This window comes from Candidatus Binatia bacterium, from assembly GCA_036382395.1.
In the GTDB taxonomy this organism is placed as follows: domain Bacteria; phylum Desulfobacterota; class Binatia; order HRBIN30; family HRBIN30; genus JAGDMS01.
Window position 1 is genome coordinate 1 of sequence record DASVHW010000331.1, and the last position, 46,145, is coordinate 46,145.

Annotated in this window: 46 protein-coding genes; 22 read left to right on the forward strand and 24 right to left on the reverse strand. The window is 63.0% G+C overall.

The window, feature by feature from the left end; all coding sequences use genetic code 11:
• From VF515_15770 to VF515_15800, 7 genes are all read right to left on the reverse strand, one after another.
• Positions 1 to 315: hypothetical protein (locus VF515_15770; GenBank protein ID HEX7409088.1), on the reverse strand; the 315-nt coding region annotated here is incomplete at its 3' end.
• Positions 316 to 339: 24 nt separating this feature from the next.
• Positions 340 to 549, reverse strand: coding sequence for a hypothetical protein (locus VF515_15775; GenBank protein ID HEX7409089.1), 210 nt, complete (start codon positions 547 to 549; stop codon positions 340 to 342).
• A 24-nt stretch (positions 550 to 573) separates the two neighbouring features.
• Positions 574 to 801: a DUF2283 domain-containing protein gene (locus VF515_15780; protein ID HEX7409090.1), complete on the reverse strand. Its 228-nt coding sequence runs from the start codon at positions 799 to 801 to the stop codon at positions 574 to 576.
• A complete protein-coding gene (locus VF515_15785) occupies positions 798 to 1,052 on the reverse strand; it encodes a DUF4258 domain-containing protein (GenBank protein ID HEX7409091.1) in 255 nt (84 codons plus the stop codon). Before VF515_15785 ends, VF515_15780 begins: the two co-directional genes overlap by 4 nt.
• A 14-nt stretch (positions 1,053 to 1,066) precedes the next feature.
• Positions 1,067 to 2,833, reverse strand: coding sequence for a site-specific DNA-methyltransferase (locus VF515_15790; GenBank protein HEX7409092.1), 1,767 nt, complete (start codon positions 2,831 to 2,833; stop codon positions 1,067 to 1,069).
• A 252-nt stretch (positions 2,834 to 3,085) separates the two neighbouring features.
• Positions 3,086 to 3,439, reverse strand: coding sequence for a hypothetical protein (locus VF515_15795; GenBank protein ID HEX7409093.1), 354 nt, complete (start codon positions 3,437 to 3,439; stop codon positions 3,086 to 3,088).
• A gap of 222 nt (positions 3,440 to 3,661) precedes the next feature.
• Entirely contained in the window at positions 3,662 to 3,934 is a 273-nt protein-coding gene (locus VF515_15800; GenBank protein ID HEX7409094.1) for a hypothetical protein, read from the reverse strand.
• Between the two features lie 324 nt (positions 3,935 to 4,258).
• On the opposite strand from VF515_15800, the gene VF515_15805 reads away from it, so the two are divergent.
• The 11 genes from VF515_15805 (at position 4,259) to VF515_15855 (ending at position 15,644) form a co-directional block, all read left to right on the forward strand.
• The gene (locus VF515_15805) at positions 4,259 to 4,720 is read left to right on the forward strand and encodes a cupin domain-containing protein (protein HEX7409095.1); all 462 of its coding nucleotides are present in this window, start codon (positions 4,259 to 4,261) and stop codon (positions 4,718 to 4,720) included.
• Positions 4,695 to 5,786, forward strand: a complete 1,092-nt coding sequence (gene pheA, locus VF515_15810; protein ID HEX7409096.1) for a prephenate dehydratase — start codon at positions 4,695 to 4,697, stop codon at positions 5,784 to 5,786. Before VF515_15805 ends, pheA begins: the two co-directional genes overlap by 26 nt.
• A 14-nt stretch (positions 5,787 to 5,800) precedes the next feature.
• Positions 5,801 to 6,925: a histidinol-phosphate transaminase gene (gene hisC, locus VF515_15815; GenBank protein ID HEX7409097.1), complete on the forward strand. Its 1,125-nt coding sequence runs from the start codon at positions 5,801 to 5,803 to the stop codon at positions 6,923 to 6,925.
• Positions 6,909 to 7,781, forward strand: coding sequence for a prephenate dehydrogenase/arogenate dehydrogenase family protein (locus VF515_15820; protein HEX7409098.1), 873 nt, complete (start codon positions 6,909 to 6,911; stop codon positions 7,779 to 7,781). Before hisC ends, VF515_15820 begins: the two co-directional genes overlap by 17 nt.
• Positions 7,774 to 9,084 carry a 3-phosphoshikimate 1-carboxyvinyltransferase gene (aroA, locus tag VF515_15825; protein HEX7409099.1) on the forward strand — a complete coding sequence of 437 codons (1,311 nt, stop codon included), beginning with the start codon at positions 7,774 to 7,776 and terminating at the stop codon, positions 9,082 to 9,084. Before VF515_15820 ends, aroA begins: the two co-directional genes overlap by 8 nt.
• Complete coding sequence (gene cmk, locus VF515_15830) at positions 9,081 to 9,770, forward strand: (d)CMP kinase (GenBank protein ID HEX7409100.1); 690 nt, start codon at positions 9,081 to 9,083, stop codon at positions 9,768 to 9,770. Before aroA ends, cmk begins: the two co-directional genes overlap by 4 nt.
• 46 nt (positions 9,771 to 9,816) lie before the next feature.
• Complete coding sequence (locus tag VF515_15835) at positions 9,817 to 11,562, forward strand: 30S ribosomal protein S1 (protein ID HEX7409101.1); 1,746 nt, start codon at positions 9,817 to 9,819, stop codon at positions 11,560 to 11,562.
• A gap of 20 nt (positions 11,563 to 11,582) precedes the next feature.
• Positions 11,583 to 11,900, forward strand: a complete 318-nt coding sequence (locus tag VF515_15840) for an HU family DNA-binding protein (GenBank protein ID HEX7409102.1) — start codon at positions 11,583 to 11,585, stop codon at positions 11,898 to 11,900.
• A gap of 38 nt (positions 11,901 to 11,938) precedes the next feature.
• Positions 11,939 to 12,397: an HIT domain-containing protein gene (locus tag VF515_15845; GenBank protein HEX7409103.1), complete on the forward strand. Its 459-nt coding sequence runs from the start codon at positions 11,939 to 11,941 to the stop codon at positions 12,395 to 12,397.
• 107 nt (positions 12,398 to 12,504) lie between these two features.
• Positions 12,505 to 13,902, forward strand: coding sequence for a magnesium chelatase (locus VF515_15850; protein HEX7409104.1), 1,398 nt, complete (start codon positions 12,505 to 12,507; stop codon positions 13,900 to 13,902).
• 146 nt (positions 13,903 to 14,048) lie between these two features.
• Positions 14,049 to 15,644, forward strand: a complete 1,596-nt coding sequence (locus VF515_15855; protein HEX7409105.1) for a VWA domain-containing protein — start codon at positions 14,049 to 14,051, stop codon at positions 15,642 to 15,644.
• Positions 15,645 to 15,746: 102 nt separating this feature from the next.
• On the opposite strand, the gene VF515_15860 is transcribed toward VF515_15855, so the two are convergent.
• From VF515_15860 to VF515_15880, 5 genes are all read right to left on the reverse strand, one after another.
• Complete coding sequence (locus tag VF515_15860; protein ID HEX7409106.1) at positions 15,747 to 17,003, reverse strand: MFS transporter; 1,257 nt, start codon at positions 17,001 to 17,003, stop codon at positions 15,747 to 15,749.
• A gap of 74 nt (positions 17,004 to 17,077) precedes the next feature.
• On the reverse strand, positions 17,078 to 18,217 hold the full coding sequence (locus VF515_15865; protein ID HEX7409107.1) for a DGQHR domain-containing protein: 1,140 nt from the start codon (positions 18,215 to 18,217) through the stop codon (positions 17,078 to 17,080).
• A gap of 133 nt (positions 18,218 to 18,350) precedes the next feature.
• Positions 18,351 to 18,665: a hypothetical protein gene (locus VF515_15870; protein HEX7409108.1), complete on the reverse strand. Its 315-nt coding sequence runs from the start codon at positions 18,663 to 18,665 to the stop codon at positions 18,351 to 18,353.
• Positions 18,666 to 18,674: 9 nt separating this feature from the next.
• Positions 18,675 to 19,841 carry an acyl-CoA dehydrogenase gene (locus VF515_15875; protein HEX7409109.1) on the reverse strand — a complete coding sequence of 389 codons (1,167 nt, stop codon included), beginning with the start codon at positions 19,839 to 19,841 and terminating at the stop codon, positions 18,675 to 18,677.
• 142 nt (positions 19,842 to 19,983) lie between these two features.
• Positions 19,984 to 20,232, reverse strand: a complete 249-nt coding sequence (locus tag VF515_15880) for a hypothetical protein (protein ID HEX7409110.1) — start codon at positions 20,230 to 20,232, stop codon at positions 19,984 to 19,986.
• A 484-nt stretch (positions 20,233 to 20,716) separates the two neighbouring features.
• On the opposite strand from VF515_15880, the gene VF515_15885 reads away from it, so the two are divergent.
• A complete protein-coding gene (locus VF515_15885; GenBank protein ID HEX7409111.1) occupies positions 20,717 to 21,166 on the forward strand; it encodes a hypothetical protein in 450 nt (149 codons plus the stop codon).
• Here the strand turns inward: VF515_15885 and VF515_15890 are convergent.
• Positions 21,132 to 21,920, reverse strand: a complete 789-nt coding sequence (locus VF515_15890; GenBank protein HEX7409112.1) for a hypothetical protein — start codon at positions 21,918 to 21,920, stop codon at positions 21,132 to 21,134. The genes VF515_15885 and VF515_15890 overlap by 35 nt on opposite strands.
• Before the next feature lie 2 nt (positions 21,921 to 21,922).
• A complete protein-coding gene (locus tag VF515_15895; GenBank protein ID HEX7409113.1) occupies positions 21,923 to 22,843 on the reverse strand; it encodes a histone deacetylase in 921 nt (306 codons plus the stop codon).
• 269 nt (positions 22,844 to 23,112) lie between these two features.
• Between VF515_15895 and VF515_15900 the strand changes: the two genes are divergently transcribed.
• The 3 genes from VF515_15900 to VF515_15910 all read left to right on the forward strand — a co-directional run bounded on the left by VF515_15900 (position 23,113) and on the right by VF515_15910 (position 24,990).
• Positions 23,113 to 23,961, forward strand: coding sequence for an SDR family oxidoreductase (locus tag VF515_15900; protein HEX7409114.1), 849 nt, complete (start codon positions 23,113 to 23,115; stop codon positions 23,959 to 23,961).
• Between the two features lie 198 nt (positions 23,962 to 24,159).
• On the forward strand, positions 24,160 to 24,285 hold the full coding sequence (locus VF515_15905) for a hypothetical protein (GenBank protein HEX7409115.1): 126 nt from the start codon (positions 24,160 to 24,162) through the stop codon (positions 24,283 to 24,285).
• 3 nt (positions 24,286 to 24,288) lie between these two features.
• Positions 24,289 to 24,990: a hypothetical protein gene (locus VF515_15910; protein HEX7409116.1), complete on the forward strand. Its 702-nt coding sequence runs from the start codon at positions 24,289 to 24,291 to the stop codon at positions 24,988 to 24,990.
• 109 nt (positions 24,991 to 25,099) lie between these two features.
• Here VF515_15910 and VF515_15915 read toward each other — a convergent pair whose 3' ends face one another.
• The 3 genes from VF515_15915 to radA form a co-directional block, all read right to left on the reverse strand.
• A complete protein-coding gene (locus VF515_15915) occupies positions 25,100 to 26,515 on the reverse strand; it encodes a M20/M25/M40 family metallo-hydrolase (protein ID HEX7409117.1) in 1,416 nt (471 codons plus the stop codon).
• A 25-nt stretch (positions 26,516 to 26,540) separates the two neighbouring features.
• A complete protein-coding gene (locus VF515_15920) occupies positions 26,541 to 27,770 on the reverse strand; it encodes a transglycosylase SLT domain-containing protein (GenBank protein HEX7409118.1) in 1,230 nt (409 codons plus the stop codon).
• A gap of 408 nt (positions 27,771 to 28,178) precedes the next feature.
• Positions 28,179 to 29,549: a DNA repair protein RadA gene (radA, locus tag VF515_15925; GenBank protein HEX7409119.1), complete on the reverse strand. Its 1,371-nt coding sequence runs from the start codon at positions 29,547 to 29,549 to the stop codon at positions 28,179 to 28,181.
• 145 nt (positions 29,550 to 29,694) lie between these two features.
• On the opposite strand from radA, the gene VF515_15930 reads away from it, so the two are divergent.
• The 6 genes from VF515_15930 to VF515_15955 all read left to right on the forward strand — a co-directional run bounded on the left by VF515_15930 (position 29,695) and on the right by VF515_15955 (position 34,792).
• Complete coding sequence (locus VF515_15930) at positions 29,695 to 30,846, forward strand: acyl-CoA dehydrogenase family protein (protein ID HEX7409120.1); 1,152 nt, start codon at positions 29,695 to 29,697, stop codon at positions 30,844 to 30,846.
• A gap of 82 nt (positions 30,847 to 30,928) precedes the next feature.
• Positions 30,929 to 31,897 (forward strand): GNAT family N-acetyltransferase, encoded by a 969-nt coding sequence (locus tag VF515_15935; GenBank protein ID HEX7409121.1) that lies wholly within the window; start codon positions 30,929 to 30,931, stop codon positions 31,895 to 31,897.
• 89 nt (positions 31,898 to 31,986) lie between these two features.
• Complete coding sequence (gene gloA / locus VF515_15940; protein HEX7409122.1) at positions 31,987 to 32,370, forward strand: lactoylglutathione lyase; 384 nt, start codon at positions 31,987 to 31,989, stop codon at positions 32,368 to 32,370.
• Positions 32,371 to 32,373: 3 nt separating this feature from the next.
• Positions 32,374 to 32,838: a hypothetical protein gene (locus VF515_15945; GenBank protein ID HEX7409123.1), complete on the forward strand. Its 465-nt coding sequence runs from the start codon at positions 32,374 to 32,376 to the stop codon at positions 32,836 to 32,838.
• Between the two features lie 18 nt (positions 32,839 to 32,856).
• Positions 32,857 to 34,077: a tRNA uracil 4-sulfurtransferase ThiI gene (gene thiI / locus VF515_15950; protein HEX7409124.1), complete on the forward strand. Its 1,221-nt coding sequence runs from the start codon at positions 32,857 to 32,859 to the stop codon at positions 34,075 to 34,077.
• A gap of 232 nt (positions 34,078 to 34,309) precedes the next feature.
• Entirely contained in the window at positions 34,310 to 34,792 is a 483-nt protein-coding gene (locus VF515_15955; GenBank protein ID HEX7409125.1) for a hypothetical protein, read from the forward strand.
• 81 nt (positions 34,793 to 34,873) lie between these two features.
• Here VF515_15955 and VF515_15960 read toward each other — a convergent pair whose 3' ends face one another.
• The 4 genes from VF515_15960 to VF515_15975 form a co-directional block, all read right to left on the reverse strand.
• A complete protein-coding gene (locus VF515_15960; protein HEX7409126.1) occupies positions 34,874 to 35,923 on the reverse strand; it encodes a M24 family metallopeptidase in 1,050 nt (349 codons plus the stop codon).
• Positions 35,924 to 36,121: 198 nt separating this feature from the next.
• Positions 36,122 to 37,462, reverse strand: coding sequence for an FAD-dependent oxidoreductase (locus tag VF515_15965; GenBank protein ID HEX7409127.1), 1,341 nt, complete (start codon positions 37,460 to 37,462; stop codon positions 36,122 to 36,124).
• A 120-nt stretch (positions 37,463 to 37,582) separates the two neighbouring features.
• Complete coding sequence (locus VF515_15970; protein ID HEX7409128.1) at positions 37,583 to 39,814, reverse strand: molybdopterin-dependent oxidoreductase; 2,232 nt, start codon at positions 39,812 to 39,814, stop codon at positions 37,583 to 37,585.
• Positions 39,815 to 40,088: 274 nt separating this feature from the next.
• The gene (locus VF515_15975) at positions 40,089 to 40,460 is read right to left on the reverse strand and encodes a hypothetical protein (GenBank protein ID HEX7409129.1); all 372 of its coding nucleotides are present in this window, start codon (positions 40,458 to 40,460) and stop codon (positions 40,089 to 40,091) included.
• Positions 40,461 to 40,548: 88 nt separating this feature from the next.
• Here VF515_15975 and VF515_15980 point away from each other — a divergent pair, with 88 nt between their 5' ends.
• Complete coding sequence (locus VF515_15980) at positions 40,549 to 42,498, forward strand: hypothetical protein (protein HEX7409130.1); 1,950 nt, start codon at positions 40,549 to 40,551, stop codon at positions 42,496 to 42,498.
• A 68-nt stretch (positions 42,499 to 42,566) separates the two neighbouring features.
• Here the strand turns inward: VF515_15980 and VF515_15985 are convergent, their stop codons facing one another.
• The 3 genes from VF515_15985 to VF515_15995 all read right to left on the reverse strand — a co-directional run.
• Positions 42,567 to 44,489, reverse strand: a complete 1,923-nt coding sequence (locus VF515_15985) for an FAD-dependent oxidoreductase (GenBank protein HEX7409131.1) — start codon at positions 44,487 to 44,489, stop codon at positions 42,567 to 42,569.
• 200 nt (positions 44,490 to 44,689) lie between these two features.
• Complete coding sequence (locus VF515_15990; protein HEX7409132.1) at positions 44,690 to 45,388, reverse strand: pirin family protein; 699 nt, start codon at positions 45,386 to 45,388, stop codon at positions 44,690 to 44,692.
• A gap of 106 nt (positions 45,389 to 45,494) precedes the next feature.
• On the reverse strand, positions 45,495 to 46,145 hold a 651-nt coding region (locus VF515_15995), incomplete at its 5' end, for a VOC family protein (protein ID HEX7409133.1).

Below are 46,145 nucleotides of genomic sequence, written 5' to 3' on the forward strand. Positions count from 1 at the left end.
CATTTCGATGGAAAAATGAGGCACAGCCTCGGGCGCGTTGGGCTGCACTCCGGCAGGGTAGCCGCACGCCGGATCGAAGAGCGCAGCGGACTCCGGCAGGCTGCTGCGTTCCTGCACGCTCCGAAGATTGGCCAGGAGCACCTCCGGCGTAATGCGCAGCTCATTGCCGACCCCCAGCTCGCGAAACAGCCCGGCGTCGGTCTGCAGTGCAACCGAGAGGCTGCTGTTGCCAATCGGCTGCCCTTCGAACAGCCGGGTGACGGCGTCGATCGCTTGGTGCTGGTACTCGAGGGCAGCGTCGAACTTGAGCTTCATACTGACCGGCTGACGGGGCTTCGGTCAGGGCGCCACGTCTGGGTGACCGGCGGATACGTCGCGCACCAGGTAGTCGAGGATATCGCCCTGCATGCGCTCGATCTCCAGCCGATACCCCGAACTCAACGCTGGCCACTCCTCCGTGCGCGCACAGTCGTGCAGCGCGTGGAGAATCGCCTCCAGTGTCGTCACCCGCTCCCGCGTGACCGCCAGTTCTCCGTCGTTACGGATCATCTCTTTCTACGCGACCAGTGCGCGCTACGGCGCAGCCGATGCCAGCTTCTTCGGCGTCGTTTGAAACTGGAAGTCCAGCAGGTTCACCGGATGCGCGCGCTTCGAGAGATACAGCACCTCGATGCCGACCACTTGGTCCGCGTCGTCATAGTCGACGATCACGCCCGGCGCGACCTCTTCCGACTCCGCGACCGGTACATCTACCAGCTGCAGATGCAAAGCGTCCGCTTCTTCGTCGATTCGCAGCTTCATAGTCGACCCCTCATCTTACGATCAAAGTACACGGTTACCACGCGCAGCGGTACTCTGGCGCGGTTGACGATCACCCGCAAGACGCGGCCTCCATGCTCGTCAATCCGGCCGAGGCGGTGCTCCAGCTCCGGATCGACCTGGTCGGGCTCGACGAGGGTGGCATGCTCCAGCACGCGGTCCAACCATTCGCGCCGAATCACTGGCCGCTTTCGCAGGCTCTCGCGCGCGTGCTCGGTCAGTTCGTAATCCATTTCGCCAGCAAGTCTCACACCACCTGGAACACCAGGTCGCCTTCCTTGAGGCGGTTGCGCGACTTCACGGTTTGCACGGCGTTGACCTTGAGCTGGTCGTTGCCCTGGAAGCCGGCGTCGAGGCAGATGATCTGGGCAGGCGCGGGAACGCGGTTGACCATCGCTTCAATGACCTCGAGCGTCAGCTCGCGATCGAGGCACAGCAGCAACGCGCCGTCGGCGACTGAGAAGACAACCTTGCCCGCCAGCGACAGCTTCTCAATGTGGCTGTCGATCGTGAAGCCCCCTTTCGGCAGAATCTCGTAGAGCAGGTCTTCGTCGGTGCGGCCGGGCTCGACGTGCTGCGCGAAGAGCTTGAGCTGATCTTCGATGTTTTTGATCTTCTCCGCATCGCCGTCCCAGACGTGGAAGTTGCTGCTCGTCAGTTGCAGCGCCTTGTAACCGCGCGGCTGACGCTTATCGAGGCCGAGCGAATCCTTCGCTGCGTCCTCGGTGTCGAGCTTTTGGATCACCCGCCGCACCCGCTCGCGGCAGATGTCGGCGATGGTCGGATACTGCGGATGCTCCGTCTTCTCTGGCAACTGGACGAGAATGAACTTGCGATCACCGCCGTCTTCCACGTTGAGATCGAGCACAGCTTGGGCGGTCGTGCCCGAGCCGGCGAAGAAGTCGAGGATTAGATCCCCATCGTTCGTGTCTGTCGCCAGCCCAACCAGCTTTCGGACCAGACGAGACGGCTTTGGAAAACCAAACACCTGAGCGTCTCCGAAGATTTCGATAATCTCGTTAGTGCCGTGTTGTGTGTAGACATCATCGATGACCGAGAAGAACTTGGTCTGCCTGGTCTCTCCCTGATCCTTGAGATACTGCTTTGTGTGCACAGCCCATTCGCCATTCTTGTCCTTCAGGAATGCAAGCTCACCGCGGTTCAGCGCGTGGGCCACTCTCTCCTTGCTCCACCGCCATTGCCTCTTTGGCATCACTTGCGTTCCGTCGGGCGCTTGGATCGGGAAGACAAGATTCCTTCGCTCCTCGAAACTCTTCATCGACTCAAGCGGGTGCGTTCGAAATGGCCCACGCAAGGCATAGTACTCGTCTCTGTTCTTGTAGTACCGCTCTATGGATTCATCAGAAAGCGGCACGAACAGCTCCTCGATATCGGTCTTGTTCCTTGCGTACATGAGCACGTACTCGTGGATGGTGACCAGGTACTTCTCCTTCGCACCGCCACCGTACCGCTTCTTCCAGACGATGCTGTCCACGAAGTTCTCCTCGCCAAATACCTCATTAGCAAGGCACCGCAGGTTGTGCGCTTCGCAGTCGTCGATGCTGACGAAGATGACGCCGTCGTCGCGCAGCAGGTTGCGGGCGAGGTAGAGGCGCGGGTACATCATCGACAGCCACTTCGAGTGATAGCGCCCGCTGGTTTCGGTGTTGGCGGAGACCTTCAGCCCCGCGGCGTCGAGCTGGCCGGAGAACTTGAGGTAGTCCTGCAGGCCCTCGCGGTAGTTGTCGGGGTAGATGAACTCCTTGCCGGTGTTGTACGGCGGGTCGATGTAGATCATCTTCACCTTGCCGTAGTAGCTCTTCTGCAGGAGCTTCAGGACTTCGAGGTTGTCGCCCTCAATGATGAGATTGTCGGTGGCGTCGAAGCTCACGCTCTGGTCGCGGCGTGGGCGCAGTGTGCCGATGCTCGGCGTCTGGATGACGCGCATGCACTCCGCCTTGCCCGGCCAGTTGAGGCCGTAGCGCTCCTTGCCCGGCTCGATCCATTCGCCCAAGGAGCGTTCGAGCGCGGCGAAGTCGATCCTGTCTCGCGGAACATCTCCGGGAGCAGCTCCCTCAAGCGCGCGCGGCGGTCGGCGGCGACGTCGAGCGAGGTGATCGGTAGCTTCTGCGGGCCTTCGTCGGTCATACGAGCTTCCAGCGCACGGTGAACAGCGGCATCATATCGACTCGTTGTTGCAGAGTACGTTCAACCACGTCAAGCATGTCGTTCTTCTGGCGTCGCAGGTCAGTGATTCTGTCCGCTCCTACCTGGATGCTGGTGAACTGATCATGTGAGCGGGGAAAACGGAAGGAGCGCGTAGCGCGGCTGGAGTTTTTCCCGCGGCGGCACTGGGTGGCCGCTGGCGTCGCCGCGTGATCGCGCGCAGTTCCCCGCTATGCTGCGCGGGGGCCGTGGCGATCACCGTGTCCCCCAGACACACGCGCCAACTGCCATCCAGGAGCTGGCGGACCTCGACCCGCGCGCCCGCATCGCTGCGCTTACGCGGCCCTGGGGGCACGTCGATGAACGTTCCGCCGAGCCGCACCGTGTTGTCGTTGAGCACCGTAGCGTCGTACCCTAAGCTGCACAGCCGCTCAAGATCGAGATCCCGCCGCATTGGGCGCCACGCGTCGCCCAAAAGCATGGCATCGGGTCTGAAAACTGGAATGTCGACTTTGTCGCGGTGGAGCAGAACGGAACGCACTGGCTACACTTAGTAGCCCGCGGTTTCAACTGCTGCGCAGCCGGGCAACCGAGGTTTTGGGGCTCGCACGGCCCCGAATGCAAGCAGAGTTGCACGCTTGCACTCGGGGCCGCGCGGATCACCGCACTGACCCGTTCACGCTGCGCCGGAGACCGGCGGTGCTGGCGGCGGCGGATTGTCCTGCGCGTGTTTGCCGTTGCGGCCGCCGTTTCGCGCCGCTTGCCCGAACAGCGTGGTGTACAGATACGGCTCGCCGTCATCGCTGGCCGCACGGGCGCCGCGCTTAAGCGCCGCCAGCGTCTTTTCCCACGTCTGGTACGCAGCTTGAATGGAGGCGTTACGGGCTGAAAACGCATCGTGCGGCGCTGCAAAGTCCGATTTCAGGACTGTAAAGGCAGTTTGCAGCACACATTTCGGGCATCACAAACTGAAAACGCACTTTGCGGGCCGCCACTATGCCATTGCGGCTCGGTCCAGGCACTTTTTCCCCTGAAATGTGGATGTGCCGCTCTGCGGGGCCACATGGCAGGGGAGAGGGTCGGGGTGAGGGCATGCCTGCCACGTAAGTATCAGCCGGTGTGCGCAAGAACCCGGAGGTGCCGCCAGCCACGTCCCGACACCCCTTTCGCGGGTTGGCCTTGCTATTATGCAACTTGGATATCGTGCTAAGGAGGAAATGAGCAGATCGAAGCCGTTGGCTATCGCGGCCGAGATGATACAGGAAGGTCGCTGATGCCCTTCACCCACCTGCCTTTCGTGTCCCTCGACTGGACGGCCGGGGCGCACCCGCTCGAGACAAAGAAACTCGTCGAGGGCCAGCCCGTTGTGCTGCTCGAGTTCGCACCGGGGTTCGAGGATCCGAACTGGTGCGAGCGCGGGCATATCATCTACGTGCTCGATGGAGTGCTCGACCTCGTGCTGGACGACCGAACGGAGCGGATCGCGGCGGGCGATGGGTGCAGGCTCGATCCGACAACGCGGCACCGGGCCAAAAATCCCGGCAACGTGCCGGTGCGGCTCTTCGTCGTGAGCGATTGCAATTCCGTTCTGGTTACGCTAGCAAAGGCCACTCGAACCCAATCCATGAAGACGCCGAATCTGATGCGCTTGAGGATGCGCCCGTTCGTTCGGGCCGAGCGCGTCGTACCAACGTCTTCGGGGGAGCCCTTTGCCGCCGCGCACGACCTCGATTGATGCTCTCCGCGCCCACATCGATCGTATTGATGAGAAGCTGCTCACGCTGCTGAACCGGCGCGCCCGCTTGGCGGTCGCCATCGGTCAACACAAGCGCCGCGAGCGTGCCAGCATTTACACGCCGGACCGCGAAAAACGCATCGTGCAACGCCTGCTGGCGGTCAATAAAGGGCCGCTGAAGGCGGAGAACATCCGTCCGATCTTTCGCGAGATTATGTCGGCCTGCCTGTCGTTGGAAAGACGGCTGCGGGTTGCCTGTCTTGGACCGTTGGGGACCTTCTCGCACCAGGCCGTGCGGGAGCAGTTCGGGTCCGCCAGCGAGGTCATTCCGGTCAGCTCGATCGCTGGGGCGTTTGATGAGGTCGAGCGCGGACGTGCCGATTACGCCGTGGTGCCAGTGGAGAACTCGACCGAAGGCACGGTGGCGGCAACGCTCGATCGGTTCGTCACCTCACCGCTCGTCATCAAGGCGGAACTGTTGCTGCGAATCGAGCAGTGTCTGCTCTCGCGCAGCGGCCGCCCCGGCGACTTGCGCCGCATCGTATCGCATCCGCAATCGCTCGGGCAGTGCCGGGAGTGGCTGGCGCAGCATTTCCCCGGGTTGCCGCAGGCCGAGGCCGCGAGCAATTCGCAAGCGGCCATTATGGCCGGGGAAGACCCACACATTGGCGCGATCGCTGGGCGCGTGGCCGCCGAGGAGTACGGCCTCAAGGTGATGGCCTCCAACATTCAGGATCAAAAGCATAACTGCACCCGCTTCTTGGTGTTGGGACTCGATGGTATTGGCCGACCGAGTGGCGATGACAAGACCTCCGTGTTGCTGTCGTTGCCGCACGAGGCCGGGGCCTTGCATCGCGTGCTCAAGCCGTTCGCGGACAATCGCGTCAGCATCAGCACCATCGAGTCGCGGCCGCTGAAAGAGCGGGCATGGGAATACCTCTTCTTCCTCGACCTGGTGGGTCACGTAAAGGAGCGACGAGTGGCACGGGCGCTGGCGGCAGTGAAAAGCCGATGTCTGTCGCTCAAGGTGCTGGGATCGTACCCGGCGTCGCCAGGGCCGGTGTAGACGGGCACGACGGTATGGCTGTGGACATCAAATCCCGGGTTCCCGAATGGATCCGCTCGCTGGCGCCCTATCCCCCGGGGAAGCCCATCGAAGAGCTGGAGCGCGAGTACGGTATCCTGGGGTCCATCAAACTGGCCTCCAATGAGAATCCGCTCGGCCCGTCGCCCAAAGCACTGGCGGCGATCACCGCGGCGCTCGGCAACTTGCATCGCTACCCGGACGGCAGCTGCTTTTATCTCAAGCGGGCGGTGGCCAAGAAGCTGGGCGTCTCGCCCGACGTGCTCATCTTCGGCAACGGCTCCAACGAGATCATCGAGCTGGCCGTGCGCACGTTCATGCAGCGCGGCGACGAAGCGGTCATGGCGGATCAAGCCTTCATCGTCTACCGCCTGGTGGTGCAGGCGGCCGGAGGGATCGGTCGCATCGTGCCGCTGCGCCAGTTCACGCACGACCTCGAAGCCATCGCCGAAGCGATCACCCCGGCAACGCGCATCGTCTTCCTGGCCAATCCCAACAACCCGACGGGGACCATCTTCTTTCGCCGGCAATGGGAGGAATTCCTGGCCGCCTTGCCGCCGCACGTCATTGTGGTGATGGACGAGGCGTACTGCGAGTTTGTTGACGACCCGGAGTACCCGGATTCGCTGGCCGACCACAGCCCCCACCGCCTGTTGATCACGCTGCGGACCTTTTCGAAGGTTTACGGGCTCGCCGGTTTGCGCATCGGATATGGTGTGGCCCATCCAGAGTTGGTCGAGTTGATGAACCGGGTCCGCCAACCGTTTAATGTCGGAAACCTGGCGCAGGTGGGTGCGTTGGCCGCGTTGGATGATGACGAGCACGTCGAGCGGACCAAGCACTGCAACCGCGAGGGCATGGCGTTTCTCCATCAAGAGTGTGCCCGGCTGGGTTTGGATTACGTGCCGAGCTGGGCCAATTTCCTGTTGGTGCGCGTTGGCAACGGGGCACGGATATACGAGGCGCTGCTGCGCCAAGGCGTCATTGTCCGCCCCATGAGTGTGTACGGTTTCCCTGAGCATGTGCGGGTCACCGTGGGCACCGCCGCGGAGAACGGACGCTTCATCACGGCGCTCGAGCACATCGTGCGCGGAGGAGGTGCGGGTGCCGCGGCTTTTTGATCGGGTCGCGATTGCCGGCGTCGGCCTCATCGGTGGCTCGCTGGCGTTGGCGGCACGTGCGGCCGGCTTGATCGGCGAGGTGGTCGGTTACGGCCGCACCGAAGCCAATCTACAGACGGCGAAGCGCCGTGGCATCGTCGACCGCTATAGTCTCGATGCGGCTGAGGCCGCTCGCGGTGCCGACCTGCTGCTCTTGGCCGTGCCGGTGAATGCCATCGGCGCAGTGGCACAAGCCTGTGCGCCGGTGTTGCGGGCTGACGCAATCGTCACCGACGTGGGCAGCGTCAAAGCGACGGTCATCGACCAGGTGGAAGGGGTGTTGCCGCCGGGCCTGTCGTTTGTCGGCGCCCATCCCATCGCCGGTACCGAGCACTCCGGAGCGGGCGCCGCCTTCGCCGAACTGTTCCAGGGCAGCCGCTGCATCATCACGCCGGGGCGCCACGCTGCGCCGGCCGCGGTCGCGAAGATTCGTGCCTTGTGGGAAGGCGTCGGCATGCGGGTCGACGAAATGGATGCGGCCCGACATGACCAGGTCCTCGCCTGGGTGAGTCACTTGCCCCACGCCCTGGCCTTCAGTGCCGTCAACGCCTTGCTCGATACGGACCCGGCGCTGGAACAATTTGCCGGTTCGAGTTTCCGTGATTTGACCCGGGTGGCAGCCAGCTCAGTCGACATGTGGTCCGACATCTTTCTGGCGAATGCGGCCCAGGTGGACGGCGCCATCGTGAAGTTCGTCGCGGCGCTCGAGGGATTACGTCGCGCCATCGCCGGCGGAGACGAGGCGCAACTGCGGGGCCAGCTGGAGCGGGCGCGGCGGGCGCGCCAGGAGTGGACTCGACGGAGCCACGATGGTTGATCGCCGTGCCATAGAACCACTGCGTGGCGCGCCTAACACCGAGCCCCACAGCTATCGGGTGCCTGGCTCCAAGAGCATCACGAACCGCGCGCTGCTTCTCGCCGCACTCGCGGCGGGCGAGTCGACCATCGAGCGAGCTTTGTTTAGCGACGACACGCATTACATGTCCGATGCTCTGCGCCGGCTCGGCATCCCAGTGGACTCCGACCCTCGGGAGACTGATCTGTACCGGGGCGAGGTATTCCACGTGCGCGGCTGTGGGGGCAGCATCCCCGCTCGGGAGGCGAGGCTCGAAACGGGGAACGCCGGGACGGCAGCGCGCTTTTTGGCTGCCTGCGCCTGCTTGGGTCATGGCCGATTTATCGTCGACGGTAACGAACGGATGCGTCAACGCCCCATTGGAGATTTGCTTGACGCTTTGCGCCAACTCGGTGCCGGTATGTCCAGCTCGACCGGGTGCCCGCCGGTGACCGTCGACGCCGACGGTCTACCCGGCGGCACGGCGCGGGTGAAGGGAGAACGCAGCAGCCAGTACCTTTCCGCGCTTCTGATGGTGGCTCCCTACGCGCAACACGATGTCGACCTGGAGGTGGTCGGCGAACTCATTGCGAAGCCATACATCGACCTGACGCTGGGAGTGATGAGCCAGTTTGGGGTCACGGTCGCGCGGGACGGTTATCAACGTTTCCACGTGCCACATGGGCAGTGTTATCGGTCCCAGGCACATTATCTCGTCGAGCCTGATGCCTCGAGCGCGCATTACCTCCTGGCAGCAGCGGCGTTGACAGGAATGCGGGTGCGTATTGAAGGACTGACGACCGCGTCGCTTCAGGGTGATGCACGCTTTGTGGAGGTGCTGGAGCAGATGGGTGCCACCGTGACACGCCATCCAAACGTGTTGGAGGTGCTGGGACCTTCACAGCTGCGTGGCATCGATGCCGATCTCAATGCTATTTCCGACACCGCACCCACGGTCGCAGTTCTGGCGACATTTGCGCACAGTGCCAGCCGAGTCCGGAACGTAGCGCACATCAGACTGCAAGAAAGCGACCGTCTCGGAAACGTCGCCGCTGAGTTACGTAAACTCGGCGCAAAAATCGAGGAACATGACGACGGTTGGACGATCGAGCCATCGAGTTTGCACGGAGGCGAGGTCGAACCGTACGACGACCATCGCTTGGCGATGGCCTTCTCCCTGATCGGATTGCGAGTGCCGGGTATCGTCATTCGCAATCCAGACTGCGTCCGCAAGACCTTCCCCGATTTTTTCGAGCAACTGCAGGGGCTACGAGTGCGGCAATGAAGCGCATCGTGGTTGCCGTCGACGGACCGGCGGGTGCCGGCAAGAGCACGGTGAGCCGGCGCCTGGCACAAGCGCTCGGATATCGCTACATAGACACGGGTGCGATGTACCGCGTCATCGGTGTCTTGGCCGCCGAGCGCGGTATTGATCTCTCCGACAGCGCCAGGCTGGCGGCACTGTGCGAGGCCACGCACATTGAGTTCATCGAACACGGCGACCGTGTGCGTACCTGCGTCGATGGGCGCGACTTGTCGGCAGCGATCCGCACCGCTGACGCCGCGCAGCTGGCGTCGAAGGTGTCCGCGGTGCCAGAAGTGCGGCACCGCCTGGTGGCAGAGCAACGCGCGATGGCAGCCGAAGGCGGGGTGGTGATGGAGGGACGCGACATCGGCACGGTGGTGTTTCCGGACGCGCCGGTGAAAGTGTTCCTCGATGCTTCCGCGGCCGAACGTGCGCGCCGGCGCACCCACGAATTGCGGGCGGAGGCGACGACGGCGGACATCGAACGGATGGAGAAAGAGATTGCGGAACGTGACGCACGGGATCGAACCCGAGCCCATTCCCCCTTGCGTCCGGCAGCGGACGCGGTGGTAGTGGATACAACGGACAAAACCATTGACGAGGTCGTGGCCATGCTTGGCGCGCTGATTGCGACGCACGCTAAAGCGCTTGCAAGCCACAATTAGGGGCGATATGACAAGCCCGAGCCAGTCCTCAGGGGGTACATTTCACATGGATCAACAAAGAAACGCAGCCGCAGCCGGCGGCGAAAGCGATTTTGGCGCGCTCTTCGAGGAAAGTATGAGAGCCGTCCGCCCCGGCGAGATCGTTCGCGGTCACGTGGTGCACGTCTCACGTGATTTCGTCACGGTCGACATCGGGTTCAAATCCGAGGGGCAGATCCCGATTCAGGAATTCCTCGACCGCAACGGTAACGTGGACGTCAAGGCGGACGATGATATCGATGTCTTTTTTGATGGCACCGATACCGAGCATGGCGGCGCGCTGCTGTCTCGGGCCAAGGCCGAACAGCTGAAGGTGTGGCGGGAGATCGAGGAAGCGTTCGAACGCGAGGGTGTCGTCGAGGGCACCATCACCGGAAAGGTCAAGGGCGGCCTGAAGGTGGATGTGGGGGTGCAAGCATTCCTCCCGGGGTCGCATGCGGATTTGCGCCCGGTGCGGAACCTCGATCGCTTCATCGGCCAGCGCATGCGGTTCGCCGTCCTGAAATTCAATCGGGCCCGTGGCAACGTGGTGGTGTCGCGCCGCGCCGTGCTCGAACGCGAACGGGAATCGCTGAAGGAAGAAACCATGAAGGTGCTCGAAGAGGGCGTGATCCTCGAGGGCATCGTGAAAAACATCACGGAGTACGGCGCCTTCGTCGACCTCGGTGGCCTGGACGGCTTGCTGCACGTCACCGACATGTCTTGGGGCCGTGTCGCCCGCCCGTCGGACGTCATACAGGTCGGTGAGCGCGTCAAGGTGGTGGTGTTGAAGTATGACCCGGAGCGCGGGCGCGTGTCGCTGGGGATGAAGCAGATCCTGCCGGACCCGTGGGCCTCCGTCGGTGAACGGTTTCCGGTCGGCGCGCGCATGCGCGGCAAAGTCGTGAGCTTGGCCGACTACGGCGCCTTCGTGGAGCTCGAGCCGGGCGTCGAAGGCTTGGTGCACATCTCCGAGATGTCGTGGACCAAGCGCGTCACCCACCCCTCCAAGATGGTGGAGCCGGGCCAGGAAGTCGAGGTCATCATACTGGACGTCGATCCCAGCAATCGCCGTATCTCGCTCGGTTTGAAACAGGCGGCACCCAATCCCTGGGAGATGGTGCGCATCAACCATCCTGTGGGCAGTCGGATCAGTGGCGCAGTCAAACACATCACCGACTTCGGGCTGTTCGTCGGCGTGGACGAAGGCATCGATGGGTTGGTGCATATCTCCGATCTGCACTGGACCCGCAAGGTCAAGCATCCTTCCGAGATGTACAAGAAGGGTGACCCGATCGAGGCGGTCGTGCTCGGCATCGACGTGGAAAACGAACGGATCGCGCTCGGGGTGAAGCAGTTGGCCGAAGACCCGTGGGCGGTGATTGCACAGCGCTATCCGGTCGGCAGCCGCGCCAAAGGGACGGTGACGACGGTCACGGATTTCGGCATCTTCGTCGAAATCGAAGAAGGGATCGAGGGCTTGATCCATGTCTCGCAGCTCAGCAGCGAGCGGGTGGACAAACCACAGGCACTCTTTCAAGCCGGACAGGTCGTCGAAGCGGAGGTCACGCACGTCGACCCGAAGGAACGGCGGATTGGATTGAGCATCAAGGCCTTGCACCGTACGGAAGAGCGCGAGGAGATGGAATCGTACCTACAACGCGAGCGCGAGGGCGCGCGCTTTTCGTTTGAAGATATTCTGAATGAGGAGTTGCGGCTGGATCGGGAAGACAGTGAGGGGGGCGGCGCCGCGAAGGAAGAGGCAAAGAAGTAACGACAGATAAGGACACGCGCATGACCAAACGCGACCTGATCGACGAGGTGGTCCGGCTCTACCCTGGGTATTCCCGTCGCGATGCGGAGGTCATTGTGAACTCGGTGTTCAGCGGGCTGGCCAGCACCTTGCGCAGCGGTGGCCGCATCGAGATCCGCGGCTTTGGCAGTTTCATTGTCAAGCAACGGCAGGGACGCGAGGGGCGTAATCCGCGAACCGGCCGCGTCGTCTCCGTGCCGCCGAAGCGGGTCCCGTTCTTCAAGGTCGGCAAGGAACTGCGGCAGCGGGTGGACGGCAAAGTGAGTGAGGCCGAAGCGATGACGGCCGCCAGGAGCTGAACCGGCGCCGCATGCAGGTCCTGTGGGCGCCTTGGCGCATGGCCTATGTGGGCGGGCCCAGAGCGCCTGGGTGCATCTTCTGCAACGCCGTAGCAACGGATGACCTTCGAGGGCATCTCGTGCTGTCACGAGAGCCAGCCCTCGTCATGCTCAACAAGTTCCCGTATGCCAACGGGCACCTGATGGTGGCCCCGCGGCGCCACGCCGCGCAGCTCCGGGCGTTGCCGCCGGAGGAATTCCGTGTGCTGATGGATACGTTGCGGCGGGCGACCACGGTGCTCGGCGAGGCCTTGCACGCGGAAGGCATGAACGTAGGGATGAACCTCGGTGCCGCCGCCGGTGCCGGCGTGGTCGATCATCTGCACTGGCACATCGTGCCGCGCTGGGTTGGCGACACCAACTTTATGCCCCTGCTGTCCGAGGTGCGCGTCATCCCCGAGCATCTCGAGACCATGTACGACCGCCTCAAACCCCTGTTCGAAGCCGTTGCTTCATGAGGTGCGCCCCGAACAGGGTTGCTCCCGGTTGCCCCACTGGGTTGATGCCCATATAATTGACGGTCAATTCAACTCGCGCTTCTGCACGTGTGAAAGGTGGATAGCGTATGCAGCGAGCAGGCACGCTCGGTGAACTCAAACGTAGCGGACATCAGGTGCTGCCGGTGCGTGAAGAAATGCGACGCAACATGCTTGCGAAGTTGGGGCGCGATGAGCGCATTCTTCCGGGGATCATCGGCTTCGATGACACGGTCTTGCCGGAGATCGAAAATGCCGTCCTGGCTGGACACCACATGGTGTTCTTGGGCGAGCGCGGTCAGGCGAAATCACGCATCATTCGCGGTCTCACCTCACTGCTCGATCCCCTGACGCCGGTGGTGCTGGGGTGTGCCATCAACGACAGCCCCTTGGAGCCGATTTGCAAAGAGTGCTGCCGTCGTCTGGCCGAACAGGGCGACGACCTGCCCATTGCCTGGATCACTCCCGACTCCCGGTACGGTGAGAAGCTCGCCACGCCGGACGTGTCGATCGCCGATTTGATCGGCGAGATCGATCCCATCAAGGTTGCCGAAGGCCGCTACCTGGCAGATGAGGAGACGATCCACTACGGCATCATTCCACGCACCAACCGCGGCATCTTCGCCATCAACGAGCTGCCGGACTTGACGGAAAAGGTTCAGGTGGGGCTCTTCAACCTCATGGAGGAGAAGGACGTCCAAATCAAAGGCTTCAAGATCCGCCTGCCGCTCGATATCGTCATCGTCGCCAGTGCCAATCCCGAGGACTACACCAGTCGCGGGCGCATTATCACGCCGTTGAAAGATCGTTTCGACGTGCAGATCCGTACGCACTATCCGCGCGCCGTGGGCGATGAGATCGCGATCATGGAACAGGAATTGCCAGTCCTCGAGCGTTATGACCGCGTCGTCGGCATGCCCGAGTTCATGAAGGAAATCCTTGCCCAGTTCACCTTCGAGGCGCGCGCCTGCTCGGAAATCAACCAGGCCTCGGGGGTGAGTGTGCGTGTGAGCATCAACAACTACGAGAGTCTGGTCAGCAACGCCGAGAAACGCTCCGTGCGGCTGAGGGAACGGGAGATCGTGCCGCGAATCAGCGACCTGCACGCCCTCGGGGCCTCCACCGCCGGCAAGATCGAGTTGGAGTACGCGGGCGAAGAGAAGAAAGGCGAGGAGTTGATCGAACGGCTGCTCAATCGCGCCGTGCTCAAGGTGTTCGACAGGCTCCTGAAACTCGACGATCTCAAAGACGTTGTCGACTACTTCGAGAAAGGTTGGGGTGTCGAAGTGTCTGACATGATGCGGGCGGAGGAGTACCTCGATGGGGTGCGCGCCATCGCGGGCCTACGGGAAGGTATTCGGGTTCTCGGGGGCGTCGAGAGCCCGGGCTTCATCGCCGCGGCCACCGAGTTCATTCTGGAAGGGCTGCACCTGCATCAGAAGCTCAACAAGGACCGCGAAGGCGGCCGCTTTACGTTTAAGGCGTGAGGGATAAAGACGCATATGGCGTGCAGCGTATGGCGTATGGCAAGAGACCGAATCGTTCTCAGCGACCTTCTCGGCCCTACGCTATAGGCCATACGCGATCGGCGACCTTGGGCTTCTCTGGCCATAAGCCATAGGCCATACGCTATATGCCAATTTCAATCCGCTACACGCAGTGGGACGGCAGCCAGCGTGTCCGGCTGAATGCCGATCAGGTGTTCGAGAAGCTGTCCGAGTACCTCTCCTACACGGACGACGTGCAGCAAGCCCTCGATTGGCTCATGCGTCAGGGCGCGGAGTGGGACGACATGCGGGTCATGGGCCTGGATGACTTCCTGGAAGAAGTACGTGACCAACTGCGCCAGCGCTATCGCGACTTCAATATCAGCAACGCCTTTGACGGCATCCGCCAGCGCTTGGAAGAGCTGCTCGATCTCGAACGCGACAGGCTGACAGAAACGCACGCCGCGCACCCTGCCCTCAAGGACAAGCTCGATTTTCTCGACCGCCTGCCGCACCGGCTGTCGGAGGCGCTGGAGCGGCTGCAGCAGTACGCGTTCGAAGATGCCCAGGCGCGTCAGGAATTCGAGAATCTGCTCGAAGAATTGCAGAACCTGAAGGACCTGGAGGAATTTCGGCGCCGGTACGGTGACCTGTTCCACGGCTCGAAATCGCTCAACTACGACGAGGCGCTGCACCTGATGCGTGAAGTGGAGCGACTCAAAAGGCTTGAAGAACAGCTGCTCGCCGGCGACTTCGAACGGATCAATCTCGACGAGATCAGCGCACTGCTAGGACAACAGGGGCTGCAGGAATTCCGCAACCTGCAGCAAATGGTGATGCTGCTCACGCAGGCGGGATACCTGACGAGCAAAGAGGGCAGTGTTCGTTTGTCGCCGAAGGGGGTGCGCCAGATCGGGCAGTTGGCGCTGCGCGACATTTACCAGGGTCTGCTGCGGGACCGGCCCGGCAGCCATCAGTCGGATCATCGGGGCATTCACGAGGTGCGGCCAGATGTTACGAAAAGTTATCAGTACGGCGACCCGTTGAATCTCGACCTGGTCGGCACGTTGAAAAAGGCCCTGCCGCGGCGGGCGGGCACGCCGCTGGAGATCCGCCCCACCGACTTCGAGGTCTTCGCCGCCGATTACGCTACCAGCACCTCCACCGTCCTCTTGCTGGATATGAGCTGGTCGATGAGCTGGGAGGGGCGCTTCGCGGCTGCGAAGAAGGTGGCCATGGCAATGGAGAGCCTAATCCGGTCGCGCTATCCACGGGATTACTTCTCCATCGTCGGCTTCTTCACCCGGGCCGTCGAGCTGAAGCTGAAGGATCTGCCGGAAGCCAGTTGGAATATGGGAGATCCGTTCACCAATCTGCAGGACGGGCTGCGTCTCGCTCGCGAGCTACTGAGCCGCCACCCGAGCAACAACCAGCACATCATCATCATTACCGACGGCCAGCCGACGGCCTATTTCTCGCGCGGCCGGTTATACTGTGAGTGGCCGCTGTCGTTCGGCGGTATCAGCATGCGTGCGGCCCAGGAGACGCTGAAAGAGGTCGAGCGCGTCACCCGCAAAGGCATCGTCATCAACACTTTCATGCTCGACGACAGCGCCAGCCTGCGCGCCTTCGTCGAGCGCATGACCCGCATCAACAAAGGCCGGGCTCTCTACACCCGTCCCGACCATCTGGGTGAATACCTGCTGGTCGATTACATCGGGAAGAAGCGGAAGAAAGTGTGAGCCCTGGGCCGCGGTCGCCGAGTCTGTTGGTGCGATGGAGCGCTCACAGCCGGCCCTCGCCCTGCCCGCTCCCAGGGGTGAGGGTTCGGAAGAGGAGCATGCTCATCCCGCTGCCGTTTTCCGGAACGACACGCCCTTGGCCTCGGGGCCTAACCCGATCACCAGGGCGGCGATCAGCAGCATGCCGGCGGCCAGGATACCCATGGCCTGCGCGTAGGTGAAGTGTTCGCCCAGCACGGCTTCGATGTATGTGATGCTCGACGCTGACAAGACCCCGAGTTGATACGCGAAGCCGGGGAAGAAACCGCGCAGCGGTCCGGGCGACAGCTCGTTGAGGTGTGCCGGAATCACGCCCCACGCCCCCTGTACCATGAATTGCATCAGGAAGGCGCCTGCCACAATGAGCGGTGTGCTCGGCGCAAAGACCCAGAGCGGCACCACCAATACACCGCACAGGGCCGCCGTCGCCATGGCGCGGCGCCGCCCGCTGCGGTCGGAGAACAAGCCAAACAGAATCCCGCCAGCAACGGCGCCGATCATGGAGACGATCGTGATGCCCGCCGTCTGCTGCGGGCTGAAGTGCCGCTGCTGCTGCAGGAAGGTGGGGTACATGTCCTGCGTGCCATGGGAGATCAAGTTCATCACGGCCATCAGGAGCACGAGATACAGGAACAAGCGCCAGTGGTTGCCGATTGCCCGCCGGTAACTCGCCCAATCGGCCATCTTGTGCTCGTGCCACGCGTCCGATTCCTTGACCTTCGCCCGCACGAAAAGCGACAGCAACGCGGGCAGGCCGCCGATGAAGAACATCGCCCGCCAGCCGAGATACGGAAACACCGTGAAGTAGGCGATCGCTGCCAGCAGGTAGCCGAGGGCGTACCCTTCCTGCAGCAAGCCGGACAGGACGCCGCGCCACTTCGGCGAGACCGACTCCATGGCCAGTGAAGCGCCAACGCCCCATTCGCCGCCCATGCCGATACCGAACAACAGCCGAAGAATGAGGAATGTGGTGTAGTTCGGCGCCAGACCGGACAGGACTTCGACGGCGGCGTAGAAGATGAGGTCAAGCATCAGAGGCAAACGCCGGCCGTAGCGATCCGCCATGAGTCCAAAAAACAACGCGCCCACCGGACGCATGGCCAGGCTGGCGGTCAGGGTGAGCGCAATCTCAGGACGCGTGCGGTGGTAGGTGTCGGCTACGGCATCCAACACCATCACGAGGACGAAAAAGTCGAAGGCGTCGAGGGTCCAGCCGAGAAAGCTGGCCAGAAGCGCGTTGCGCTGGTTTGTCCGCTCCGCAGCTACCGCCCGAGGTGCGACGGCCGGCGGGTGCCCGGCGCGCACCGCTTTGGGACTCATGGGGCGTTCACGGCGGAGAGAGCACCCTCGGGTTGCATCACCCTCCAGTACTCACCGCAGCACTCAGGGACTTCTCAGGACGCCCGCAACGCTGAACGCAACTCGCGGGCGAGCACGTCGACGGTGCCGCGCGTGCCGCCGGCGAGCTTCTGACGCCATTCGCCGTCGGTCTCAAAGCGGGCGTCGCCGATATACTCACCCCAGAGGTCGATGACGTTGGTAATCGCCGAAGCCTCGAACGGATCGCCGCCCGATTTTCGGATGGTGGCGAGCACGTCGGGCACGACGCGCAGAAACGCCCGCAACGCGGCCGCCGTCTTGATGCTGTAGCGCTTGCCGTTCCAGGCTTTCGGGAACACCTTGGCGATTTGCTTGAAGTAGTTGAGGAAGAGGCGGGTCGCGTGCTCGCGGAAGTCGTCGGCCTGCTTGCCGCCGCCGAAGGCGTCGAGCGCGGCCAGCACGCTCTTCAACTCTTCCGCCAGCGGAGCCTGGGCGACGCGGCCGTGGCCAACGCCGAAGAGCTTGATCTCCCGGTGCAAAGGCGAACTGCTGTCCTCGCTAAGCGTGCGCACGATATCATGGCTGAGGGCTAGGTCCGCATCGGGGTAGAGGCGCCGGCCGGAGAGCGAGATCAGGTGCGATGGGTTGAGCTTGGTATGCTTGGCGTTGATGGTGACGAACAGCTCGACGACCTGGTCCGGAGACAGCCGGTCGAAGATCACTGCCGGCACTTGCACGTCCTCGGCGGGATGCTCTTGCGCCAGCTGGTGCAGCGCCAGGAGCCGGTGCTGGCCATCGAGGGCACGCAGCGAGCCTTCGTCCGGAGGCAGCTGCAACACGCCGAGGATGCGGTGCGAGCTGATGGGTACGAATTCGAGCCGCCGATCGCACGTGAGCAGGACGGCGCCGGGGATGGCCGGCAGGTTCTGCGCTTCGGCGCACTGCAGGTAGTAATCCATCAGCTCGGCGATCTTCTTTTGGATCACCGGCCGTTGAAAGGCGCCCTCGCTCTGCGCGATCTTCTGCTCGAGCACGTCCCAGTTGATCTTCCCGGCGCGCTGCGTCTTGAGCGGCCGCTTTCCATGTGTGCGGTTGTCGCCGCTGTAGCTCAGCACCTCGAAGCGCACGAGCTTCTGCACGTCGCGCACGCTGAGGATAGCCTGATAGAAATACACCCCGAACTGGTGCAACCGCATCGCCGGCACTGTGATCATTACGACCCCCCTCTCGTACTGCTCTCTCCGACAGCGAGGAGAGTCTTATTGACCCTCGGCTCTGGGTCAACCCCAGCGGAGTTGGACGTGGAGACGTGCGAGCGACAGGGGCGTTCTTCAAGGACCCACGCTCTCACGATTTCGTGCTCCCGTGCCTGAGGCGTTCCTCGATGACGTCGCCAATACGCTTGACGCGGCGCTGGTAGTAGCCGAGAGCACGCCGGGAGAATGGCTCGAATTCAACGGCGTGCCAGCCGTTGCGGTCTTCGGCATAGCCGACACAGAGCCGTGCGTCGGCGTCGTGCAGGAACGCCAGACGGACTTTGATGCCCGGGTCCTTGCGCAGTTCATACGTGCGTCCAACGAGCACCAACTGCTCGCCGCGCTCGAAGGCGCGGAGTACGCCGAGGTCCTTCAGCTGCCGCTGTGATTTGACGGATAGAAGCATTCCGCTGTCCTAGCGAATGGCGTCGTGACCGGTGATGTCACGGCCAACGATCAAGGTGTGCATGTCGTACGTGCCTTCGTAGGTGTTGACCGTCTCGAGGTTCAGCATGTGGCGGATCACCGGGTAGTCATTGACGATGCCGTTGGCGCCGAGAATATCCCGCGCCAAGCGGGCGATCTCCAGGGCCTGCCCGACGTTATTGCGCTTGGCCAGGGAGATCTGTTCGGGCCGAGCCTTGCCGAGATCTTTCAACTGCCCCAGTCGGTGGGCCAGCAACTGTCCTTTGGTGATCTCGGTTACCATGTGGACGAGCTTCTGTTGCACGAGCTGGTAGCCCGCCAGCGGGCGATCGAACTGCCGCCGGTCTTGCGCATACTGCAGCGCGGTGTGATAGCAGCCCATGGCCGCACCAATCGCTCCCCAGACGATGCCGTAGCGGGCCTGGTTCAGACAGGAGAACGGGCCCTTTAACCCCACGACGTTGGGGAGCATGTTTTCCCGCGGGACGCGGACGTCGTCGAGCACCAGCTCCGAGGTGATCGAGGCGCGGAGGGAGAACTTTCCCTTGATGTCGTGAGCCGCGAACCCCGGCGTACCCTTCTCGATCAAGAAGCCGCGGATGCCTTCGCTGGTCTTGGCCCAGACGATGGCGATGTCGGCGATGCTGCCGTTGGTGATCCAGCGCTTCACGCCGGAGAGGATGAACTGGTTGCCGTCGGCACGGGCGCGGGTTTCCATGCTGCCCGGATCCGAGCCGTGATCCGGCTCGGTCAGGCCGAAGCAGCCGATTGCCTTTCCCGCCGCCATCTGCGGCAGCCAGCGCTGCTTCTGCGTCTCCGAACCGAAGGCGTGGATCGGGTGCATGCATAATGACCCCTGCACGGACACCATGGACCGCAGGCCGCTGTCGCCGCGTTCGAGTTCCTGGCAAATGATCCCGTACGAGACGTTGTTGAAGCCGGCACAGCCGTAGCCTTTCAGATTTGCGCCGAAGAGGCCGAGTTCGGCCAGGCGCGGGATGAGGTGCCGGGGGAAGGTCCCGCGCGAATGGTGCTCTTCGATGATCGGCAGCGCTTCGCGTTCGACGAAGTCACGCACGGTCTTGCGGATCATCCGTTCTTCGTCGGTCAGCAACTCGTCCACGCCGTAGTAGTCAACGCCCGCAAATGGCGTCATAAGTGTATTCCCTCCGTCGCGGCATGTTATGCCGAGGACAGGGTCAGCGGCAAGGCGGCCCGCGGACCGCCAACTGGAGTCCGACCGCGTTGCGGAAGGTGCGATCAGGAAGCGGGGAAAATCCGGCTCTGCGAGGTGCTAGCTAGTTCGAGCTGGGTTTGTGATTCAAGATGGAGAGAGGACGGTGAGGCTCGACCGCCACCGCTCTGACCCCTTGCCCACCGGTCAGCTTGGATAACGTTTCTTCGGGCAGCGCTTCCCCCTCGAAATCTGACCAGGGGAACCATCCGAAGTAGGTGTAGAGCCCCGTGGCCATGTGCAACTGGACGACCTCGGGCTTGGCTTCGGATGCCGGTGTGAGAAGCTGACCATCCGTTTTGGAGAAGAACATGCGCATGCCCCTCCGTTTCCCAACTGCAGCAAGGCAATTTCCGCACCTACGCGGTTGTTCCGCCGTTCTTGGGGAATGGCGTAGCCGACTGTCGCTTGTAAGATTTTCCTATCCCAACTAGAGCTGGCGCGTACTCCCGTGTAAGAATGGGCGGATGCAAGGAAAGCTGTCGGCCACGGCATGCAGCGCAAGATACCGCTCCCTAGGGCGCAGGGTGGAGCGATCGCGCAGTTGGGAACAATGGACAAGGGCTCACCTTCATAATTGATTCAGATGAGATAGAAATCCACGTATCTCGTGTGCCGGGCCTGGTGGCTCGCTGATTGCCTGCACGTTCAAAGGGAAAGTGATCTGGACCTTTGGCAAGCATCGAATTTGGAAAAACTTTATTGGGGAAAGGCGACGTCTTCTGCCTGGCGGGAAAAGCATAGCTTTCGGCGATTGCTACCCGACTGCGCGGCGCTGATGAGTGTGAGCTGCAGCTATGGACATCTTCCAACCCGAATCGATTATGGCACCGCAGTTTTTCGCTACAGTCCGCCGGCAGGCACCGAGCAAGAAAGGTGAATGGCAGCTCGTCGTCGCGGTGCTCGAAGACGCTGTCAATTGCTACCAAAAATACTTTGTCGCCAGGGACAGTCACGGCCAGCGCCTTTTTCGCGAGGCCCGCGAATGGATGATGGCTCCGCAGTCCCGTGCCGCCACCGACGACCAGGACGCCCCAGGCTTCTCTTTTGAGTACATTTGCGAGGTGGTTGGACTCGACCCCGACTACCTGCGGCGAGGCTTGGAACGTTGGCGCGAGGAGCAATTGGCCAAAGCCCTGGCACGGGTCCTCTCTCATCCTGACCCCTCGGTCTCGAGCGCAGTCCATCCCGGTTGCTTTGAGCTGCCGACGGCTACCCTGGAGGTGGGCAGAACTGGGACAGATTGACCTCGAGAACCGAGAGCGCTTCCGGGTCGACGCGGTAGCGTGATCCACTGAGCCCGGCGGCGACCTGTGCCGCGTACTGAGATGAGTGAAAGTACGCGGTCAGCGTCGCGGAGAGAGGAAACACCTGATAGCCGGGTGCCCATTCCACGACGGCACCCCGGTTGTCACGCACCCCTCCGTTGGCGACGAGCAATGAGGCGTCGCGCAGCGAAAGCGGGCGCAGATCACGGACCAGCGCTTCAAAACGGCCCTGCTCTTCGCCGTCGAGGAACAGAAATAGTCGCGAGTGAAAGAAGATCACGGCATCATGAAAGAATTTGGGTATGCTGACGACGCCGTCTTTCTTCAGTTCGGACGCCATCCGCACGAGCACCCGGAACGCTTGCCGCAACACTCCCAGGCCGGGGTGCTGCTGCAATGGGAGTGGGGGGCGGTCGGCGGCAAAGGTGGCTGTGGGATCTTCTTCGCGGATCCAGTGGACCACGGCCAAGTCTATCGATCGGTCTACCGGGTAGCCGCGGTGGCGCAAGAAATCGCCTCGCACGACGGCGTCGCCGACGCAGGCGTCGAGTAGCAGGTAGCCCTCCCCGCCTTTGCGGCCGGACAGCAGCACGTGTGGCAGCGCGCGGGCCTCGCTGTCAACCGTTACCTCAGGGTGCACGTATCCCTTTTGCGCCACCGCTTGGAAAATGCCTTCCTCTTCGAAAAGGCGCTGAATCGCAGCGGTGTCGTAGCGCCCGAGGACCATGTCCATGCTCAGCTCGCCTCACCTCCGGCGAGCAGCCACCGGAAGTAGTTGAAGTGGATGCGCCAGCTCGATTCGCCGTACCCGCCTGCCGTCACCACCACCAGCGGAAGGTCACGCCCCCGTACCTCGCTGGTGACAATGCGGTCGCGTTCGAGCATGCCGTCTTCGCTGATATCGAAGTCCCCGAGCGTATCCCCGATGAAGGGGTCGCTGCCGGCAACGTAGATCGCGAGATCCGGGGCGAACTCGCGCACGATGCCCGGGAGATGCTGGCGCAACGACTGCAGATAGGTGGCATCCGTCGTGTGCGCTGGCAGCTCGATGTCGAGGTTGTTGCGTTTGGTGATCCAGCACCAGTTGCCGGCATGGATGGAAAAGGTGAAGACCGACTCGTCTTCCGCGAAGATTTCCGCGTTGCCGTTACCGTGGTGATAGTCGAGGTCTACGATCAGGACGCGTTCAACCTGGCGGCTCCGTTGCAGCAGGCGGATGGCGATGGCGACGTCGGCAATGGCGCAGAACCCGTCGGCCCTGTCCGCTTGGGCGTGGTGAAACCCACCTCCGAGATTGATGGCGACCTCCCGTTTGGCGACCGCCCTGCTGGCCGCAGCCACAGTGCCCCCGGTGGCGAACAGGAAGGGCTGGATGAGCCGGTCGTCCCACGGATGGGCTGGGTCGAGGAACAGTAGCCGCGCCAGCACCTCCGGCCGCCTGATCTGCTCCAAGTAGTCGGGCGTGTGCACTAGCAGGAGCTCCCTATCGGAGACCGCTGGTGGAGCGATGAAGTCGGCCGCCGTTGCCAGCTTGGCGGCGATCAGCGCGTCACGGATGCGCCGGGGTTTTTGCGTGTCGAAGGTGTGTCGGATGCCGGCTTCGACTACATCGTAGACATACTCATCCCGATAGAAGAGACAGGTCCGATCTCTCATCACAGGCGCCATCGGTTGCTTAACTGACGCAACTTTCCGGCCAGCAGCCCGGCCGTGCATTGACGGCGGTCAAACGTGTGCGATTCTCAGAATTGAGACAAGGATGCGCCTTGGTCTTCGTGCGTGAGGCGAAGGCCGGGAATCCTGCTGCTGGCTGATCGTATGCCAGGCTGGCAAGAGGGGGAATCAGCGTCCGACCTTGGTTATCGGGGTACAGATCGTGATAACGCGTCCGTGGGTCGAACGTACGGAGCTGTGGAGAAGCCTCAATGGACAAGGAGGTAGCCAGCCAGATGAACGGTAAGAGTCGTGTTGTCCTGATTACCGGCGCCACTTCCGGCTTCGGCTTGGAATGCGCGCGGCTGCTGCGCCAACAGGGATATCGCGTGTACGGTACGACGACCGATCCGGCGGAGACGACGGGTAGGAACCCATACGGCGAGTTCCAGCTCATCCACATGAACGTCCATGACGACGAGTTGGTGAATGCGGGGGTGATGGCTGTCATTGGGCGCGCAGACAGAATCGACATCGTACTCAACAACGCCGGTTTCGGGGTGGTGGGAGCGATCGAGGACACGAGTTCCGCCGAGGCCCATGCGCAATTGGAGCCGAACTTCTTCGGCGTGCATCGCGTCTGTCGTGCCGTCCTCCCGCACATGCGCGCGCAACGGTACGGCTACATCGTCAACATGAGTTCCCTCGGTGGTGAGGTGGGGTTGCCTTTCCAGGGGCTGTACAGCGCCGCAAAATTTGCGATCGAAGGCTACTCGGAAGCCTTGCGGATCGAAGTGAAGCCGTTCGGTATTCGGGTCGCCATGATCGAGCCCGCGGATTTCAACACGGGTTTCGTCAAGAACCGGACGCTCGTTGCCGCGGCCAACGCGAGTTCTCCATATGATACCCGCTTCAGGGCGGCGATCGGGAAGTCCGATAGAGATACGGCCAGCAACACGCGCGTCGACACGGTCGCCCACGCCTTCCTGCGGATCATCGAGCAGGATCATCCAAAGTTGCGCCATGCGGTCGGTCCGTTCCTGCCGTGCTTCGCCGTGTCCATCAAACGCTTCGGGCCTGCGTGGTTGTTCGAGAGACTGATGACGGCCTATTACAGCTGAGCGCAGGGCCTGCGCTCAGAGCCAAGATGTGTCCCGCCTTTTCACCTGATCCACTACCCATGGGCGCATCAACTTGAAACTGCACGGTGCCCTGTTCTACTTGCACGGTCGGAAGGTAACTGAAGGCGCCGGTTTTTTGCCTAGAGGCACGTTTGCGGTCGGGCAGTGAGGGCCGCGGAACCTAGAAGGAGGGGAGCGATGGTTCGAAAATCCGCATTGGCTACTTTGGCGTTGACGGCTTGGCTGGTGGTGCCGGCTCTGGCACAGGAGCGGGAGCGGACAATGCCGACCTGGGCCTTCGATCGGTTTGAACTCGAGAGCTAGACCGTGAACGGGTTCTGGGCGGAAACGGGAGGGTTGTACCAGTGGGCGGATGAAGGTCGTGCGACCACGGCGTTCGCCCGTTTTGCGTTGGGTGGGAACAACGACAAGTGCGAAGCCGACCTATTCGTTCCCTATTCCGACAGGAAGGGCGATATCGGAAGTGAGAATGGCCTCGGAGACATCCGGCTGTCCGGGAAGTACATCCCGATTCGTGGCGGTGTCCTCGATCTCGGCGCTGGAGTGGAAGCGTCGCTGCCCTCCGGAGATCACACGAGAGGCCTTGGCGCTGGCGAACTGGGTGGGTTGCTGTTTGCCACCGGCGCAATCCACCTGGGAATAGCCGACCTCCGTGGACATGTCGGCCCGGAGTTCTTCAGCGGCTCGGCCCACCAGGGACTCGCCTCGGACCGTCTCGTTTATGGATTTGGAATACACATGCCGCTCGGAAAGTATCTCGCTTTGCGGAACGAGCTCTCTGGAGTAGATGTGTACGATATGAAGGACGGCCCGAAGGTGGTCAATTACGTTCCCGGCCTCGACCTGCGCATTCCGGTGGGCAATCTGGACGTCTTGGTTCGCGCCACCGGAACAATGGGCGTGACAACAGAGGCGCCGGCCTGGGGTGCGGGCGGATCACTGGTCATCACCAGCCCGACGATGCGCGCACCGGCCTCGCCCGGCACCGGTGGGGTCGTGGTCGAGTAGTAACGCAGCACACCAACAAGTTGCACAGGGCGGCCGACTGCGCGCCTCAAGCCATCGAGTGCGAAGCAGTCGGCCGTTTCGTTTTTCGAAGCTCGGGTCCGCAGGAACTCTATTGAAGCGTGGCTTGATAGTGTTCGTGGAGGACGCAGGCAACGCAGGCGGTGACGCGCTGGCCAGTGGCAAGGTCGAGAAACTCGTTCGGACCATGTGCGTTGGCGTGCGGGCCCAGGACGCCAGTGACGAGAAACTGTGCCTGCGGGAATTTCTCGCCGAGCATCGCCATAAACGGGATCGTTCCGCCTTCACCTATGTACCCTGGTGGCCGGCCGAAAAACTCCACCGACGCCTGCCGGGCGGCGTGCGCCAACCATGGTTCGAAGCTTGGCGCGTTCCACCCCGGAGCGTGCTCTTCGCCGGCGAACTGCACCGTGGCGCCGTACGGCGGATCGCGTTCCAGCAGTTGCTGTAGACAGCGCGTCGCCGCGTTCGCATCCAGTGTGGGTGGCAGGCGTACGGAGAGCTTGAGTGCGGTGACGGGGCGCAGCACGTTGCCTGCTTTTCCGAGCGGCGGCAGCCCCGCCGCCCCAGTGATCTCGAGCTGCGGTCGCCAGCTGCGGTTGAGGAGCAGCTCTTCGATCTTGTGTGAAACCGATTGCGTGCCGCCGTGAAACGGAAATGCCTCGGCGAGGGTGGTGCCGAGGACGGTGGCGGTCTCAGCCGCTTGGTGGACGCGCTCGGCGGGAATCTCAACGTACAATTCCTGTGGCAGGACGGCGCCGGTCCGCGCATCCTCCAATCGGGCGAGTAGGTGACGCAGGACGCGAAAGGTTGACGGCACAATGCCGCTGGCTGCACCCGAGTGCACCCCTTCGGTGAGCGTCCGCACGGTGAGCGTAGCATTTACGAGCCCGCGCAACGACGACGTGATCCACAGACGTTCGTAGTCGCCGCAGCCCGAGTCCAAGCAGATGACCAGTCCCAGATGTCCGAGCCGATCCTTCAGGAGATCAATATAGTAAGGCAGATCGCCACTCCCACTTTCCTCGCATGCCTCGATCAGAACGATGCACCGTGCGTGCGGGAGGCGCTGGTGCGCCAACGCGTTGAGCGCGGTGACGGCGGCAAACGCGGCATAACCGTCATCCGCCGCGCCGCGCCCATAGAGCCGGCCATGCTTGATCACGGGAGTCCACGGACCGAGTCCCTCGTCCCAGCCTTCCATCGGCGGCTGCTTGTCGAGGTGGCCGTAGAGCAGTACGGTTTCGGAGGAATCGCCCGGTACGTCAACACAGATGAGCGGGGTGCGCCCCGCGAGTCGCAGTACCTCCAGGTTGAGGTGTGGGACTGCCTGCGCCCGAATCCATGTGACGACGAGGTCGACCGCCGCCTCCATATGGCCGTTTCGCTGCCACTCTGGATCGTATGCTGGCGACTGATTCGGGATGGTGATGTACTGTTGCAGGGCAGGGACGATGCTCTCTGCCCAAGTGTGTTCGACGAAACTGCGGATCGCGGTCAGGTCCAAAAGGTGCCCAGGTTCTTACCGACCGTCAATCGAGGACTCGTGACCCCCCTTTGTGCTTCGCCACCAGTACGGGGCCCTGCTCTTGACGTGCCACCGTGCCGTGGATGCGCAGCGTACGTCCCGCCTGCAAATTACGCGGGTTGCGCATGCCATTGGCCTTCAGCAAGCCGCTGACCGACACGCGATGCTGCTTGGCGATCGAGGCGACGGTTTCTCCACTCCGCACGCGGTGTTTCCCGCGCGCGCCGCCGGAGCGGCGCGCCTTCCGAGTCGGCGCATGTGTCACCGGGGTACTCTTGAAGCTGGCCAAAGCCACTTCGAAGGTTTCCTTGGTACCCTTCGGCAACCGTATTGCATATCCGTTGGGTGGAATCATGTCACGGTGTAGCGCCGGGTTCAGCTCTTTGATTTCACTGGTTGATGTGCCGCTGAGCTGGGCGACGGTGGACAGCGGCAGCGAGCGGGCTACCTTGACGACGTCGTACCGCAACGGCGTTTCATTAGATGCATCGAATCCGTACGCTTCGGGGGCCTCGGCGATCTGCAATGCGGCCAAAAACTCAGGCACGTAGTCGCAGGTCTCCTGGTGCAGATAGCCGCGCTCGCTCATCTCCCAAAAACTCTCGATCCGACGACGTTCGAGGATGCGGACGATGTTCTGCTCGCCCGTATTGTACGCCGCTATCGACAGGTGCCAGTCGCCGAACATGTCGTGCAGATCCTTGAGGTACTGTGCCGCTGCCTGGGTAGACTTCACGGGATCGCGACGCTCATCGACGTAGCGGTCGATTCGCAGCCCGTAGCGGCGACCGGTCCCCGGGATGAACTGCCACGGGCCCGCCGCACCTGCGGGCGACACCGCATGGGTGCTGTACCCGCTTTCGATCAAAGGAAGGTAAGCAAGCTCCTGCGGAACGCCATTTTTCTGAAGGATCGACGACATTTGTGGCACGTAGCGACCGCTACGCGACAGGGCGCGGCGATAAAATCCGCGCAGATTCGTCTGGAATTTCGCTACAAAATCGTCGACCCGTGGGTGCGAGAAATTGAATTGGCTCCCCGCAGTCTTTGCAGGGGCTTGATCGGGGTTGACCGAAAGGCCGTATTGTCCGTACGGCGTTTGCTGTGTGGCCGCCGGAGAGAGCGTCTCCAATGACCACCGTTCCAGATCGGTCCCGGGGTGCTGCTTAGCAGCACAACCGGCTATCGCGAGAACAAATGCAAGCCCAATCACTGCCTGTATTGGGAATCGCATAGGTTCCTCCCTTCTTTCGTGTCTAGTTGCCCAGGTGGGGAAGAGCCTGAGGCGCCCTCGGGCAACGCGTGGATTTGATCTACACGCCCATTCTCCTCGGTCGTACCACTTGCATACGGACCATCACTTCTTTCGGACGCTTCATTCCGGTTCGCCCTATGGTCTGACCACGTTGCACCACCACGGCCTCCATCCCCGAACCCCCGCCTACAACGTAGTGGCGAGTTGCCGAAGCTCTGGTCTTACCAGCGGCTTACGCTGAGCCCCCCCTCATTTGACGGCCCAGCACCGGAGTCGCTTGCAGGTAGCACACAAGCGAGTTTTGTTGCAACCCCTCAGCCCCAAATTTTCCCCCGCATCAACCGGGTCCACATATGCTCTCTGGTAGCTTTGTGGGTGTGAGATATTTCAGAAGAGCAGATCCCACGCCTCGGCTAGGGAGCTGACACCGCACAGTTCAACGCCGTCCAACGTCGGCAGCTGCCGGCGTGAGGACTCCGGCAGCACGCAGCGGGAGAAGCCCAGTTTGATTGCCTCGCGCACCCGCACGTCCGCTTGACTCACGGCACGCACTTCGCCGGCCAGCCCAACCTCGCCGATCAGCAGGGACCGGGCATCGATCGGCTTATCCAGAAAACTGGAGGCCACCGCGGCCACCACGCCGAGATCCGCCGCCGGCTCGGCGACGCGGATCCCGCCGGCAACGTTGACGAACACGTCATGGCCGAGCAGATGCAAGCCCATCTTTTTCTCGAGCACGGCGATCAACAGGGCCACACGGTTGGAGTCGATGCCGAGTGTCGTCCGTCGCGGCGTTCCCAATGATGTGGGTGAGACCAGCGCCTGCACTTCGACTAGAATCGGGCGGGTGCCTTCAAGCGTGGCGATCACCACCGATCCCGGCACCTCCACCGGCCGTTCGGCAAGAAACAGTTCGGACGGGTTCGAGACGGGCTGTAAACCATCCTCGCGCATGGCGAACACGCCAATTTCGTTGGTCGAGCCAAAGCGGTTCTTCACCGCGCGCAGGATTCGGAACGCATGCCCGCGGTCGCCTTCGAAGTACAGTACGGTGTCGACCATGTGTTCGAGGACGCGCGGTCCGGCGAAGGAGCCGTCTTTGGTCACGTGACCAACCAGAAAAGTGGCCAAATGGCCCGCTTTCGAAAGCAGGACGAGCTGGCCGGCACTTTCGCGAACTTGACCAATGCTGCCGGGCGCCGAACCCAGGCGTTCGGTGAAGACTGTCTGGATGGAGTCGATGGCGAGCACCGAAGGGGCGATCTTCTTGGTGTGGGCAATGATGCGCTCGAGGGATGTCTCCGCCAGCACGAGCAGCCGGTTGCCGGCCTCGCCACCGCCGATTCCCAGCCGGTCGGCGCGCATACGAATTTGCTGCGGGGACTCTTCTCCCGAAACGTACAGCGTGGTGCCCCCGTGCGCCAGTGCCGCGAGCGCCTGCAGGACCAGCGTCGACTTGCCGATTCCAGGATCGCCGCCGATGAGTACGACCGAACCAGGCACGACGCCCCCACCCAGCACGCGATCGAGTTCCCCAATGTGGGACAGGCGCCGGTCGTTTGTGGTCCCCGCCACGGCCGTAATCGGTCGCACCTCGGAAGGGGTCTCAGCGGCCGAGTAGCGTCGGGTCTCCGGCACCGCCGCGACGGGCTCTTCAACCAAGGTATTCCAGCCCTGACAATCGGGGCAGCGTCCCAACCAGCGCGGCGACTGAAATCCGCACGTTTGGCACGCAAATACAGTCCGAGGTTTCGGCACCGACGCCGTATAGCATAAAGACGGTCAGCCGGTGAGCGGGCGCACCACACTCCGCCGCCTCTGGACTCGTACTGCAGAGCATGCGATTTGTCGATCCGATGCTGCCTCAGGGCTCAGCACTCAGGACTCAGGACTGATACTGTCGATGGATTTTGCGTTTTCCGAAGAGCACGAGCTGTTTCGCAGCAGCGTGCGCAAGTTCGCTGAGCGCGAGTTGGCGCCGCACTACCAACGGCATGACCGCGACAAGACCTTTCCGGAGCGGCAACTCAAGGCATGCGCCGAATTGGGGTTGCTGGGCTTGCGCATCCCCGAAGCGCTGGGCGGTAGCCCGCACCCGTATCTGAGCAGCGGTATTGCGGCCGAAGAATGCGGCCGGGCCGATTTCAACGTCGCCTATTTCCCGCTGATGTTCGGCCTCATCGGCGAGTTGCTGGCGCGCTATGCCGGCCCCGAAATCCAGCGCGCGTGGCTGCCCAAGATGGTTGCGGGAGAGATAGTGGCGGGTTTGGCGCTCACCGAGCCGGGCGCCGGCTCCGACGCCGCTGGGCTGTCGTGCAAGGCCGAACGCGATGGCGACCACTACGTGCTGAACGGAGAGAAGTCCTCGATCAGCTTTTGCAGCCGCGCCGACATGATCGTGGTCTTCGCCCGGACCCGATCCGGTGCGGGGGCTAAAGGTCTTTCGGTGTTCTGTGTGCCGGCGGATGCCCCGGGTGTCTCCCGCGCGGCATACAACAGCATGGGGTCGAGGTGTCTCGGGCGCGGGTCGCTGTTTCTCGACGGTGTCCGCGTGCCGGTGGAGCAACGGGTCGGCGAGGAGGACGCGGGCTTCCGCATGGTGATGGCAACCTTCGACTACAGCCGAGCGGTGATCGGCCTGATGTGCCTGGGCGCCGCCGCTGCCGCGCTCGAGCGCACGTGCGAGCACGTGAAGCAGCGCCGAGCGTTTGGCAGGCCGCTGGCAACCTTCGAGGGCGTGTCGTTTCCACTCGCCGAGCATCTCACCTACGTCGAAGCCGCCCGTCTGCTGTGCTACAAGACGCTCTGGCTGCGTGATCAGGATCTACCCCATACGACGGAAGCGGCGATGGCAAAATGGTGGGCACCCAAGGTGGCGGTGGACGCATTGCACGATTGCCTGCTGCTGCATGGCCACTACGGGTACACGGATGAATACCCCATCGAGCAGCAACTCCGGGACGTTATCGGTTTGGAGATCGGCGACGGGACCGCGCAGGTGTCGAAGATCGTGATCAGCCGCGAAGTCTTCGGCCGCGAGTTCAAGCCGTACTGAGGTCGTTCATCGTGATTCGGGCGCGTGAATCGGTCAGTGTATTCCATGCTACGAGCACGATTCACGAGCACGGATCACGCTAATGGAATTCCGCACCATCCTGCGGCACGAACGCGATGCCGTGCTCGATCTCCTGAAGCAGTGGTGCGGAGATCGGGAGTTGTTTGCCCGCTATTTTCGCTACGATCCCGGCTTCCGGGACGACCTGTGCTTTGTCGCCGTGGACGAGGGGCGCATCGTCAGCACCTTGCAGGTGTTCCGCCGGCGTGTCCGCATCCGCGGCGCGGTACTGGAAGTCGGCGGTGTCGGTAACGTCTTCACCGCAGAGCCCTACCGGGAGCGCGGCCTGGCATCGGAGCTCCTCGGCCGTGCGATCAAGGCCATGGACGCACACGGTTTCGACCTGTCGCTGCTCTTTGCCCTGCGCTTGCTCTTCTACAGCCGACACGGCTGGCGCGCCCACGTCCGCCATCTGTTGTTCATCGATCCGGCGGACGTCGGAGGGTCGGGTTCCTACGCCATCACCCCGTTCACTCCATCCGACCTCGCCACCGTGATGGACGTCTACGAAACCTCCAGCGCCGCGTTCAGCGGGCCCACCGTGCGCGATCCGGCCTATTGGCACGGGCAGCTGTGCTTTGCGGGTAACCCCGACGAAGACTTCCTCGTGGCGCGGGCAAGTGATCGGATCGTCGCCTACATGCGCGGCACGCCGCTGTACGATTTCTATCAGATCATCGAACACGCCTGCCTGCCCGGTCACGAAGATGCGCTCACGCAGCTGGTGTGCTGCCTTCACGGCACCAAGGCCCGGACGTTGCCAGGGACGATCACGCAGCTTGCCATTGCGCCAACCGTCCGGCAGCAGTTGCAGGAGCGAGGCTTGGCGGTGCGCACCGTCGAGGACGTCTTTTGGATGTGGCAGATCATCTCGCCTGAACGGGTGGCGGTGAAGTTGGGTATGCAGCCGGCAGACCTGGCGGCGGAGGACCTCCTCTTTCGCCTGCTGCCCCCGGAGCAATCGGTGTACTGGATCGCCGACCGGTTTTGACTGTCAGTGAGTTGATGGCGTAGCCAAGCTGGCTGTCCGTTCTCAGGGCTTCTCGCTATAAGTATGTCGTTTGCTGGAGGGGAGAACGCATGCGGCTGCTACACACGATGATTCGCGTCAACGATCTCGATGAATCGCTGCGGTTCTATTGCGAGCGCCTGGGGATGAAGCTGCTGCGCAAGCAGGACTATCCGGGCGGCCGATTTACCCTGGCGTTTGTCGGCTACGGCGATGAGGCTGCCAGCTCCGTGGTCGAACTCACCTACAACTGGGACACGCATCACTACGACACGGGGACCGGCTTCGGGCATCTGGCTATCGGCGTGTCCGACATCTACAAGACCTGCGATGAGTTGCGCGCCAAGGGCGTCAAGATCGTACGGGAGCCCGGTCCGATGAAGCACGGTGGCACGGAGATCGCCTTCATCGAAGACCCCAACGGCTACCGCGTCGAGCTGATCCAGAGGTCCTGAACCATGTACCGCTCCGCTCTCACGCTCTCACTCTTCTATGCGCTCTCGTGTTTGTCTCCGGCGGCGGTTGCCGTGGCTCAGGAGTCACCGGCGCAGTGGCTGGCGCGGATTTTCGATCCGGCCACGTTGCGCATAGCCCCATTTCCAGGGGCGGCGCTCAACCGCAAGCTCAGTGTCGACGCTATCCAACTCGAGCGCGGTGGCAACAAGCGGATCGCCATCTTCATCATAACTCCCGACCAGCTGAAAGCAGCAGCGGAGCATTTCGAAAAACAATTCGGCGTGCCGCCGCAGGTCACCGGTGAAAACAGTCCCTTCGTCACGTACACCTTCGACTTCGCCTCCCAAGGGCCGGCGCAGCTGAAGGGGCTGAGCGTGGTGATTACCCGCTCGCCATTCGTGGACAAGAAGGGCCAGATCGTGATGGAGTACCTGCCGCCTGCCGGGCAGGATGCGCCTGCCAAGTAAAGGAAGTATCGAACCCATATGAATCGAGTGGTCGTGCATTACCACGAGATCGCGTTGAAGCGCGGCAACCGGCCGGCGTTCGTCAGTCGGTTGGTTGACAACATCGGCAGAGCGCTGCGGGGCACCGGCGTCAAGCGCGTGCGTTCCGTGCCGGGACGCGTAGTGGTAAATCTCACCCCGCAGGCGGACTGGCCGGAGATCAGCCGTCGCCTGCAACGGATATTCGGGATTGCGAACTACGCGCTCTCATGGCGCGCCGAGCGTGACATCGACGCCATCACCACCAGGGCACTCGAGGCCATTGAGGGGCGGCACTTCGCCAGTTTTGCCGTACGAGCCAAGCGCGCCGACAAGAGCTTCCACCTGCCGTCGCCGGAGATCGGCCGCGTCGTGGGCAGTGCGGTAGCGGAACGCAGCCACGCTACCGTCGATCTGAAGCATCCGGAACTGACGATCAACATCGAGGTGTTGCCGCGTGAGGCGTTCGTAGCGCTGGAACGGCTCCCAGGTCCCGGTGGCTTGCCCGTCGGCGCGAGTGGTACGGTGCTGGCGTTGATTTCCGGCGGCATCGACTCGCCCGTCGCTGCCTGGCGCATGCTGCGACGCGGCTGCCAAGTCGCGTTCATCCACTTTCACGGCGCTCCGTACCAGGACCGCAGCAGTCGCGACAAGGTCGCGGAGCTGGTGCAGGTGCTGACGCCGTATCAGTTCGAGTCACGCTTACACCTGGTGCCTTTCGGGGAGATTCAACGGCAGATCGTGAGCCAAGTCTCCCGCCCCCATCGAGTGGTGCTCTACCGCCGCATGATGCTGCGCATCGCGGAGGCAGTGGCCAAATCGATTGGCGCCAGCGCGCTGGTCACCGGCGAGAGCTTGGGCCAGGTGGCCTCGCAAACGCTGTCTAACCTGACGGTGACTGAAGAGGCGACCTCGTTGTCCGTGTTCCGGCCGTTGATTGGCATGGATAAGGCGGAGATCACGGCGCAAGCGCAGCGGATCGGTTCGTTCGAGATTTCGATCCAGCCGGATCAGGATTGCTGCCTGCTCTTTGTGCCACGGCATCCCGCCACGCGAACCACCATCGCGGAGATTCACGAGTCCGAACGCCGGCTGGATATCCCGGCCATGGTTGCCATGGCGTTAGACAACCTGTCCGTGCAGGACTTCGTCTTTCCCAAGCCAACTGCACGCGAGCTGGCCGTCGACGCTGTCGACTCCACCGCAAGCGTGCAGCGCTGACCCGCCGAGAGGGTGCTCACGGGCCCGGTGCCCCACCCTTGGCCGACGCCAGGAAGAAGTTTCGCGACCAGACGCTGCAGCCCCATGCGTGGTGGGCCTGAAACCTCTGCCAATCCTTGCAGCAAATCCGGACCGCCGGCCCACGGCCCGATGTGATTTGCCGAAGCGTTTGATCCGTCGTTGGCTGGAATGGCCCTTGCTCACCAAGCGGTCGCCAGGGTGGCGTGTTGCCATGACAGAGGTTCACCGACAGCAGATTCTCCGCATGGAGGCAACGATCGCACAGCTTCGCCTCGGGGTCGTGTTGCTGCTCGCTGCCGCATTCTTGTCCGAGAACACGCCGCACGCGCCGAGCCATGGGCTGCTGACCGGGATCGCAGTTGCAGCGCTGGCGTATGCCGGCGTGGTTGTGATCGGGGAACCATTCCGGCGCTTGCCGCTCATCTGGTGGGACGTCATCAGCGGCTTTGTCGACTGGGGCTTCATCACCGCTTTGATCCTCGTTGCCGGTGGGGCTCGAAGCCAATTCTATCTGTTGTACTTCCTCTCGATTCTTTCGATCGCCATGCGTTACGGCCTTCGCGAAGCCCTGATCGCGGGGATGGGCACCGCACTCGGCTATCTCCTTGTGGTGCTGGCGATGTCCGAGACCTTACAGCCGAAACGTTCCGCCTGGCGTGCTGGAGCCCACCTCCATGTCATCGGATCTGGTTGATGCCTAGAGCAGCGTCTACCAGATCCGAAAGGCCTGCCCACCGTGAGGACTGCTGGTTGGGCCGAAGTTCAGCAACGCAGGTCAGCAGACGCAGCCCTCGTCAATGACCCACGGCGCGAAGGGCAGGCCGGAGAGCAACTCGTTGCCGCTCGGCGTGATGAGCAACGGTCGTTCCAGCCTGAAGCCGGCCACTCCCGGCCGGTTGCAGACGATGGCGATCTCCTGAACGTAATTCGGCTGCAGCTCGAAGTTGGGATCGGTCGCCAGGGGGTCATCGCTGGTGACGACGCACGGGAACCACTCGTGTCCGAAGTGCCCGATGCCGTGACCGTAGCCGGGTAGGACGACATCGGCCCATCCCTTGTTGGCCACGAACTCCCCCATCTGCATCGCCACTTCACCCAGGCGCTTGCCGGGCTGCATCAGCTCCACCAGCTGGTTGCACGACTCGACGTAGGCGCTCGCGAGGTCGCGCTGCGCCGCGGTCGGTTTGCCCATGATGGCGTTGTGCGCCACGTCGCCGAGCATGAGACCGTACATGGCGTGGATGTCGAGGATCACGGCTTCGTGGCACTGCACCAGCTTGCCCGTTGCCGGTGTGCACCCGCCCATGGGGTAGGCGGTCCGGTAGCCCGAGGCGATTTCCATCCCGCCGGTGAAGGTCCAAGCGAACTCGCTGCCAGCCTCGCGCGCCGCGCGTTCGGCGATGCCGGCAATATACTGCTCCGAGATGCCGACCCGAAGCTCATCGCGGATGGCTTCGATGGCGTGGTCGCAGATCGCGGCCGCTTGACGGAGCAGTTTCACCTCTGCGTCCTGTTTGATCAGCGTGACCCGGTCGATGATGTCGACCGCATTGACGACCGTGGCCTGCGGCAGCGCCCGAGCCAGACGCTCGTACTCCTCATGCGTGATGTAGCCGTCGGGGAGATAGCTGGAGGTGCCGCTTTCGATGGCGATGGTGCCCTTGTGCAAGCCGAGCGCGCGGATGTAGCTCGCCGCCATGTCGACCAGCCCTTGTCCGGGGAACGGACCGTAGGCGACGACGTTGTCCAACCAACTGTCATCGGCGACGCGTGCCGCGTCCATCATGAGCGTGATGACCTGCGGCGCACCCTTGGCGGGGATCACGGTGGCACTCCGCCACGGGCAGAAGGCGCCGGAGACGTGGGTGACCGTTTTCAGGCGCGTCCCGAAGAGCGATCAATCCCGCGCTGCTGCAGCGGCGCCTGGAGGTTTTCAATGCGCTTGCGGTAGTCGATTGCGACCTGCATGAGAGATCCTTTCTTTCTCTGGGAGCGCGGACGGCCAGTCTGCGCTCCTAGGCATTCACTGCGGCATGTGACGTTCGTAGATGCGGTCTTCCAGGCGCAGGTACCCGCGCACGGCTTGACCCAACACGAATCGCAGCGGCTCGGGCGGCCACGGAATGGTGCGACGGTTGACGAACCACATGCTGGTGAGGTCGGTCTTGCGCCCGCAGAGCAGGTCCGCCAGGGTCCGCCCGTTGAGGTGAGTCAGCGAGACGCCGTGTCCCATGCAGCCGAGGCTGTAGAGGGCGCGCGGATCTCCCAGTTGGCCGATGTCCGGCACCATCTGCGTGGGGACCGACACCGGCCCGCCCCAACGATGCGTGAAGCGCACGCCCTTGAGGCCGGGGAAGAGGCGCACGACGTCATTCTCGAGGTCGGCGAACACGCGCGCGTTCAGATCCCGGTCGAGGTCGCGTCCATAGGACAGACTCACATCGCTGCCGCCCATGGCCAGACGGTTGTCGATGGTCAGGCGGAAATAGTGCACCAGGTTGCGGGCGTCTTCGATCCCCTGCCGGTTCTTCCAGCCGATTGTCCCGAGCTGTTGTGGCGTCAGTGGCTCGGTGACGACCATATGCGTGAAGGCCGGTGACTGTTTGGAGTGTAACTCCGGAATGAGATGGGAGTAGGCATTCGTGGCCAGAACGATCTTGTCGGCCATCACGACGCCGCCGGGCGTGCGCAGCCTGAAGCGGGGACCACGCTGGATCTCCGTAACCGGCGTGCGCTCGTACACCGTGGCGCCGAACTGCTGTGCCACTCGCTTCAACTCGCGCACTTGCTTGGCGGGATTGAGCAGCCCGGACCGCGGTTCCCACCAGGCGCCCAGAAACAGGGGAGAGTCCACCTCGGCACGCACTTGATCGGCGTCGAGCCAGGTGATGCCGCTGATGCCCATGTCGCTGAGGATCTGCAAGTCATGCTGGATGCGCTTGACGTAGCCGGGCGTGGTGGCAACGCGCAGGAAGCCGGGAAACCAGTAGTCGGACTGCATGTTGTGCTCTTTGATGAGCGCATCAACGTAGTCGACGGCGCGCTCCATGTATTTCTGCGCCTCAACCGTGCGTTGCTGTCCGAAAAACAGTTTGGTGATGGCAGGTTCGAGGCCGAACAGCGTCATCGAGAAGCCGCCGTTGCGCCCGCTGGCGCCGTAGCCGATGACCTCGGATTCCAGAACGGCAACGTTCACGCCGGAATCGTCCCGGCGCAGGTTATAGGCCGTGGACAGCCCGGTGAAGCCGCCGCCGATGATGGCGACATCGACACTGATATCGCCCTGCACCGGCGGATTGGGCGTGTAAGGCCCGTAAGTCGCGAGCCAGAACGACTTGTCACTGTGATCCGTCGAAGAGTTCATACTTCCTCCGTGTGCTGACACCGGTGGTGGAATAGGCAGCGTTAGCGCACTCCCTTCCTGCCGGTTGGTAGGACCAATATGCATGGCGCCGCTCAATGTCAAAGATGACCGAGGTCAGCTCTACGCCGCGAATACCTCCACGGGTATTCCATTCACCACACTGGTGCCGGAAGGTTCATCGAGGAGATACTCGTCCGCAAGCTGGTTGGCGTTCACCCCCGGCTGCTGCTGCGTGGCGACCGAGAGCCGCGTTCCGGGCGCGGTGTGGCCGAAGCCGTGGGGCAGGGAGACGACGCCGGCCATCATCTCATCACTGATCTCGACCTCGGCGGACACCTCGCCGGCGCGCGAGCGTACCAGCGCACGCCCACCCGTGCGCAGGCCGATTCGCTCTGCGTCGTCCGGATGCACGAGCAAGGTGCAGCGGTTCCGCCCCTTGGCAAGCACCTCGACATTGTGCAGCCACGAGTTCATGTTGCGCAGCTGTCTGCGGCCAACCAAGAGGAGGCCCTGGTGTGTGCTGCTTTCGGTCAGGGCGCCTCTGAGCCGTTCGATGTCGCGCACCAGCAGCTCGTGAACCAGTGAGATGCGACGCCCCGGGGTCCTCAAGATGTCGGGCAACCTCGGCTGCAACGGGCCGAGGTCGATGGCGTGTGGAACCTTGCTGATCTTCGCCAACGACAGGCCTTCGGCATCATCGTCGAAGCCGTCGCCATACGGGCCGGTACGCAGCAGTATGTCGAGCAGGCGTTCCGGTCCGCGTCTGGTCCCGAGCTTGGCCCGGGCCACCTCCGGATTCACGTGCGGGCAGCGGGTGCCGGGCGCACCCATTAACGCCGCCAGCATGCCCTCGAACATGAAGTCGTCGTACGCGTCGACGGTGGTGTCGTTGAGCCGGGCGGCGATCTCCATCATGACGGCCCAGTGCGGTTTCGCGTCGGACGGTGGCGTGAAGATACGCGGCGAGTAACGGACCATGTTACGGATGGAGGTGGATTGGAACAGGAAGTCGAAGTTGGTTTCCTCAAAAGCGGTTGTCGTCGGCAGGATGACGTCGGCGTGCCGCGTCGTTTCGTTGAGGTAGATATCGATCGAGACCATGAAGTCGAGGCTCGCCAGCGCGCGCGAGAGGCGCTCGCCGTTCGGCGTGGAGAGGACCGGGTTGCCGACGACGGTCACCATGGCGCGAATGCGTTCATCGCCGGCCGAGTCGATCTCCTCGGCCATGACGGCAACGGGGAGCTGTCCGTCGAATTCCGGAAAACCGCGCACACGCGAACGAAAGCGCGCGTAGGGAATCGGCCCGGTGTCCTGGTCGACCGGCTCAGCCTGCCCGGTTGCGGGCCGCGGAAACATGAAGCCACCGGGACGATCGAGGTTGCCGGTGAGGAGGTTCACGACATCAATCAGCCAGCTTGCGAGCGTCCCGAATGCGACCGTGCAGGTGCCCAGACGCCCATAGCACACGGCGCGTTCGGCGGCGGCGAAGTCGCGGGTCAACTGCCGGATGGTCGCGGCGTCGATGCCCGTGACCGTGGCGACGGCTTCGGGCGGGAAGTCGTGCGCGAGTTTCCTGACGTCGTCAATCCCGTCGGTGAAGTCCGCCAGCCGCCCCGGACGCACCAGGCCTTCTTCGAACAGCGTATGCACCATGGCAAAGAGGAGGAACGCGTCGGTTCCCGGCCTGATGAAGAGGTGCTGGCTGGCGCGTGCCGCCGTCTCGGTGCGCCGCGGATCGACGACGACGCTGCGCCCGCCGCGCGCATGCAGCGCGCGCAAGCGGGCCTCCATGTTCGGCGCCGACATCAGGCTGCCCTGTGAGACGAGAGGGTTGCCGCCGAGGCAGAGGAAGAAGTCCGTGCGGTCGAGGTCGGGGATGGGGAAGAGCCAGGCGTCGCCGTAGAGGATCCGGCAGGTGAGGTTCTTGGGAAACTGGTCCACCGTTGCGCCCGAGAAAATGCGTTGCGAGCCCAGGGCCCCGATGAACATGGCAGACCACAGCATGGCGCCGAAATTGTGGCCGGTGGGATTGCCGATGTACGTGGCGATCGCGTCCGCGCCGTGTGCGGTGCGGATTGCCTTCAAGCGTGATCCGACGTACTCGAACGCTTCTTCCCAACCGATCTCCTCGAAGCCCTGACCGGTGCGCCGCAGCGGCCGGCGAATGCGGTCGGGATCCTCGTACACGGCCTGCGGCGCGAAGGCTTTGGGACAGAGATAGCCGCGGCTGCGCGGATCATCCGCATCCCCACGGATCGTGACGATCCTGTTGGTTCCGCGATCGACGTCAACGACGATCCCGCAACTTGCCTCGCAAATCGGGCACGAACGATGCACGCTCTCGACAGCCATGCGCACTTATTTCCCCCGGGTGCGCGGGCTGTCAAGCAGCGTGTCGGCAGCCTGATCGTGAGAGTGGCTGAAAGGTTCGGTCTGACCGGCACGCCTTGCTTGTGGCCCTTCCGCACCCCCTGACCGCTTAGGCGTCAACATTCTTGTGATTCGCCCCGCCCTGACACCGAGATGGCGGGTGACGGAGCGATGCCGCCTCCCAGGGCCACGATGAGCGATAGGCACACGCTTTGCTACTAGGACGTGACATGAAAGCGGCAACTCAGCACAAGTTCTACGGCCAAGTTCGTGGGCCACATGCGCCGTGGCTCGGGCTCGTCGCCATTGTTCTCGCGCTGCCAATGGTGACACCGCTGCTGGCCTCGGCCGCCGCCACACCAACGCCGACGCCTACGCGGACACGGACCAGCACCAAAACGCCCACCAACACAAAGACCCCGACCAGGACAAAAGCCCCAACCAGCACCAAGACACCGACCAAGACCCGCACACCCACGGTCACTCCCACACCATCGATACCCCCAACTCTGACGAGTTCGTCGACGGCCACGAGTACGCTCTCGCCGACGCTGACGCCGACCAGTAGCCCGACAGCGACACCGAGCGCGAGTGCCACGGCCACACCAACGAGTACGCCAACCAGCACGGCAACACCGACTGATACTCAGACACCGACGTCCACACCGACGGCCGCCGCAACGTCGTTTCCTGTCTGTCCGCTGGGCGGGGCGACTGTGACGGTTCGTGTGAACAATCCGACCGGGGTGCCCCAATCAGTCACCCTTGCCGGGAGCGTGCTGACCGCCTCGTGTATCGGGGGCGCGACCGGCTATGCTGCCACCGTCATCTGCGGCGTGGGCACCACCGACTGCCTCACCACGTCCGGACTCACCTCCGGCATCTGGACGCACCAGGTCAGCGTGGGGGCGCAGAACCAGTTCAGCAAGAGTATCGTGGTCGACGCGGACCCGAACGGAATCCCGAACACCATCTCTTGGGTTGTCTTCTCGACGGTTCTCAGCGTCGACCGAACCGACGACGTCGCCACGAATCCCACCCCGCAATGCCCAAGCGCGCCGGGCACCCAGACTTGCACCCTGCGGCAGGCCATGTCGGCTGGGGCCACCGCCGCCGCCCCGCTCTTGATCCAGTTCGACCCGACGGTGTTCCCTGCCGGGACACCGACCACGATTCAGTTAACCCAGTCGACCAGGCTAGCGATCGCCGGCGCCCAGATGACGATCGACGGAACGGATCCCAATGGCGATCCAACTTTCCCCGGCGATCCGTACAATCGCATTGTGCTCCTCCCCGCTAACGGCGCGACGTTCGTCTTCTCCAATCAGGGCGCGCGCCTGGCGGGACTCTTTCTCCAGCGAGCGCTCCTAGCGGATGGCGCGACGCCGGGTGACATCATCACCTTCAACGGCAGCGGCGGCCAGACGCAGCAGAACGTCGTCGCCAACTGCAAGATCGACGGCGGCGGCAGCAGTCTGACGACCAAGTCGACGGCGCACGACTGCGTCGAAGGGTTCGGCGGGGCCGGTCTCAACTGGAGCAGTGCCAACCTGATTCAAAACACCGAGCTGACCGCATGTCCCGACAAGGGGGTCAAGGCCACCACGTTGGCTTACCTCACCGTGCAGGACAGCTGGGTGCACCACAACATCGGCGGCGGCATCCAGGCGACCCTCAGCGGCAACGTCGAGGCGGATCGTAATGTCATCGAGTTCAACGGATACAATGCGACGGTGCAGGTGTTCACCAACGGGAACGGCGTTGCCGCGAACGGTGCCAACGCGGTCGTCGCCCCGACCACACCCGACACGCCGTCGGTTCTGCAGACCAACGGCAATGTCTTGCGCAACAACAGCTCGCGCGGGATCTCGGTGCAAGAGTTGTCTGACGCCGTAATCACCAACGACTTCACCTGCGGTGCGACCAACAGTGCTGCAAGTGGCCAGAACGGGATCGCCATCTTCAACAGCACGACCAGCCCGGCCTCCGCCATCGTCAGAGGAACCGCCAGCGTCTACAACGGCCGCAACGGGGCCACCATCACCGACCAATCAACCGGCGACTTCGGCCAGACTAGCCCTGACGGCGGGAACAACGCGTTTACGCAGAATGCCACGAATGCCGCTCTCGGCGGGCATAACTTCGACAACTCCACTAGCCCGCAAACCACCCTTCCGGCGCCGGGTAACCAGTGGCAGCACTGCTACGCCGACCCGGCGAATCCGGCGGCGACCTGCGACGGGAACATCAGCCTCGACATCAACGGGCCTGTGAGTGTTTCCCCGCCCCAGCCGTACCGGGCGGACGGGAACACTCTGACGGTTGTGATTCAGAGCTTCGCGCCCACCAAGGCGACGGCCGGAGACCTCGTGCGCATCACGGGCAGCGGCTTCAACGCGATCGACGGCTACCCACCGGGCGGCGATTGCACGACCACCGTGCAGCAGAGCAACTCGTGTAATCCCATCGCCGGCACTTGCGTTCAGTACGAAGCGTCTCCGGAGCAATGGGTGGACCTCCCGGTGCAAGCGGTGACGCCGGCCGAGATCGTGGTGCGCATGCCCCCCGGGACCACATGCGCGCAGCCCGTCACCGTTCGCGTGCAGCGGCTCGATGACACGGGGGCCATCGTGACCGGGACGAAAACGTTCTGCACCAACTCTTAGGCCCGATCGCTCGTGCTCCTCGTCTCATAGCGCCGGCGCTCACGAGGCGCGCTGGTTGGGTAACCCGGTCACTCAATTACCCGGGCGGCGTGGAAACCGTCCCAGATGGCGTTGAGGATGTTGCGTGGCTTGACGCAGTCGCCAATGGTAACGATCTCCGGTGCGTGCTCTTCGAGCGCATCACGCAGAGTGAGGTCCGGCTGAAATCCCGTAGCGATCACGATGGAGTCCGCTGCCAGTTCTTGCTGGCCGCCATCACGTTCCACCACTGCCCCGCCTGTGGTGATCTTGACGAGCTTCGTGTTCGTCAGCACCTCCACCTTGCTGTCGGCCAGCAACGTGTGAATCGCCAGCATGGTGTTGGCGTTCTTTCCTTCCGGGATCAATTGGCCCGCCATTTCGACGATGGTGACCTGTTTCCCCTGTTGCGCCAGGTGGGCGGCGGCCTCGCTGCCGCACAAGCCGCCGCCGATCACGAGCACGCGTTCTCCGACCGACTTTGTCCCTTCGAACAGGTCCACGGTGCTCAAGACGTGACCGAGTCGTACGCCGGGAACGTCCGGCAGCTTGAACTGCGAACCGGTGGCGACGATCACCACGTCAGGCTTGTGCTTCCGAACCAGCTCGGGAGTGACTTGCTTCTTGAGTTCGACCTTGACGCCGGCTTTCTCGACCTGTGTTGAGAGATATCGGATCAACGGCTTGATGTTGCCCTTGAAGTCCGGGGCGGCAGCGAGTCGCAGTTTCCCGCCCAGCCGGTCGCTCTTCTCCCACAGCGTCACCTTACACCCGCGGGCCGCTGCCACCCGAGCCGCTTCCAGTCCACCGGGCCCGCCGCCGATGACGAGCACGGATTTCTTCCGCTCAATCGGTGTGGGTGCGTACTCCTTTTCCCAGCCGGTCTGAGCGTTCACCGCGCAGCTGAGATGCAACGGATTGAGACAGCCCTCGTTGCAGGCGATGCACGGCTTGATGTCATCGTCCCGGCCGTCTTTGGCCTTCTTGGGCCAGTCCGGATCGGCCAGCAGGGGCCGCCCCAGTGCAACGAAGTCCGCCTTGCCTTCTTCCACGACCTGACGGGCAATCGCGGGATCTCCCAGCTTTCCGTGCGCGATGACCGGGAGCTTGACGACGCGTTTCACGGCTTCGGCCAAGGCGATCTGGCAGCCGGACTTCTCGTACATGCTCGGGATGACGCGGTTCCACACTTCGTAGCAGCCGCCATCGATGTGCAGCGCATCGACCCCGGCCTGCTCCAGCCGTCGGGCAAGCTCCAGGCCTTCTTCGAGCCTGCGCCCGCCGGGGATGTAATGGTCGGGGGTGAACTTGTAGATGATCGGGCAATCCGGGCCCACCGCGTATCGGGTGGCGCCGATGAGTTCCATGGTGAACCGCAGTCTGCCGTTCAGGTCACCGCCGTACGCATCGGTGCGCTTGTTCCACAGTGCCGTCTGGAACTGATCGATCAAGTAGCCGCCGTACCCTTGAATCTCGATCCCGTCAACGCCGGCCATCTTCGCCATGCCAGCGGCCGTCGCGAAGGACTTCACAATCTGTCCGATTTCCTCGACCGTCAGCGCTCGCGTCGAGATGGCTGGATTGTAGAAGCACGGCAGGACGGAAGCCGAAATCGGGGGAATGGGATTGCCCTCGAGGTAATTCACTCTGCCGAAGCCGGCCGTCAGTTGTAGGACGAGCTTCGAACCGTAGTGATGCATGGCGTTGCACAACTCGTACAAGCGTCCCATGAAGGAAGGGTTGGTGAGCCGGGGCAAGAAGTGAGCGATGCCGCCTTCGATGTCGGTGTTGACGATGGCGGCGCCGGTGATGATCATGCCCGTGCCACCCTTGGCCCGAGCAGCATAGAAGTCGATCAACCGGCGGGAGTAGCCGAAATCGGCATCCGGGAGCCCGCTCGTTCCCATCGGAGCCATGGCAATTCTGTTCTTGACCTCCATGCTTCCGATTTTGGCTCGCTCGAACAGCTTCATGGTTGTGCCTCCTCTGCTGCGGATGTTGGCTTCAGAATGCGACGGGGGGCTCTTTCTCACAGGCGTACCGCGGTTGCAAGACACCGCGTCGCTCCTGTGCGTCGTGGACGCATCATGGCAACGCCTCGGTGATCCTGTGCCCTATGCAAGCCATGCCCGCGAGTTGCAGGGCGGCCCGGGCCAGTCGCCGGCATGGCCGCTCAGGCCAGATCGAACAGCAGAATCTCCGCAGGCGTGTCGGCGCTGATCCTGAGCGTTGAGGTGTCGCTCACTGACGCACCGTCGCCAACGGAGAGTGAAACGTCGTTGAGTGTGACCGTGCCACGAGCGACCTGCAACCAAGCGTGACGGTCGGGGCGGAGATCATGGATGACCTGGTCTCCGCGATCCAAAAGAGCGGCGAAGAGGTTCACGTCCTGGTGGACCGTCACCGAGCCGTCACGCCCGTCACGTGATGCGACCAGGCGCAACCTCCGTTGCCGCTCCGCAACCGCGAAGCTGCACTGTTCGTAGCCCGGTGCCAGCCCTTGGCCTTCCGGTAGAATCCAGATCTGCAGGAAATGCAGCAAGTCGGTCTGCGAGTGGTTGTGCTCGCTGTGGGTGATGCCTGTCCCCGCGCTCATGCGCTGCACGTCGCCCGGTCGAATCACGGAGCCGTTGCCGAGGCTATCCCGATGTTCGAGCGCGCCCTCTAGGACGTACGTGATGATCTCCATGTCGCGATGACTGTGGGTCGCAAAGCCTCTGCCTGGCTGCACTCGGTCTTCGTTGATCACACGGAGCTGGCGGAAGCCCATGTGCGCTGGATCGTAGTAGTCCGCAAAGGAGAAGGTGTGGAAGCTTTCGAGCCATCCATGTTGCGCGTGACCGCGTTTGTCGCCTGGCCGGATGGTGATCATTGGCCCGAGTATAAGCCCTTTTCTTCTCTTGATAAGAGGGGCGGAGACGAGATCTGCCGCTCGGGCCGGAATACGAGCCGTGCGCGCCGACCATGCGGATCGGATTTCACCCGCCAGCGCTCAACAGCAACGTGGGAATGCCCGCCGTACCGGAGCGCGCGGTGGCAACAGAGGTGCCGGGTTTGTGGCCGGGGCGGATGGCGCTGACATCAACTCCGTTCCGCAACAGACGAGTACGACACGCGTCGAGATCCTTGACCTGGTAGGCGACACCGGAGAGGCGGTCCGGACCGGCTGCGTTTGTTGGCTGTGGCAGCGTTCCCACGAATTCGAGGGTGATGCCACCGCTGCGGAAGAAGAGCATGCGTAAGCCGCGGGCGGGGAACTCACGGTCGAGTGCCAGGCGAAGATTCAATCGGTCGCGCCACAAGGCGAGAGCACGATCGAGGTTGGGCGAATGAACCACCACGTGGTCGATCGCGTTTGCCGCGTCGTCAGGGATTTCCGGCGCCGCGAGATCCAACGGCGGGCCGACACGTACGGACAGACCGTGAAACGCATCGGACGTGCTCGGCCACGGTGCATTTGTCGGAGCGGTCGCCGCAAAACGCAGGACCTGCAGCCCCGGCGCTCCTTCCGCCAACTCCACCGCGCCGCGTCCGAGCTGGAACCGCCGCGTGCCGTCATCGAGCAGATACGCTCGCACCCCGAGCAGCAACTCGTATTGGCCTACGGCCTGACCGAGATCGGAGACCTG

Excerpts from the sequence above, each read along its gene's own strand:
- VF515_15840 (HEX7409102.1), top strand. The coding sequence starts at position 11,583 with ATGACCAAACGCGACCTGATCGACGAGGTGGTCCGGCTCTACCCTGGG.
- VF515_15855 (HEX7409105.1), top strand. The coding sequence starts at position 14,049 with ATGCCAATTTCAATCCGCTACACGCAGTGGGACGGCAGCCAGCGTGTC.
- VF515_15805 (HEX7409095.1), top strand. The coding sequence starts at position 4,259 with ATGCCCTTCACCCACCTGCCTTTCGTGTCCCTCGACTGGACGGCCGGG.
- VF515_15880 (HEX7409110.1), bottom strand. The coding sequence starts at position 20,232 with ATGTTCTTCTCCAAAACGGATGGTCAGCTTCTCACACCGGCATCCGAA.
- VF515_15780 (HEX7409090.1), bottom strand. The coding sequence starts at position 801 with ATGAAGCTGCGAATCGACGAAGAAGCGGACGCTTTGCATCTGCAGCTG.
- VF515_15985 (HEX7409131.1), bottom strand. The coding sequence starts at position 44,489 with ATGAAGCTGTTCGAGCGAGCCAAAATCGGAAGCATGGAGGTCAAGAAC.
- VF515_15930 (HEX7409120.1), top strand. The coding sequence starts at position 29,695 with ATGGATTTTGCGTTTTCCGAAGAGCACGAGCTGTTTCGCAGCAGCGTG.
- VF515_15860 (HEX7409106.1), bottom strand. The coding sequence starts at position 17,003 with ATGAGTCCCAAAGCGGTGCGCGCCGGGCACCCGCCGGCCGTCGCACCT.
- gloA (HEX7409122.1), top strand. The coding sequence starts at position 31,987 with ATGCGGCTGCTACACACGATGATTCGCGTCAACGATCTCGATGAATCG.
- VF515_15870 (HEX7409108.1), bottom strand. The coding sequence starts at position 18,665 with ATGCTTCTATCCGTCAAATCACAGCGGCAGCTGAAGGACCTCGGCGTA.
- VF515_15885 (HEX7409111.1), top strand. The coding sequence starts at position 20,717 with ATGGACATCTTCCAACCCGAATCGATTATGGCACCGCAGTTTTTCGCT.
- VF515_15900 (HEX7409114.1), top strand. The coding sequence starts at position 23,113 with ATGGACAAGGAGGTAGCCAGCCAGATGAACGGTAAGAGTCGTGTTGTC.
- VF515_15850 (HEX7409104.1), top strand. The coding sequence starts at position 12,505 with ATGCAGCGAGCAGGCACGCTCGGTGAACTCAAACGTAGCGGACATCAG.
- VF515_15890 (HEX7409112.1), bottom strand. The coding sequence starts at position 21,920 with ATGGACATGGTCCTCGGGCGCTACGACACCGCTGCGATTCAGCGCCTT.
- VF515_15895 (HEX7409113.1), bottom strand. The coding sequence starts at position 22,843 with ATGAGAGATCGGACCTGTCTCTTCTATCGGGATGAGTATGTCTACGAT.
- VF515_15965 (HEX7409127.1), bottom strand. The coding sequence starts at position 37,462 with ATGAACTCTTCGACGGATCACAGTGACAAGTCGTTCTGGCTCGCGACT.
- hisC (HEX7409097.1), top strand. The coding sequence starts at position 5,801 with ATGGCTGTGGACATCAAATCCCGGGTTCCCGAATGGATCCGCTCGCTG.
- VF515_15865 (HEX7409107.1), bottom strand. The coding sequence starts at position 18,217 with ATGATCACAGTGCCGGCGATGCGGTTGCACCAGTTCGGGGTGTATTTC.
- VF515_15990 (HEX7409132.1), bottom strand. The coding sequence starts at position 45,388 with ATGATCACCATCCGGCCAGGCGACAAACGCGGTCACGCGCAACATGGA.
- thiI (HEX7409124.1), top strand. The coding sequence starts at position 32,857 with ATGAATCGAGTGGTCGTGCATTACCACGAGATCGCGTTGAAGCGCGGC.
- VF515_15835 (HEX7409101.1), top strand. The coding sequence starts at position 9,817 with ATGGATCAACAAAGAAACGCAGCCGCAGCCGGCGGCGAAAGCGATTTT.
- VF515_15795 (HEX7409093.1), bottom strand. The coding sequence starts at position 3,439 with ATGCGGCGGGATCTCGATCTTGAGCGGCTGTGCAGCTTAGGGTACGAC.
- VF515_15785 (HEX7409091.1), bottom strand. The coding sequence starts at position 1,052 with ATGGATTACGAACTGACCGAGCACGCGCGCGAGAGCCTGCGAAAGCGG.
- VF515_15905 (HEX7409115.1), top strand. The coding sequence starts at position 24,160 with ATGGTTCGAAAATCCGCATTGGCTACTTTGGCGTTGACGGCTTGGCTG.
- VF515_15920 (HEX7409118.1), bottom strand. The coding sequence starts at position 27,770 with ATGCGATTCCCAATACAGGCAGTGATTGGGCTTGCATTTGTTCTCGCG.
- VF515_15935 (HEX7409121.1), top strand. The coding sequence starts at position 30,929 with ATGGAATTCCGCACCATCCTGCGGCACGAACGCGATGCCGTGCTCGAT.
- cmk (HEX7409100.1), top strand. The coding sequence starts at position 9,081 with ATGAAGCGCATCGTGGTTGCCGTCGACGGACCGGCGGGTGCCGGCAAG.
- VF515_15955 (HEX7409125.1), top strand. The coding sequence starts at position 34,310 with ATGACAGAGGTTCACCGACAGCAGATTCTCCGCATGGAGGCAACGATC.
- VF515_15945 (HEX7409123.1), top strand. The coding sequence starts at position 32,374 with ATGTACCGCTCCGCTCTCACGCTCTCACTCTTCTATGCGCTCTCGTGT.
- VF515_15970 (HEX7409128.1), bottom strand. The coding sequence starts at position 39,814 with ATGGCTGTCGAGAGCGTGCATCGTTCGTGCCCGATTTGCGAGGCAAGT.
- aroA (HEX7409099.1), top strand. The coding sequence starts at position 7,774 with ATGGTTGATCGCCGTGCCATAGAACCACTGCGTGGCGCGCCTAACACC.
- VF515_15875 (HEX7409109.1), bottom strand. The coding sequence starts at position 19,841 with ATGACGCCATTTGCGGGCGTTGACTACTACGGCGTGGACGAGTTGCTG.
- VF515_15775 (HEX7409089.1), bottom strand. The coding sequence starts at position 549 with ATGATCCGTAACGACGGAGAACTGGCGGTCACGCGGGAGCGGGTGACG.
- VF515_15845 (HEX7409103.1), top strand. The coding sequence starts at position 11,939 with ATGGCCTATGTGGGCGGGCCCAGAGCGCCTGGGTGCATCTTCTGCAAC.